This window comes from Arcticibacter sp., from assembly GCF_053551015.1.
On the sequence record NZ_JBMQOB010000023.1, the window covers coordinates 57,672 to 114,061 of the forward strand.

Genomic DNA, 56,390 nt, shown 5'->3' on the forward strand with positions numbered 1-56,390 from the left:
ACCTTTTTAGAACCTGAACTAAGCACCCGCGACTAACTGGCTGTAACGATGAGACAATATTTGAAGTTTTCGGATTCGAACTTATTGATTCTGCTCAAGCAGAATGATAGGCTTGCATTTGAAGAACTATATGAAAGATATTGGTCCAGGCTTTACTCCTCAGCCTATAGACGTCTGAGCAATCGGGAGGCTGCAGAGGAAATCGTTCAGGACATCTTCACGTCACTTTGGATAAAGCGGGCGGAACTTGTTATCCACTCCTCTTTCGAAAACTATCTTTATACTTCTGCTAAATACATGGTATTTGCATTCTTCCAGAAGGAATGTAATCGGAAGGCTTATGAGAGTTATTTTACATATGTTCATAACGGTGTGGATAACTCAACGCTTGAGGTGCTCGACTGGAATGAGCTGAAGCGGAACGTCAGTTCAGAAGTGGAGAAATTACCCGAGAAGTGCCGCAAAGTATACGAGCTTAGCCGAAAGGAATTCCGCACCAATAAAGAGATTGCTTTCTCATTGGGCATCTCTGAAAAAACTGTTGAAAACCATCTGACTCGTGCGCTGCGCACTCTCCGCGTAAACCTGAAGCACGCAGGAACTCTCCTACTGAGTCTTTTTATATCTTCTTTATAATTTTTCATTGCCGTTAGGGGGTAGAGCCTGGTTAACTCACTGTACTTATATACCAGTTATAAACTCTAAAGACCTGATGAAGATTTCACCCCTGCTTATTAAAAAGTACTTGAATCGGGAATGCAGCCCCGAAGAAGAGCAGGTTGTGCAGGAATGGTACGACTCTTTCGAAAAAGCGGACGAGCCAGCTGAGTTAATAAACGACGAGGAGCGAAATTCGATCAGGAAGAGAATTCTGGAAAATGTAAAAGATGAAATAAGTCGCCATGAAACCGGCGTACCAAAACCGGGTAATACCCGCCGGCTGTATTATGCGCTAGGGCTGGTTGCAGCATCGCTAATTATTGCACTGTCGGCTCTCAATCATCTGTTTATCAAAGAAGCTGATAAGAACAATATCGAAACTGTTTTTATTACCAATAACACCCGATTGCTGAAGAATGTTATCCTGCCTGACGGCAGCAGTCTATGGCTGAAGCCGGAAACAACCATACGTTATCAGCTCCCATTCGTTCAGAATTATCGGCGCATTGTGATGAAGGGTGAAACCTTCTTTGATGTAAAGCGAGATACCCTCCACCCTTTTATCATCCATACCGAGAAATTCGATACCCGTGTTTTAGGAACCAGCTTTAGCATCAGGGCTGACGGCAAAGCAGCTCCCCGGCTATCGGTAGTATCGGGCAAGGTATTCGTGTATACTCGTCAGGCTAAAGGCAAGCAGGTGGATGGCCTATATGTATTACCGAAACAAAAGGTGGTGTATAAGGAAAGTAAGCAGCTGCTCGAAAAAAGCAGTGGAACGGAGGCTGAACTTAGGATTTGGGAGCGGAAGTCGTTTGTATTTGATAACACCCCAGTATCAGAGGTTCTGGATGTACTCAAAACCAATTTCAATGTAAAGCTAATGGTCAGCAGTCAGGCAGTAAAAGCCCTGACATTAAAGGCTGATTTCACGGGATTGAGCCTGCCTGTGATACTCGATCTGATGAACAGATCTTTGAATATAAACCTCGGTTTCGAAGATGAGACGATAGTCCTCGCCAAAGAATAATAAACCTGAAATATAAACTAACTAAACATGACGTAAGATTTCCAAGCAAACTAACAATGTAAAAAAGGCTAAGAAGCGCGCACACACTTCTCAGCCGAAAAAACCAACCATAAAGACATGTACACCATGGTGTATAAGGTTTTTAATGTCTCATTTATAGCTAAATAAAACAATTAAAAGTATGAATTTTTATTTACACCCTTCCAAAGACTTTTGGTACATTATGAAGATTACACTAAGTCAGCTGTTGGCGGTAATGATCTTTTGCTGTGTTACTTATGCAGCTCCTGGCAAGGCTCAGGGGGTATTGAATACCGCAGTTAAGATCAACTATCCATCGGCAAAATTGAAAACGATATTATCGGGGATCGAGAGGTCTGCCGGTGTTAAGTTCGTGTATAGCGAGAACGTGATAGACGCTAACCAGGAGGCTTCTTATTCCGCCGAATCGGAGAAGCTGTCGGAGGTTTTGAGTGATCTTCTGAAAAGCAGGGGCATCACCTATCAGGTTGTTAACAATCAGATCGTGCTGAACAGAGCTACCGACAACGAAACTGCTGAAGCGTTAGCCAGACAGGAGGCAGCAGTGAAAAGCTCTGCCGCTGCTGCTGATATAACGCTTAGCGGCAAAGTAACGGACAACAAAGGAGAATCTCTCCCCGGTGTCAGCATTAAGATCAAGGGCACAAATATCGGTGCTGCCACGGGCGCCAATGGAACTTTCTCTTTAAGAGTTCCTACAGACCATGTAAACGGAACGTTGGTGGTCTCTTACATGGGTTTTACCACGAAAGAAGTGTCAATTGCAGGGAAAACGTCAGTGAACATTGTTCTCCTGGAAGATGTAAAGGCACTTGATGAGGTTGTGGTTGTGGGATATAACATTGTGAAGAAATCTGACGTTACAGGCTCTGTTGTAAGTGTTGGCGCGGAGGAGATCCGTTCAAGACCAGTACAGAACGCCCTGCAGGCTGTTCAGGGAAAAGCTGCCGGTGTGGATATCACATCAAACGAGCGACCAGGTGAAATGGGAAAAATCCTGATTCGTGGAGCCCGCTCGCTGAAGGCCTCCAACGACCCCTTGTATGTGGTCGATAACATTCCTCTCGCTGCAGGAGGTATTGAAGCGATCAATCCTAATGATATTGAAAAAATTGACATCTTAAAGGATGCATCCGCAACTGCTATATATGGCTCACGAGGTGCTAATGGTGTAGTATTAGTAACAACTAAAAGGGGAAAAGCGGGAAGTCTTTCTTTGAATTATGTTGGAACGGCCACTATTGAAAAGATGTATGACCGGACGGAAATGATGAACTCTGAGCAATATATCAAGTTCAGAAGAGACGCAAACCAGATCTACACCCCTACACGTGCTTCAGATTCTGCACTATTTGCTCAGGATAAATATGCGTGGCGCAATGTTCTAAAGGGTTGGGAAGGCGGAGTCTGGGATGGAAGCAAAGTTCCGACAACGAACTGGACCGATATGATGCTTGAAACCGGAATTACGCAGGATCATATTATCAGCGCGAGTGGAGGAACAGATAAGATGACTGCCTATGGTTCTTTCGGGTATCTATCACAGGGTGGAACTCAGCTAGGCCAGGACTATGAGCGCTATACCGGAAAGTTTAGTGCCGATCTGAAACCGGTAAAGTGGTTCTCCTTTGGAGGTAATATTACAACCACATACGGTATCCAGAACTACGGATTCGCCACAAGCAATGCAACCGGCCCTGGAAACCTATACTTCGCAGCTCAGGGCATGCTTCCTTATACTGTGCCTTTTGATGATAACGGAAACCGAATTAACTTACCAGGAAGCGATATCAATATTATCAATCCGGTAGGTGAAGATGAGTACAACATTAATGAAAGAAAGGTACTGCGTACTTTAGGTAGCTTGTACGCTGAAGTGAATATTATTGAAGGTCTTAAATACAGGGTGAACTTCGGCCCGGATTTTTACAATCTTCGTAATGGCCGCTGGGCAGACGCCAAGTCTATCAACAGAGGTGGTGGAGAGCCGAGTTCAGTAAATGAAGCGCAGCTGATTCAGAGAAATCGCTTTGCCTGGACGCTCGATAACTTATTATACTATAATAAAACCATTGCTGAGAAGCATGACTTCGGTATTACTTTGCTGCAGACAGCATCTTCCAACACCGAGGAAGGCTCTTCAATGATTGCGAGAGGATTGCCATGGACTAGTCAGAAGTGGAATAGCTTGAACTCGGTAAGTAACTTGTACTCCTTTGGATCTGATCTGGTAGAGAGTACCCTCACTTCTTACATGGGACGTGTGAATTATAGCTTCTCTGACAAATACCTGTTCACTGCATCTGCCAGATGGGATGGATCATCAAGACTTGCCGGCGGAAATAACTGGGATTTCTTTCCTGCTGCTTCCATAGCCTGGAGACTTGACAAAGAAGCTTTTCTAAGCAATACCCCATGGATCAGTCAACTTAAAGCCAGATTGGGAGTAGGTAGCACCGGAAATGCGGCTGTACCACCATATACAAGTAAGGGTGCACTGTCCACTCTCTATTACACCTGGGGTAATACGGTTGTTCCTGGTTACGTATCATCAGATCCTTCGTTGGCAGCTGACGACGTTATTTCTATGCCAAATCCTAATTTGGGATGGGAACACACCACTCAATGGAACATAGGATTAGACTTCGACTTTTTCAACGGAAGAATCAGCGGATCACTGGATGCGTACAAATCACGGACAGACGATTTGCTAATGTTAAGGAGCATAAACCCTATTAATGGCTATACAACAAGTTTGTCCAATATTGGTGTGACTGCTAATAAAGGGATTGATCTGTCACTTACTACAGTAAATATCAAGAAGTCAAACTTCGACTGGACTTCTACATTAAACTTTTCAATCAACAGAGACAGGATTGTTGAAGTTGCAAACGGAAGACAGGATGATATCACCAACAAATGGTTCATTGACGAACGTCTGGGCGTATTTTATGACTTTGTGAAGGAAGGAATTTGGCAAGACACTCCTGAGGACAAAATTGAAATGGACAAATTTAACGCAAACATCGCAAGCGCGAACAGCCATTTCAAACCGGGCAGTATCCGGGTAGCTGACCTAAATGGAGATTATAAGATTGATGCAAATAATGATAGAAAGATTGTAGGTCACCGCAACCCTGACTGGACTGCTGGTCTTACAAACTCTTTTACCTATAAAAACTGGGATCTGTCGTTCTTCATGTATGCCCGCTGGGGATTCCAGATAGAAACCGGTGCGGAGTCTCTGCAGGGACGTTTTGCTCAACGTGTTGTAGACTATTGGACACCTACGAATCCAACTAATAATTATCCTGCACCAAGATGGGCAAGTGCAGCCGGTGATACATACAAGAGTTCTATGAACTACCAGGATGGATCATTTATCAAAGTTCGCAATGTTTCTTTAGGCTACAATCTTCCAAAAAGCGCAAGCAGCAGACTGCATGTATCGAATGTTAAACTATATGCGCAAATCTTGAATCCTGGACTGCTCTACTCTAAAATCGACTGGATTGACCCGGATCTGGGTGGCTCTACATTCAACAGAGGATTTGTGTTCGGATTAAACGTTGGATTTTAGCTTTAACGATTAAAATAAATACCATGAACAGAATATCAAAATTACTATATACTACAGCACTATTATCAGCTACGCTGACTGTACCTACATCTTGCAAGAAGAGCTTTCTGGAAGAAAATCTTGTAACCGCCAGGAATGTGGATGACTTTAAAACGCAGAAAGGTTTAGATGACCTGGTGATAGGAATGTATCAGAGCCTTCGCTTCCATTTTAACTATGAGTGGGCCTATACGACGACCAGCTATGGGGCTGATGAGTTTTCAGTCGGAGGAGATCGGGGCATGCAGATGTGGAACTCCTACGATGCCAGCCTAAACTCTCTTACACCGCACGTTACCGACGTATGGAATAATATGTACGGTAACATCAATTCGGCTAACATCGTAATTGAGAATATTCCGGTTTATTACGGAGAGGGAGCTAACAAAAACACCAGATTAGGTGAGGGATACTTTATGCGCGCCTTCGACTACTTTAAACTGGTTAAACAATACGGAGGTGTACCCATTAAGTTGATTCCGTCAACCAGTATCGAAGAGGAGTTTACACGTAACTCTGCTCAGGAGGTCTTCGAACAGGTCATAAAAGATTTCACGGAGGCTTACACCCTGTTGCCTGATGCTCCAGCAGAGCCTGGCCGCATCACCAAGTGGGCAGCCGCTCACTTCCTCGCAAAAGCGTATTTAACGCGTGCAAGCGAACTATATAACGACTGGAACAGTGCCACCAGACAGAACGATCTCCAGGAAGCTATAAAGTATGCTGACCTCGTTATCAACAGTGGCCGTCATACACTAGCACCAAACTTCAGACAGATCTGGGAATACACAGATGTTGATGGTCCTAATGAAAAATTGTCCGAGATCATTTTGTCAGCACAGTTTTCGTCGAATACGGCAACTCAGGGCAGATACGGCAACCAGGTCCATCTATATTACCCATCGGTTTACCAAAACCTTGCAGGTATGCAACGGGATTTAGCTGGTGACCGTGAGTTTCAGAGACTAAGATCAACCGACTATGCACTCGACGTCTTTGATCGCGTAAATGATTCACGCTTCTGGAAAAGCTTCAGAACCCGTTATTTGAGTAACAGGCCGGCGAATGCGCCTGTATGGACTGCTCAATTGGCGCCTAGTCCAGAATTAGTGGGTAAACCGAAATTTACCGGCGGCCAGGAATCCATTCTGTACATTGTAAATAATGCCGGAGATACCCGATACACAAGTTCTGACCCGAATAAAGCAGACGTCAGTCTTCCAACAAACGTTGGAAGGCGTGCTCCACATATGTTTGTAAGGTACTTTGCAGGTGAGGCTCAATCGTTTGTTAACGCACACGGAAACTTCGGTAAGATTGACCCGACAAAGTTTGTTGCTCTATCGAAATTCATGGATGGTTCACGGGCAGACGTCGCAAGTCAGTTTGGAAGACGTGACGGAATTCTGGCACGTGTTGCAGAAACGTATCTGATAGCTGCAGAGGCTTACGGACGTTTGGGACAGTATGCACAAGCACTTCCTTACCTCAACAAAGTGCGCGAAAGGGCTGCTTTCAAAGCAGGAGAAGATCGCGCCTCTTATGCTGATGGTGGACTCGCATATAAAACCAATCCTGCAACAAACCCTTCAGCGTTTGTATCCTATTCTGACAAGAATACCTATTATGAATCAAATAATATAGCGGCGCCTATTACAGAAAGCACGGTCAATAACCTAACTCTCAAGAGTGCCGATGAGATATTTAATTCCAATAGTGAGATGTACGACAAAGTCGGAGCAGTATCTAACGGTGATAAGTTTATACACTTCATACTGAACGAAAGGTCGCGCGAACTGATGGGAGAGCTGATGAGATGGGAAGATTTAGCCAGAACAAAAACGCTGGTTAGCCGTGCTGTTGCGTTCAATGATGAAGCTAAACCTATTGAGAACAAACATTACCTTCGCCCGGTGCCACAAAGCTTCTTAGATTTGCTAAAGAAAGGTGGCAAGCTGCTCACTAACGAAGAAAAGGCAGCTATGCAAAACCCTAACTGGTAAGCGCAGAACAACATTCTATTAATCTTTAAAATTCAAACAGAAGGGCCTCATGGGATTTCATGAGGCCCTTCTGTTTCCTGGCACTACGCCAATAGAACCGAAATCCAATTTACCTTAATGGCGCAGTCAATTAGTTGCTGAGAAGATGTCGTGATCGTCGCCATGTTAAACTTCATCCTTAGTAAGCATTAGTTTTGCTATATTAGATTATACAACCATCATATGCCTAACAGACGATATTTCTTTATTTCAACGCTTCTGCTGAGCGCTTCAGTGCTTTTTATTTCCGCCTCAAACTTTACCAAGCGTGAGACACGTATACTCGTGTTTTTCAAGACTGCAGGGTTTTACCATAAATCTATCCCCATAGGGATTCGCGCTATACAGGAATTAGGCCGCAAGAATCAGTTTGAGGTAGACACAACTGCAAACTCCTCTGTTTTTTCTTCATCGACTCTTCATCAGTATGACGCTGTTGTTTTCTTGAATACAACCGGAGACATTATGGATGACGCAGAGCAAACTGGATTTGAGAAATACATCCGCTCAGGTAAAGGGTTTGTGGGCATCCATGCCGCTACAGATACAGAATATACATGGCCATGGTATAACAAATTAGTTGGGGCTTACTTCTCAAACCATCCTCATATTCAACCAGCAACCATACAGGTCATTAATAAAAAACATATATCTACAAAGTTCCTCCCAGCTTCATGGAAGCGGACCGACGAATGGTACAATTTCAAGAGTATCAGTCCCGACATAAAGGTTCTCGCAAATCTGGACGAATCCAGCTATTCGGGCGGCAAGAATGGCTCTCATCACCCTATCGCCTGGTATCACGAATTTGATGGAGGAAGAGCTTTTTACACGGGAGGAGGGCATACCGACGAAAGCTATACCGAGCCCCTGTTCCTAAAACACATCCTTGGAGGAATCCGGTACGCCACCGCTAAATAACTAATTAAACAAAGAAGACTACCTAATCAGGTAGCCTTCTTTGCTAATTCTCTACTAGACTAGCACCTTGTTCATTGCGGTGCTCTTCTTTAAATATGTATCGCTCTATTCTCTGTAGCTGCTAATGCCGCTTCTTTGAACGCTTCTGTGTAGGTAGGATGTGCGTGACTGATTCTACCAATGTCTTCTGCTGATGCTCTGAATTCCATTGCAACAACAGCCTCTGCAATCATATCTGCAGCACGGGGACCGATAATATGCACCCCGAGAATCTCGTCTGTAGACGCGTCTGCTAACACCTTTACTAAACCATCAGTATCCATACTTGCACGGGCACGACCGCTAGCCTTAAACGGGAAAGAGCCCAGCTTATACTTTGTGCCTTTTTGCTTCAGTTCTCCCTCAGTAGCACCTACACTCGCAACCTCTGGCCAGGTATACACAACTCCCGGAATCAGGTTATAGTTAATATGGGGCTTCTGTCCTGCTATCGTTTCTGCAACGAAGACACCTTCTTCTTCTGCCTTATGAGCAAGCATGGCACCTTTAACCACGTCTCCGATCGCATATACGCCTTTCACAGATGTTTCAAGATGTTCATCTACGGTAATCTTCTTACCACGATCTTCAACCTGAATCCCTATCTTCTCGAGGCCAAGTCCTTCTGTGTAGGCCGTTCTGCCGACAGCTACTATACAGTAATCGCCTTCCAGAGTAACAGTTTCTCCTTTCGGACTTTGAGCAGAGACGGTAACCTGATCACCCTCTACAGTTGCTCCGGTAACTTTGTGACTTAAGAGGAACTCAAAGCCGATTTTCTTCAGTGACTTTTGAAGTTCCTTGCCCATTGTAGTGTCCATAGTGGCAATTATGGAATCCAGGAATTCCACAACGGTTACCTTAGCACCCAGACGGGCATATACAGATCCCAGTTCCAGACCTATGACTCCTCCCCCGATTACAATCAGGTGTTTGGGAATCTCAGTGAGATTCAGAGCCTCTGTCGACGTGATGATCCGCTTCTTATCAATGGGCAGGAACGGAAGTGCTGTAGGTTTTGATCCCGTTGCAATAATCACGTTTTTTGAAGTGATCGTCTCCTGAGAGCCATCATTCTTCTGAACTACGATTGTATTCTTATCTTGAAATGAACCTACACCTGTATAAGAAGTGATTTTGTTTTTCTTCAGCAAATAAGTAATGCCGGATGTATTCTCCTGAACCACCTGGTTTTTTCGCGCAATCATCTGATTGATATCTACCTGAAGGTCCGTCAGATTAATTCCATGTGTTTGGAATGTATGAGCAGCGTTGTAAAAATGTTCAGAAGAGTCAAGCAGTGCTTTTGAAGGAATACAACCCACGTTGAGGCATGTCCCCCCAAATGTTTCGTATTTTTCGATGATAGCGGTTTTGAGTCCAAGTTGGGCACAACGAATGGCGGCTACATAACCACCAGGTCCGCTACCTATTACTGTAACATCGTATTGCATATTGAGTTTGTTTACTACAAAGTTAAGGTTCCTCCTCTAAAAAAGAGGTATTAAATGAGGGGATGTCGTTTAAATTCTGTCGTTCGGTCGAACAGGTACCTATAGGTATGATGCGTCTTATATATCTTTGCTCCAATCTGTTCCGCAATATGCATCATGCGGGGGTTAAAATCACCGATCCAGTTCATCTGCACCTCCTTATATGCGCCGCTCTTCAGCAAAGCGTTCGAAGCAGACACGATCATCGCAACCTCCACCCCTCTTTTTTGATGCTGAGGGATAACGCCGAAAACAAGCCCATACATCGTCTTACACCTTCGCGTAAGCTTGTTATACAGCAAACGCAACTTAACTGGCAGAGTCAGTTTACCTTTGGCATACTTTACAAAGAGCTGGTTCAACTCAGGGATGCTCAGAAAGAACCCTATTGGTTCTCCCTTATGATAGGCAAACCAGGCGATCTCTTCATCAATAACGGGTTTCATTGATCTGATCGTCTTATCAGCCTCCTCCTTCGTCATCTCACCTATCCCCTCGTGATTTACCCATGCGGTATTATAGACCGTACGAAAATCCTCTATAAACTTGTCGAGGTGCGATTTATCTACGGTCCTGAATTCATAGTCCGGATTTCTGAAGATCCGCTCCGCAACCGCATAGTAGGCCTTATTGAGCCGTTCCATGACATTCCGGAGGTAGGTATGCTGCTTGAAGAATACTTTGAAACCATATTCTTCAAAAAACGACTGGTAAACAGGCAAATTGTAATTGCAGCAGTAGGAAGGCGGGTGAAAGCCTTCTACAAGGAGTCCCCACCATCTTTCCCTGCTTCCGAGGTTTACGGGTCCGTCCATGGCCTCCATGTTCTTGGAAGCCAACCAATCTCTTGCAGCATCAAATAGCAGGAAAGCTGCTTCACGGTTGTCTATACATTCAAAGAAACCGATGTTGCCCGTGGGCTGATCAAAGGTGAACGCGGTATAGCGGTTAATAAAAGCTGCAATACGGCCGATTGTCTTCCCTCCCGAATCCCGGAGGATCCACCTGATGCAGTTATCTTCCTCATAGAACTTGTTTGTTTCCTCATGAAACACTGATTCAACATCACTGTCTAGAGGGCGGATATAATTGGGATCGTTTTGGTAAATGTACAATGGTAACTGTAAAAACTCATTTACATGAGCGGAATCTTTTACTACTATTAACTCCATTTATAGAGGGTTCTTTAATTCACAAACAAAACTATGATTGTTCCGGTAACTACCTTAAAATATCTGTTACCTATAGATTTTCTTTGTTCTACTGTAACATATTTCGTAACTTTCGTCTAAATATAGCTACACACTTATTTATTTCCACAAAGTTTCGGGCGGTGCGGCCCGGAGCTTTCTTTTTTTCTGCCTAAACTCAAAATTGCATCACATTTCTCCTCTCTTATTTACCCCGAAAGCCGCTTTGCGATCTATTTTATCGTTTGATAAATGTCTGGTGAAAAATCTTAGCCCCATCCGTCATATTCACCACCACTTACGGTTAACATTGGCGATAAAGCTGTGCAGATGCAGCTGCTCCCTCCCTGCGCAATCAACCATATATGCATTCGCCTCCAGCAAGCAATTACTAAGAAACGAAAAAGAGGCTGAATCGTTTAGAAACAGCCTCTCTTTTTTAATTTTGCTTTATGATTATACGCCCAGAAGAAGCCTTGCAGGATCTTCCAGCAATTGCTTCACTCTAACCAGGAAGCTCACAGACTCGCGACCGTCAATAATCCGGTGATCGTAAGATAACGCAAGATACATCATCGGTCTGATAACCACCTGCCCTTTGATGGCAACCGGTCTCTCAACGATATTGTGCATACCGAGAATGGCAGATTGAGGAGCGTTGATAATCGGAGTTGACATCATTGAACCAAATACACCACCATTAGTGATCGTGAAGGTACCTCCGGTCATTTCTTCAAGGGTAAGCTTATTTTCTCTTGCCTTTAACGCCAGACCTAAAACAGCTTTCTCGATTTCAGCAAGGCTCATCGCGTCAGCATTCCTTATTACCGGAACAACAAGTCCCTTCGGAGCCGATACAGCAATAGATACATCGGCGAAATCGCTATAAACAATCTCTTCCTTCTCTATTCTGGCGTTCACCGCAGGGAATTCCTTTAACGCTTCGCAAACTGCCTTGGTGAAGAACGACATAAAGCCAAGCCCTACACCATGTTTCTCTTTGAACTTCTCCTTATACTGAGCACGTAAATCCATGATCGGCTTCATGTCAACCTCATTGAATGTGGTCAGCATAGCCGTCTCACTCTTTACAGCAATCAGACGCTTTGCCACAGTCTTACGCAGAGGAGTCATCTTCACTCTCCGCTCGTTGCGTGATCCCGATACTACAGCAGCAGGGGCTGAAGCCGGTTCAGGCTTCTTAGCCGCCGGTTGAGCAGCAGCCTGCGCAGATGGCTTCTGTGCATTCATCGCATCTTCTTTCGTGATGCGACCTGCCACGCCTGATCCTTTTACTGATGCAGGATCAACACCTTTCTCTGCAAGAATCTTTCCTGCTGATGGAGATGGTGTTCCGGCTGCATAGCCAGGCGCTTTATCCGCAGCTGCCTGAGTAGAAGCTTGATTATTTGTTGCAGGTGCAGCAGCAGGCTTGCTTCCACCGGAAGCGATCTTGCATACTACATCTCCTATTGCAAGGGTAGCACCCTCTTCTGCAATATGGCTTAAAACTCCCGCAGTTTCTGCTGTAAGTTCGAAGGTAGCTTTGTCAGACTCCAGTTCAGCAATCTGCTGATCCATTTCTACAGTCTCGCCATCCGCTACGATCCACCGTGAAAGGGTAACCTCGGTAATAGACTCACCAACCGGTGGAACTTTAATTTCTACTTCCGAACCCGCCTGAGCAGGTGCCTTTGCGGTGCTTTCATTTTCTGAAGATTCAGCAGGGGCTTCAGCGGGACTTGCACCCTCTGCTTTAGCTCCAGATGCAGCTCCTTCTTCAATAGAACACACAACAGCACCAATTTCGAGAGTATCTCCTTCAGCAGCAATCACCTTAAGTGTTCCTGCAGCTGATGCTGTTAATTCAAAAGTTGCTTTATCAGATTCAAGTTCAGCGATAACTTCATCCATTTCAACGTGATCACCATCACTCTTCTTCCATTGCGACAAGGTTACTTCTGAAATCGACTCTCCTACCGGCGGAACTTTGATATCTAAACTCATAATGTTATTTTTATTTATACGACTAATCTACGTTAACCACTTTTTTGGTGGTTTTAATTACTGATTTCTTTACCTGTTTTCCGGCGGTGTCTTCAAATGCCTTACCGATAACATATAGCTGCTGCGAAACGTGCTGTTTAGCATATCCTGTAGCCGTGCTGCTGCTTTCCTTACGTGAAATCACCTTCAGGTCGATATCAATATTCCTGAATTTGCGGCAAAGGAACGGCCATGCACCCATATTTTCCGGTTCTTCCTGAACCCAATAGAATTCTGTTGCTTCGGTGTACTTGTTCTGTATAGCTTCCAGCTTCTTAATAGGCAAAGGATAAATCTGCTCCAAACGAACAATTGCTACATCCATCCGCGAGTCTACTTTCTGTTTTTCAAGCAAGTCATAATATACCTTGCCCGTACAGAATACGACGCGCTTAACGTCTTTAGCTTTTACCAGCGTATCGTCAATTACTTCCTGGAACTGACCATCTGTAAAATCTTCAATCGGACTCACACACAATGGATTTCTCAACAAGCTCTTCGGAGTGAAAACAACTAAAGGCTTGCGGAAATCACGCTTCAGCTGACGGCGCAGCATGTGGAAGTAATTAGCAGGAGTAGTACAGTTTGCAACCTGAATGTTGTATTCCGCACATGATTCCAGGAACCGCTCCATTCTTGCTGATGAATGCTCAGGACCCTGACCTTCATAGCCGTGTGGAAGCAACAGGACCACGCCGTTAGAACGTTGCCACTTCGTTTCCGCACTGACCAGGTATTGATCAAGAATAATCTGCGCTCCATTAACAAAATCACCAAACTGTGCCTCCCAAAGCGTTAACGACTGTGGGTTAGCCAGCGCGTAACCATACTCAAACCCTAACACCCCATATTCAGACAGGTGTGAGTTGTATATATCAAACTTAACAGGCTTGTCACCATTTTTCAATTGAAGTAATGGAACAAATTCCTCCTCCGAATCTTCAACTTTAACCACAGCGTGACGGTGAGAGAATGTACCTCTTTCCACGTCCTGCCCACTCAGCCTTACTCGGAAACCCTCACTCAACAGTGTTCCGTATGCAAGAAGCTCGCCCATAGCCCAGTCGAGAGAATTGTTCTCAACCATCTTCCTTCTGTCTTCGAAAAGCTTCTCAATCTTTCGGAAGATCTTCTTATCCTTAGGGAGCGTAGTAATCGTATCAGCAATCGATAGCAGCTCTTCTCTCGAAACAGCGGTCTGCGCAGGGATGTCGAAATCTTCAGGAGTTGAAGACCTCAATCCTGACCATGCACCCGAATACATCGGATTTGGCTCATATACATTGCTCTGCTTCGACTCATTAAGGCGTTCCTGCAAAAGATTCCGGAAATCCTTTTCCATCTCCTTGGCAAGGTTGGCATCAACTGTTCCATTGTCCATGAGTTTCTTGTTATAAATCTCTCTCGGATTAGGATGCTGCTCAATAGCCTTGTAAAGAAGCGGCTGTGTGAACTTAGGCTCATCCGACTCATTGTGACCGTATCTACGGTAGCACAAAATATCGATGAACACATCATTCTTGTATTTCTGGCGGTATTCAACTGCGATATTGATAGCATAGATAAGCGCCTCCACATCGTCCCCATTCACATGGAACACCGGTGAAAGCGTCAGCTTCGCGATATCAGTACAGTAAGTTGATGAACGGGCATCCTTGAAGTTGGTCGTAAACCCTACCTGATTGTTGATCACCAGGTGAATAGTTCCCCCAGTTTTGTAACCATCAAGCTTAGCCATTTGCAGAACCTCGTACACGATACCCTGTCCTGCTACCGAAGCATCACCATGGATCAATATAGGAGCAAGCTTTGTATTGTCGCCGCCGTATTTGAAGTCGATCTTCGAACGGCTGATTCCTTCAACGATCGGATCTACCGTTTCCAGGTGAGACGGATTCGGACATAAGCTCAAATGAACTTTTCTGCCCGACTTGGTTTCCACGTCTGTAGAAAAGCCGAGGTGATACTTTACGTCTCCTCCGTATGACTTTGTTTCATCATACCCCTTACCCTCAAACTCAGCGAAAATATCTTTATAGGTCTTGTTCATGATGTTGGCAAGCACGTTCAGACGGCCACGATGTGCCATACCGATAACAAACTCTTCAACACCCAGATCAGCACCTCTCTCAATCACAAAATCCAGCGCCGGGATGAGACTCTCAGCGCCCTCTAGTGAGAAACGCTTTTGACCCAGGAACTTTGTACCCAGGAAATTCTCAAACACAACTGCTTCGTTAAGCTTTTTAAGAATTCTTTTTTTGGTATCCAGAGGAAGGTTAGGCGTGTTCCGCTCTGACTCCATCCTCTTTTTAAACCAGGCCATCTTCTCCGGATTCCTGATATAAACAAACTCAGCACCGATAGACTGGCAATAGGTTTGTTCCAGCAGGGCGTGGATATCACGCAGCTTCGCCGGGCCCAGGCCAACTTCTACACCAGCATTAAATACGGTGTCCAGATCGCTTTCGCTCAAGCCAAACGTCTCAAGCTCCTTGCCTGGAAAGTATTTCCTACGTTCACGAACCGGGTTGGTATTGGTAAACAAGTGTCCCCTTTGTCTGTAGCCATAGATCATGTTCATCACATTGATCTCCTTCAACAAATTCTGTGGTGTTTCAGAGGCACTAACTGGCTCCGATTCTCTTCCAAAATCGAAACCTTCAAAAAATTTCTGCCAGCCAAAATCTACTGATTCCGGATCTTCCTTATATGACTGGTACAGAGAATCTATATAAGATGCGTGTGCATTACTTAGGTATGACAGATTGTCCATGAATATCAAATCTTAAGATAGGTCAAAAATAAAAGTTTAACCTCATAAATGAGAAAGTATTTACTTGTAATATTGTTTTTAACATTAAAAAACGAACTACCCTGCATGTAGAATTTCTAATCTACGCTTAATCTGCGGATCGAGCGCTATATCTTCAAACTTTTGATTTTCATGCTTTCCACACGAAAACAGACCACGCTCCAACGCCCGGTTTCCCCATATCAGAGCAGGCGAAAAGTTAAGGGCTTTTTCCTCAAAATAGGCGTACCCTGCAGACCAGCGGACTTTCATTTTCCTGATCAGGCACGATGACAAAAACATGTTGCAGCGCTCACTGATATAGCCTGTCTCATTCAGCTCCCTGATGCAGGCATCTACCAAGAGATCTCCCGTATTGCCACTCTTCCATTTATTGTAGCGGTTTCGTTCAGCAGGCGTCAGGCTTTCCGGAGACTCTTCATCCTCTGTACCATGCTTCTTCAACATGAAGCGATTATAGTCCCTCCAGCGAAGTTTGTTTACTATCCGCGTATTCAGCTCCGACTTGATCGGGAGCCGCTCCCTAGCCGTCCAGTAAACCTTTCTCGGCGACAAACAGCCCAACGATAACCAGGGACTCAGTATCAACTCCACACCAGCCCTTCCGCTTCTGTCTGTCTTCATCGTACTGGCATGAGCAGACAAAATCTCTCCCAGTGCTTCCAGGCCCTCTGCTTCACCTCCCTGGATAGGTGTTTCTTCCAGACTTCCGCTCTTCATCACACCAAGACTTTCCTCAGCGGGTAGATCTCCCCAATGAATATCCGCAGGAACGTTAATCTTCTCTGGTGAAGGGAATGGCTGACGTACCGTGCTTTCTCGCTCAATCTTTCTTTTGAAAAGCAGAAAGTCGTCCGGAATGTTTTTAATAGGGAAAGGAAGGTCTTCCTTGTGGAATAAGGTATGACCTATAAAGTGTTTTAAGTTGATCTTTATCTTCCAAAGCTGGCTTTCAACAAGCTCTGAAATGGATGTCTCTTGTCCGCCAACCTCGCGGTGATGATACACCTCCGATACATGGTATTGCTTGCAGAGTGCAGGCAGCACTTCCTCCGGATGCCCTGCCGTGATGAGCAAATCACCGCCCAGTGCCTGAAGTCCCTTTCTAAGGCTAGCCACACTTTGAAGTAAAAACCGTGTTCTCAGGTATCCGCTCCGCTGTGTGTCGTAGATAGTCTTTCCGAAATACCGGGGATCGAAACAATATACAGGAAGGATATTATCCCCACGGACAATAGCCTCCGTAAGCATTTCATTATCGTGAATTCTCAGATCATTGCGAAACCAGATAAGTATGGTTTTTTCACTCATATCCGTAGCGTGTCATACAGAAGGCAATTTACTTAAAAAAACACCATTCACTCAGTACTCCACGCGCTTCTCACATGATCTTTACATCGAAATAACAAAAACAAGAAAATCAAACGTCTGAATGGTATGGCGACTTAGCACAGTGCATCACCAAAGCACGAAGAGATGAAGAAAAGGACCGCTCCCTACGGCACTCTGAACCCGGCGAGCATCACCAAAGGTCTGAAAAGCTGTACCGGTCGCAGGAAAGCCTCTGGCTAAAGAAAAAGGAAAAGTCTTCCTTTTCTTGAAAATTAAAGCTAAATTTAAGTCAAACAGCCAATTTATGAAGACAGTAAACGCCATCCTCAAACAAAAAACATCTCAGGTCTATTCGGTTCCTTCCACTATCTCCGTATTTGATGCGCTGACAGAAATGATGGAAAAGAACATCAGTGCACTTCTTATAATAGACGATGGACGACTTACTGGAATTTTCACGGAGCGGGACTATGCACGGAAGATTGCACTTCAGGGGCGCTCATCTAAGGACACCCTCCTTTCAGAAGTCATGACCGGCAACCCCATGACCATTACGCTGAATGATGAGCTCGATTATTGCATGCAGCTCATGACCGACAAACACATCCGGCACCTTCCCGTTCTCGAGAACGACCAGGTCGTTGCCATGATCTCCATCGGCGATTTAGTGAAGGCGATTATCGAAACTCAAAAAGACACTATTAAACAGCTCGAAGGATATATCAACAGCTAAGGCTTCAGCTCTTTTAGCTTGTCATAGTCCATCAACAGTCGGCTCACAACCCGATTGTTCTCCAGGTGCTCTGTTACGATCTCATCGACGTCACTCAGCTGCACATGGGCGTAAAATACCCCTTCCGGGTAAACAACCAGGGAAGGTCCCATTTCACATGCCTCCAGGCAGCCTGTCCGCTGTGCGCGAATCTCAGTCTGCAGCCCCCGGTCCTTGATTGCTTTCTTGAAAGCTGCAACCAGAGCCAGCCCATGACTCTCACCACAGCATACCCTCGAACCCTCCGGACGCTGGTTCGTACATATAAAAACGTGTTTTGAATACAGCATAAAACAAATGTACCATTCTAAAGTTAAGATTAAAATATGTCGTCAACAGTACTCATCACAGGTGCGAAGGGACTGATCGGTGTGCCCCTTGTAAACTTACTTCTTTCACAGGGTAAGACCATTCATACGTTAAGCCGCACTCCAACGAATAAAAATCCCTCTATAAAAGAATTTGGTTGGGATACGGAGAACGGCTACCTGGATGAGCGGAGTCTCGAAGGTGTTGAGGCTATCATTCACCTCGCCGGTGAAAATATCGGAGAGAAACCGTGGACCAATAAACGCAAGCAGCAGATCATCTCAAGCCGTACAAAATCGCTGCAATTACTGTCCGGCGCAATACGATCTACTGCCGGGGCAAATGTAAAGACCCTAATATCATCATCAGCAGTCGGCTTTTATGGCGATCGGGCGGATGAAATTCTAACGGAAGACACTCCCGCCGGAACAGGCTTCCTTGCTGAGACATGCGTGGAGTGGGAACAGGCCGCAGATCGTGCCGCAACGGCAGATCTCAGGCTGGTCAAACTCCGCACCGGGGTAGTACTCGCTACCGCGGGAGGAGCACTCCCCAAAATTGCGGGACCCATCAAAGCGGGCTTTGGCACAGTACTCGGAACAGGCAAACAGTGGATGCCCTGGATCCACATAGACGATGTGGTTCACGCGTATGCACATGCATTGGAACATGACCTGGTGAAAGGTGCCTATAACTTAAGCAGCCCCCATCCAGTCACCAATCAAGCATTCACGCAGGAGGTTGCCAAAGTACTGAGGAAGAATATCTGGCTTCCACACGTTCCTGAGCTAGCGCTCAGGATTGCATTGGGCGAAATGAAGGCCATTGTGCTCAGCAGTAACCGAACCGACTCTGCGAAGCTTCAGCAAACAGGATTCAATTTTCGCTTTTCGCATCTGCCAGACGCGTTACTCGATCTTTATGGATAGGCAGGAAATCAACGTATTCTGGTTTAGACGGGATCTTAGGCTCGACGACAACACTGGCCTGAATATGGCCCTCCAGTCCGGCTTGCCCGTTCTTCCCGTCTTTATTTTCGATCCCCTCATCCTCAACAAACTTGAAGACCGCGAGGATGCCCGGGTCTCCTATATCCACAAGTCTCTTAAAACCATCAACGAGCAGTTAAATAAACTGGGATCGTCTCTGCGCGTCCTGCATCAAACGCCTCTGGAAGCTTGGAAGCATATCCTCGACCATCACCAGATCCATACGGTATTCACAAACTCAGACTATGAGCCCTATGCCAGACAACGTGATCAGGCAGTGGCCGACCTGCTGAAGCAAAAGGGCGTGCAGTTTTCAGAACACAAAGACCACGTCATCTTCGAGAAAGATGAGATACTCAAAAGCAACGGCGAACCCTATACCGTGTTCACGCCCTACAAGAACAGGTGGTTGGAAAAGTTCCTTGGAAAAGCCCCTTTTACGATCCAGCCCGCAGCCAGGCGGACAGGCAATCTATTTCCCTGCATTTACCCCTTTCCTGAGCTGGAAGCTATTGGATTTATGCCGAGCTCCCTCCGCGTGCCCCGAGTCAATTATACCAGCATCAACAAGGGTTATGAGCGCAGTCGCGATATCCCTTCCATAGATGGCACAGCAAGAACGAGCGTACATCTCCGGTTCGGCACCATCAGCGTTAGGGAAGTGGCCATGCATGCCGTTCATAACCATGCTGACACCTGGCTGAACGAACTGATATGGCGCGACTTCTATTCCATGATCATCTGGCACTTCCCGAACACCGTCAATGAGTCGTTCAAGAAAGCCTATGACAATATCCGGTGGCGAAATAACGAAGAGGAGTTCAAAGCATGGTGCGCAGGCAAAACAGGCTATCCCATTGTTGACGCGGGCATGCGTCAACTAAACGCCACCGGCTGGATGCATAACCGGGTAAGGATGATCACGGCCAGCTTCCTCTGTAAGCACCTGCTTATCGACTGGCGCTGGGGAGAAGCCTACTTCGCACAAAAACTGTTGGATTATGATCTCGCTAGTAATGTCGGGGGCTGGCAATGGGCCGCTGGTAGCGGAAACGATGCGGCGCCATACTTCCGGATCTTCAATCCCGAGCTGCAGATGAAGAAGTTCGACCCACAACTACAGTATGTCAAGACCTGGGTGCCTGAGTTTAACGATCCATTTATGTACCCCAAGCCGATAGTGGATCACAAGATTGCGCGTGAACGTGTATTAACGGAATATAAACGGGCACTTGCCGGGCCTTAACATGCAAAAATGATATTAATCAAATTTCACACAACAAGCGGCTATAGCTTGATACTTGAACCCATAATAATTATTTTAGACGAATGAAACCCACATTACTTATACTAGCCGCTGGCATGGCCAGCCGCTACGGAAGCATGAAACAAGTTGACGGATTCGGACCCAATAACGAAACTATTATTGACTATTCCATCTACGATGCAGTTCGTGCTGGATTCGGTAAAGTATGTTTTATCATCCGTGAAGAATTCCTCGAGAGCTTCAAAGGTATTTTCGAGCCAAAGTTAAAAGGCGTAGTAGAGACAGATTACATCTTCCAGAGCTACGACCTCAGCAAATACGGAATCGACAAACAGATCGAAAGACAAAAGCCCTGGGGAACAGGACATGCGGTACTTGAAGCTGCAGGTAAAGTCAATGAACCATTCTGCGTAATCAACGCAGACGACTTCTACGGATACGACGCATTCAAAAAGATGGCTGATTTCCTTACAAATGAAGTAAGTGACGAAAAGTACTCCCTGATCGGCTATGAGGTAGACAAGACGCTTTCTGAGCACGGTGCCGTGTCAAGAGGTATCTGCCTGGTGAACGAAGAAGGTAACCTGCAGGAAATAAATGAGCGCACGAAGGTATACGCAAAAGACGGCGTTATCGTGTACGAAGACGAAGCCGGAAACACTACGCCCCTGCATGATGATGCCAGAGCATCTATGAACTTCTGGGGCTTTACCCCTGCCGTATTTGAGCAGACTAAGCCGCTTTTCAAAGCATTCGTGCAGGAAAACGAGTCAAACCCAAAAGCAGAGTTCTTTATCCCGTTGATGGCTGAAGCACTAACTAAGAACGGTACAGCTGTATTTAAGGTAATCCCGACATCATCTAAGTGGTTCGGCGTAACTTACAAAGAAGACAAGCCTATCGTTCAGGAAAGCCTTTCCAAACTGGTAGAAGACGGAACATACCCTTCCAAACTTTGGCAGTAACAGATTCACCAGAAATGACAATAGCAAACAGGCTGCTTCCCTTACCGGAAGCAGCCTGTTTGCTTTAGAGCCTTCACCTGTTCATACGGAAACAGCTAAACGCAAAAAGGCCGGTTAGATCTTATTCTAACCGGCCTTTTCATATCGGAGAATAAATCCCCTGGAATCTTATTTAGCTGGCTCTTCAGCTGCGTCAGCTGCTGGAGCTTCTGCTCCCGGAGCTTCTTCAGCTGCAACTGCAGTTTCAGCAGCAGGCTCAGCTTTCTTAGCTTTAGAACCACGTCTACGAGTAGACTTCTTCTCAGCTGCAGCAGGAGCTTCTGATTTGTAAGTTTCGTTGTAGTCAACTAACTCGATCAAAGCCATCTCAGCGTTATCACCAAGACGATTTTGTAACTTGATAATACGGGTGTAACCACCTGGGCGGTTTGCAACCTTAGCAGCTACATCGCGGAAAAGTTCAGTAACTACATCTTTATTCTGAAGGTAGCTAAATACAGTTCTACGTGAGTGAGTAGTATCGTTTTTAGATTTTGTAATTAACGGCTCAACGTAAGTACGAAGTGCTTTAGCCTTAGCTAAAGTAGTCACAATACGTTTGTGCTCGATAAGCGAAGAAGCCATGTTAGACATCATCGCTTTACGATGACTGTTAGTACGGCCTAAGTGATTGATTTTTTTTCCGTGTCTCATTGTTTGTTAAATTTCCGTGCCTATACCGTTCCATTTCTGCGGAGGATTTATAAGCACGTCGCTTATTTATAATAAAGAGAAGATTTATTCTTCGTCTAATTTGTATTTAGATAGATTCATACCAAAAGAAAGACCTTTTGATTTTACCAGATCCTGAATCTCAGTCAATGACTTCTTACCAAAGTTTCTGAACTTCAGCATGTCTGCCACGTCATAAGATACAAGGTCAGCCAGTGTGCGTATGTCAGCTGCTTTCAAACAGTTTAAAGCACGAACTGAAAGATCAAGGTCAACAAGCTCAGTCTTCAGGATCTTGCGCATATGAAGGATTTCTTCATCTACTTCCTTAGTTTCCTCTTTCGCCTGAGCCTCTAGCATGATGTTCTCATCAGAGAACAACAAGAAGTGGTGAATTAATATCTTAGCTGCCTCTTTAAGGGCATCTTCCGGGTGAACTGACCCGTCAGTTGTAATATCAAGAACTAACTTTTCATAATCCGTCTTTTGCTCAACACGGTAGTTCTCGATAGTGTATTTAACATTCTTGATTGGAGTGTAAATAGAATCAATAGCGATAACACCTACATTGGCATCCGGATTCTTGTTTTCTTCTGCAGCAACGTAACCGCGACCTTTATTAACTGTAAGCTCTACTTCAAGAGTTACAGACGATTCCATATTACATAATACAAGTTCAGGATTTAAAACAGTAAAATTAGTAGAGAACCTGGTAATATCACCTGCTTTAAACTGCTCCTGACCATTAATGATTACGTAGATCTTTTCGCTATCACCTGCATCACCTGATTTCTGAAAACGAACCTGCTTTAAGTTCAGGATGATCTCAGTAACATCTTCTACAACACCTTTGATAGTTGAAAACTCATGAGAAACACCTGAAACACGTACAGACGTAATTGCATATCCCTCTAGAGAAGACAATAGAATACGACGTAAAGCATTACCGATGGTAACACCGAAACCCGGCTCTAACGGACGAAATTCAAACGTGCCGTCGAAATCCGTTGATTTCTGCATGATAACTTTATCTGGTTTCTGGAATGCTAAAATTGCCATTTATATTCAGTTAAATGTTTTGAACTGTATGTATAAAGCAGTCCCGATAAGATCAGGACTGCTGTAATGATTACTTAGAGTATAACTCGACGATAAGGTTTTCCTTGATGTTCTCAGGAATCTCATCACGATTTGGGTAGTTAAGGAACTTTCCGGTGAAAGAATTTGCATCCCAATCTAACCAAGGGTATCTATTTAGTTTACGTCCGGCAACAGAGTTTGTAACTGCTTCAAGAGACTGTGAACGCTCACGGACAGCAACAACATCACCAGCACGCAGAGAGTATGAAGGGATATTCACAACTTCACCGTTAACAGTGATATGTTTGTGACCTACAAGCTGACGTGCAGCTGAACGTGTAGGAGCGATACCTAAACGGTAAACTGTATTATCTAAACGGGCTTCAAGCAATTTCAACAGTAACTCACCAGTGATTCCTTCTCTGGCAGATGCCTTGTGGAACAGGTTTTCGAACTGACGCTCTAATACTCCGTAAGTGTATTTTACTTTTTGTTTTTCCATCAGCTGGACAGCGTACTCAGACTGCTTTCCACGACGCTTTGAAGCACCATGCATTCCAGGAGGATAATTTTTTCTTTCTAATGCCTTATCAGGACCGAAGATCGGCTCTCTGAATCTACGCGCAATTTTGGATTTTGGACCAGTATATCTTGCCATTTTGTTCTGTTTAAAGTATCATGCAACCTGTAGTTGCAGAATCTTATCTTTAAAATCGATTAATTAAACTCTTCTTCTTTTTGGAGGACGACATCCGTTGTGTGGAAGAGGAGTGATATCTCTAATTGTAGTCACTTCAATACCTGAGTTCTGAAGAGTACGGATAGCTGACTCACGGCCAGATCCAGGACCTTTTACAAATACTTCTACTTTACGCAGACCTAAATCAAAAGCCACTTTTCCACAATCAGCAGCAGCTTGACCTGCAGCATACGGAGTGTTTTTCTTCGAACCCTTGAAACCCATCTTACCAGCTGAAGACCATGAAATAGCCTGACCCTGTAAGTTAGTTAAGGTAATGATAATGTTATTAAAAGTAGCGTTAATGTGTGCCTGACCGATTGGCTCGATTACAACAATACGCTTCTTCGTTACTTTTTTATTCTTAGCCATTATTGGTATTATTTAGTAGCCTTTTTCTTGTTAGCAACTGTTTTACGTTTTCCTTTACGGGTACGGGTGTTGTTCTTGGTTCTTTGTCCACGAACAGGAAGTCCCTTACGGTGACGCAAGCCTCTGTAACATCCGATGTCCATTAAACGTTTGATGTTTAACTGCACTTCAGAACGTAAAGCTCCTTCAACCTTAACTTCGTCGTTAATGATCGTACGGATCGCTGTTAATTGCTCATCGGTCCATTCTTCAACTTTAACCTCACGGCTGATACCTGCCTGATCTAAAATGCGCTGTGCAGTAGACCTTCCGATACCGAAGATGTAAGTAAGTCCGATCTCTCCTCTTTTGTTTCTTGGTAAATCAATACCTGCTATTCTTGCCATATTTCTTTGAATGTTTGATTGATTGAATGAAAAACAGAATCGATGCTAACAGTTAACTGATCATCTACCCGGCCGACACTCAACAAATTATTTTATCCCTGGCGTTGTTTATACTTAGGGTTCTTCTTGTTAATTACATAAAGTTTTCCCTTACGGCGAATTATTTTGCAGTCCGCACTGCGCTTCTTTATGGATGCTCTAACTTTCATCTTATTTATATCTGTAAGTAATTCTACCCTTTGACAAATCATATGGAGACATCTCAAGCTTCACCTTATCACCAGGTAAAATCTTGATGTAGTGCATCCGCATCTTTCCTGAAATATGGGCGATGATCTCATGACCATTTTCCAATTCCACGCGAAACATTGCGTTTGACAATGCTTCCTTTATGATCCCGTCTTGTTCAATAGAGGCCTGTTTAGCCATATTTTATTGATTTCTATTTAATTAACTCCAAACATTTGGGGTTGCAAAATTAAATAAAATATTTAGTTTATTTTAGTTATTATAATAATTATTATATACTAACTTTTTAAAACCTCATCAACATAGTCAAATGTCGACAAAATATCCGCTTTTCCTTTGCGTATCGCCACGGTATGCTCGAAATGGGCCGAAGGCTTGCCATCTATTGTACTGACAGTCCAGCCATCTTTCCAGAACTTCACACCGGCTTTCCCCAGGTTGATCATCGGCTCGATAGCGATCACCATACCTTCTTCCAGCTTCATACCCGTTCCACGTTTACCATAGTTCGGAACTTCCGGCTTCTCATGAAGTTTAAAACCAACACCATGACCAACAAGTTCTTTTACTACACCGTATCCGTGTTTTTCCGTGTACTCCTGAACAGCGTACCCGATATCCCCAATCCGGGAACCGACCACAGCTTTTTCAATACCGCGGTATAATGATTCCCGCGTAATATCTAAAAGCTGACGAACTTCCGGATCAATCTCTCCCACTGCGAACGTAAAAGCTGAATCGCCCACAAAATTGTTCAAAACCGCACCGCAATCAATTGATATTACATCACCCTCGCGCAGTTCATCATTCCCAGGGAAGCCATGAACCACCCGGTCATTCGTTGAGATACAAAGAGAATATGGAAAACCGTTATAATTGAGGAAGGCTGGAACACCCTTATGATCTCTGATGAAGGTTTCAGCAACCCTATCCAGCTCTATAGTTTTAACGCCCGGCTTAACCAGGCGTCCAACTTCGGCGAGAGTTTTTGATACGAGGAGCGCGCTCTCTCGTATCAATTCAATCTCTTCGTCCGTTTTAAATTTTATTTTAGACATTAGTTCTGATTAAATCACAGACCCTGACGCGCCTGTATCAGCAGCAACCGGAGTGCGGCCTTTTAATCTGCCTGTCTTCATCAAACCATCGTAATGACGCATCAGGAGATGGCTCTCAATCTGCTGTAAGGTATCCAGAACAACACCCACTAAGATCAGCAGCGATGTACCGCCGTAGAAGTGAGCAAAGTTGCTGTTTACACCCAATACGATAGCGATAGAAGGAAGAATCGCGATCGCTGCAAGGAAGATAGATCCTGGTAATGTGATCTTGGAGATCACAGAATCGATATAGTTCCCTGTAGCAATACCCGGCTTAATACCCGGAATAAAACCGCCGTTCTTTTTCATATCATCTGACATCTGAACAGGGTTAACTGTGATGGCAGTGTAGAAGAAGGTAAATGCAATGATCAGCAATGCAAAGGTCAGGTTATAGGCAACAGATGTATAGTTGCTTAACGATGCTAAAACCGGACCTTGGGCCGCAGGGAAAAACTGTCCCAGCGTAGTCGGAATAAACATCAGCGCCTGAGCAAAGATGATAGGCATTACACCGGCAGCATTAACCTTTAAAGGAATATACTGACGAACGCCGCCATATTGCTTGTTACCAACGATCTTCTTTGCGTACTGAACCGGTATTCGTCTGACTCCCTGAACCACAAGAATAGTAAACACCACAACAAAGAACAATGCTGCAATCTCTACGATGAAAGGAATGATCCCTCCTAGTCCGTTGAGTCTTGAATCAAACTCGGTAATAAATGCACCAGGTAACTGGGCAATAATACCTACCATGATAATTAAAGAAATACCGTTACCAATACCCTTATCCGTAATCTTTTCACCTAACCACATCACAAATAACGTACCCGCAGTGAGAATCACCATCGAGGATATTGTAAACAAAGGCTCAGCCAGTAATCTGGCATCAGGAGTGATCTGCGTACGTACGTACCCGATAGCCTGCAAGAGCGTGATCGCTACTGTCAGGTAACGGGTAATCTGAGTAAGTTTCTTCCTACCACTCTCCCCTTCTTTTTGCATCTTCTGAAAGTACGGCACAGCAATACCTAAAAGCTGCACAACAATCGATGCGGAAATGTAAGGCATAACTCCAAGGGCGAATATGGATGCCCGGGCAAATGAACCTCCGGCAAACATGTTTAAAAGCCCCAGGATACCTTCCCTGGCTTGTTGATTATCCAATGCTGTAGCGCTAACGCCCGGAAGCACAATAAATGATCCTACACGGTAAATCAAAAGAAATAAGAGTGTGTTTAAAATACGCACTCTTAAGTCTTCAATCTTCCAAATGTTGGAAAGGGTAGTGAATAACTTCTTCATTAATTAATTATAATTTAACAATTGCACCACCAGCTGCTTCGATTGCTTTCTGAGCTGTAGCTGTAAAAGCATGAGCGGAAATATCAAGCTTAGCCTTCAGTTCACCTCTTCCAAGGATCTTCACAAGGTCATTCTTAGATACTAATCCGTGCTCTTTCAACGCAGCGAAGTCGATAGCTGTTAAGCTGAACTTCTCAGCGAGGGCTTGAAGAACATCTAAGTTAATACCTACGTATTCCACACGGTTGATGTTTTTGAAACCAACCTTAGGTATACGACGTTGCAAAGGCATCTGACCTCCTTCGAAACCTACCTTAGATGAATATCCTGAACGGGAACCGGCACCTTTATGACCGCGGGTGGAAGTTCCACCGCGACCAGAACCCGTACCACGTCCGATTCTCTTTTTATTTTTTGTTGAACCTTCTGCAGGCTTTAAATTACTTAAGTTCATGATTAAATACTTTCTACTGCTACTAGATGATTAATTTTCCGTACCATCCCGATAATAGCCGGGGTAGCTTCCACTTCTACAGCTTGGTTAATCTTTTTCAAACCTAGAGCTTGCATAGTTCTCTTCTGGCGCTCGCTTCTGTCGATAACGCTTTTAATCTGAGTGATCTTGATCTTCGCCATGTTCTTATCCGTTAAAAACTTTATTAAGATCCACACCACGTTGCTGAGCTACAGTATAAGCATCTCTCATCTGAGATAAAGCAGATACAGTTGCCTTAACCACGTTATGCGGGTTAGATGATCCTCTTGATTTCGCTAATACGTTATGTACACCGGCACTCTCAAGTACCGCACGCATCGCACCACCAGCAATAACACCGGTACCATTAGCAGCTGGCTTGATTAGAACGAAACCACCTGAAAACTTACCATACTGCTCATGAGGAACTGTTCCATTAATGATAGGAACTTTTACTAAATTCTTCTTAGCATCGTCAATACCTTTAGCGATAGCCTCAGTTACTTCCTTTGCTTTTCCTAAACCATATCCTACTACACCATTCTCGTCACCTACAACAACGATGGCTGAGAAACTGAATGTACGACCACCCTTAGTAACTTTAGCAACACGCTGAATACTTACTAAGCGATCTTTAAGTTCAATTTCGCTTGATTTAACTCTCTTTATATTGATTGTTGACATTTATTCTCAGATTAAAAGTTTAAACCAGCTTCACGTGCACCTTCTGCAAGAGACTTTACACGACCGTGGTATAAATAACCATTTCTATCAAATACTACCAGACTAATACCAGCAGCAATAGCTTTTTCTGCTACAAGCTTTCCAACAGCCTTAGACTGTTCAACTTTGTTTCCATTTGCAGAAAAATCCTTTGACAAAGATGATGCTGAAACTAGAGTTTTTCCTGTAGTATCATCGATAACCTGAGCATAAATGCCCTTATTACTTCTGTATACAGACAAACGAGGACGATCAGTAGAACCAGACAGTCTCTTTCTTATACCTTTTTTTATACGCTCTCTGCGAGATAATTTAATTCCTGACATGATTACTATTTTTTAGCTGCTGATTTACCTGCTTTTCTTCTCAATACTTCACCTACGAACTTAATACCTTTTCCTTTGTATGGCTCAGGAGTACGTAATGAACGAATCTTGGCAGCAACTTGTCCTAACAACTGTTTGTCTACGCTTTCTAAAATGATCGTTGGATTCTTTCCTTTATCAGCAGTAGTCGCTACTGTGATTTCCTTAGGTAATTCAAACACATAATGGTGAGAGAAACCTAATACAAGGTCCAATGTATTACCTGTGTTTGTAGCACGGTAACCAACACCAACCAGCTCCTGCTGAACTTTGTAACCTTCAGTCACACCTATAACCATGTTGTTAATAAGTGAGCGGTATAAACCATGAAGAGCTTTGTGGCGCTTCTGATCTGTAGGACGTTCAACAGTTAAAATTCCGTTATCCTGAGATACAGTGATCTCACCGTCTAATCTTTGCTTTAATTCACCTTTAGGGCCTTTTACCGTCACTACATTCTCTGCAGAAACCGAGATAGTAACACCTGAAGGGATTGTTATCGGGGCTTTTCCTATTCTTGACATCGTTTAATCCTCTTTGATTAATGAACGTAACATAATACTTCACCACCGATGTTAAGGTTGCGGGCCTCCTTGTCAGTCATCACTCCCTTAGAAGTTGATACAACTGCAATTCCCAAACCGTTTAATACACGTGGCATGCTGTCTACACCTGAATATTTTCTCAAACCAGGCTTACTCACACGTGTTAGAGTGCGAATAGCAGGAACTTTAGTTACAGGATGGTACTTCAAGGCAATTTTGATAACGCCTTGTACGGTATTGTCCTCAAACTTGTAGTTCGCGATGTAACCTTTATCAAAAAGAACTTTAGTTATTTCTTTTTTAAGGTTTGATGCAGGAATTTCCACAACCCGGTGGTTGGCCTTAATGGCATTCCTTACTCTTGTAAGATAATCTGCTATTGGATCTGTATTCATTACTTGTTGTTTATGATAGTGGTTTCCTTCTTTTTTGCGGACCTGCTATCGGTTAAATCTTTATGTGGAGGTTGGGAGCCAGGCCCCCAACTTTATATTACCAGCTTGCCTTCTTTACTCCTGGGATCTTTCCAGCCAGAGCCATTTCACGGAATGTAACACGTGAAATACCAAACTGTCTCATGTATCCACGAGGACGGCCAGTCAGCTTACAACGGTTGTGTAAACGTACTGGTGAAGAGTTCTTAGGCAACTTGTCTAAAGCGACTAAGTCTCCTTCAGCTTTCAAAGCAGCTCTCTTCTCAGCATACTTGGCAACCAACTTTGCACGTTTAACTTCACGTGCTTTTATACCTTCTTTAGCCATTATTAACTGGTGATTGATTTTTGAACGGTAAACCGAATTGTTTTAATAACTCTAACGCCTCAACATCATTTTTTGCGGAAGTTACAAAAGTAATATCCATACCCATAATTTTATTGATTTTATCAATGTTGATCTCTGGGAAAATGATCTGCTCAGTAACACCTAAAGTATAGTTACCGTGTCCGTCGAAGCCTTTATCGTTGATACCTTTGAAATCACGGATACGAGGTAAAGCAACAGCGATCAATCTGTCTAGAAACTCATACATCTGGTTGTCACGTAAAGTTACACGAACACCAACCGGCATTCCTTTACGTAATTTGAAGTTAGAGATATCTTTCTTTGATTTTGCTGCTACAGCCTGCTGACCAGTGATGGTAGTAAGCTCTGCGATTGCGTTGTCAATTAACTTTTTATCAGTAGTTGCAGCACCAACACCCTGGTTGATAGCAATCTTCTGAAGTTTAGGAACCTGCATCACGCTCTTGTACTGAAACTTTTCTTTCAGCGCAGTACGGATATCGTCCTGATATTTGGATTTTAATCTTGGTACGTAACTCATTGCTTAACTTCCTCCCCTGATTTTTTAGCGATTCTAACCAATTTACCTTCTGCGTTCTTTTGTTTTCCAACGCGGGTTGGTTTGCCAGTTTTAGGATCCACTAACATCACGTTCGAAACATGGATAGCGGCTTCTTTCTTAATAATGCCACCGTTAGGGTTTGCAGCATTTGGTTTAGTATGGCGGGATACGATGTTCGCGCCTTCCACAACAACCCTGTTAGCTTTTAATAAAACCTCAACGATTTTACCTTGCTTACCCTTTGAGTCGCCTGCTATTACCTGTACTAAATCTCCTTTACGGATCTTCAGTTTAGGCAAGATATTCTTTTTCTTTTCCATGTTACAATACCTCCGGTGCTAATGATACGATTTTCATGAATTGCTTTTCACGCAGCTCTCTCGCAACCGGACCAAAGATACGGGTACCTCTCGGCTCGTCCTGATTATTTAATAAAACTGCTGCGTTATCGTCGAAACGGATATATGAGCCATCTTTGCGTCTCACTTCTTTTTTCGTTCTAACAACAACTGCTTTTGTAACAGTTCCTTTTTTCACGTTTCCAGAAGGAATAGCGCTTTTTACGGTAACAACAATTTTGTCACCAAGAGAAGCATACCGCTTCGCGGTACCTCCCAGAACACGGATCACTAAAACTTCTTTAGCTCCGCTGTTGTCTGCGACATTTAGTCTTGATTCCTGTTGTACCATTACTTAGCCCTTTCTAAAATTTCAACTAATCTCCAGTTCTTAGTCTTACTCAGAGGACGAGTCTCCATAATCAACACGGTATCTCCGATACCACAAGCGTTGCTTTCGTCGTGAGCCATAAATTTGGTAGTCTTGTGAACAAACTTACCGTAGATAGGATGTTTTACTTTCCTCTCTACAGCAACAACGATAGATTTTTCCATCTTGTTGCTCACTACCAACCCTGTACGGGTCTTTCTTAATTTTCTTTCCATTTCGACTCTAAAATTATTCAGTTTCAGAAGCGGACTCTTTCTCAGCAGCAGCAGCCGCCTTACGTTTAGTCAATTCTGTGTTCAAACGTGCGATCTCTTTTCTCACCTTGCTTATACGAGATGGATTCTCGATGGCAGAAACTGTATGCGCAAATTTTAATTTAGTAAGATTGCCTTTCTCCTCGCTGATGCGGGAAACAATCTCTTCAGTTGATAGCTCTAATATTTCTGAGGTTTTCATCTTTTCGTTTTCTTAGTTGTTGGTTGTAAGTTGTTCCGTCATCGTTATTAAGCATACAACAAAACAACTCACAACCTGCAACTTTATTATGCTTCTACGTAATCTCTACGTACTACAAATTTTGTCTGTACCGGTAATTTTTGAGCTGCTAACCGTAGTGCTTCTTTGGCAATTTCCAAAGGTACGCCTTCTGCTTCAAAAATCATTCTTCCCGGGCGAACAACGGCAACCCAGTATTCCGGAGCTCCCTTACCTTTACCCATACGTACTTCCGCTGGTTTCTTGGTAACGGGTTTGTCAGGGAATATACGAATCCACACCTGGCCTTCACGTTTCATGAAACGTGTAACCGCAATACGTGCAGCTTCAATCTGACGGCTGGTGATCCATGCCGGTTCCAGCGATTTAATTCCGAAAGATCCGAATGAAAGTTCCGCTCCACGTGAAGCTAAACCTTTCATCTTTCCTTTTTGCATCTTTCTGAACTTCGTTCTTTTTGGCTGTAACATCTTTTTCTGTATTTATATCTTTACGATGTCTGAACTTCAATTATTTCTTTGCGCGAAATCCTGCACCACCGCCACCGCGGTTAGCACCTGGACCTCCAGGGCGGTTACCTCCCTGACCTCCGGGACGGTTCTGGCCTCCAGCGTTTCCACCACGGTTGTTTCCACCACGGTTTCCACCTCTGTTATCTCCAGCTCCACCACGTCTGTCGTTAGCACCACGTCTGTCGTTTCCGCCTCTTCTATCTCCTCTTTCGCCAGCACCATATGAAGAGTTACCTTCTCCGCCTCTGCCTCTTACACCAGTTGTTTGACCGATGTTAGGAGATAGATCACGCTTTCCGTAAACTTCACCTTTACAGATCCATACTTTAACACCGATCTTACCATAAGTAGTAAGAGCTTCTGCTAATGCATAGTCAATGTCAGCACGAAATGTGTGCAAAGGAATTCTACCGTCTTTATATTGCTCAGTACGTGCCATTTCAGCACCACCTAAACGACCTGAACACATGATCTTGATACCTTCAGCTCCGATACGCATAGTTGATGCAATTGACGTTTTCATTGCACGACGGAATGAAATACGTGCCTCAAGCTGTTTTGCGATACCTTCAGCAACTAATTGTGCGTCAAGCTCCGGGCGTTTGATTTCGAAGATGTTGATCTGAACTTCCTTTTTAGTCAGTTTTTTCAACTCTTCTTTGATCTTATCAACTTCCTGACCACCTTTACCGATAACGATACCTGGGCGGGCAGTGTGTACAGTGACAGTGATACGCTTTAATGTACGCTCGATCACTAATTTGGCAACGCCACCTTTTGCGATACGTACAGAAAGATATTTTCTGATCTTTTCGTCTTCAACTAATTTCTCAGAATAGTTGTTGCCACCGAACCAATTAGAATCCCAACCTTTGATGATTCCTAATCTGTTACCTATTGGATGTGCTTTTTGTCCCATTTCTGATTAATTAGTTTGTGATTCAAGATTCTTGCTGTCCACTACTATAGTAACGTGGTTTGAACGCTTACGAATTCTGTGTCCACGACCCTGAGGTGCAGGTCTAAGTCTTTTCAACTGACGACCGCCGTCTACAGTAACTGTTTTCACAAACAATTCACTTTCTTCCGGGCGCTGACCCTCGTTTTTCGCTTCCCAATTCTTGATAGCTGACAATAAAAGTTTTTCAACTCTCTGTGCAGCTTCCTTGTTGGTATACTTTAATATATATAGTGCCTTTTCAACTCGCTCGCCACGGATAAGGTCAACAACCAATCTCATCTTACGAGGCGAGGTAGGGCAATCATTTAATTTTGCTACTGCTTCCATTGCTTATTTCTTCTTTTCAGCGTGACCTCTAAATGTTCTGGTTGGAGCAAATTCTCCCAACTTGTGACCAACCATATTTTCAGTTACATACACCGGAATGAACTTATTACCGTTGTGAACTGCGAATGTATGACCTACGAAATCCGGGGAGATCATTGACCGGCGTGACCAGGTTTTGATAACCGATTTCTTGCTTGTCTCGTTCATAGAAAGCACTTTGCCTTCTAAATTATGATCGATATAAGGGCCTTTTTTAATTGAACGTGCCATTATTTCTTCCTCCCTTCAATGATGTAACGATTCGAACTCTTCTTCTTGTTTCTGGTTTTGTAGCCCTTAGCTAACAATCCGGTTCTTGAGCGTGGGTGACCTCCTGAAGATCTTCCCTCACCACCACCCATAGGGTGATCTACCGGGTTCATTGCTACACCTCGAACGCGTGGACGACGTCCCAACCAGCGTGTTCTACCCGCTTTACCTAACACTTCGTTAGCTCTTTCAGCGTTAGAAACCGAACCGATTGTTGCCATACAAGATGACAAGATCATACGAGTCTCACCTGAAGGTAATTTGATAATAGCATACTTTCCGTCACGCGCAGATAACTGTGCATAGGCACCGGCACTACGAGCGATTGTTGCTCCCTGACCTGGGTTAAGTTCAATGTTGTGAATGATTGAACCCAGAGGGATGTTTTGCAATGGTAATGTGTTTCCAACCTCTGGAGCAGACGCTGCACCTGATACTACAGTTTGTCCAACTGTTAATCCTTCAGGAGCAATGATGTAACGCTTCTCTCCATCAGCATAGTGTAGCAGAGCTATACGAGCTGTACGGTTTGGATCGTACTCAATTGTGGCAACTTTTGCGGGGATGTCTTGTTTATCGCGTTTAAAATCAATCAATCGGTACGACTGTTTATGTCCCCCACCGAGATAACGCATAGTCATTTTACCGGTATTATTTCTACCACCTGACTTCTTGATCGAAACTACTAACGATTTTTCTGGAACGTTTGTAGTAACATCTGAATAATCGCCGCCAACACGGTGACGAGTTCCAGGGGTAACCGGTTTAAATCTTTTAACTGCCATGTTCTAATTAAATATTGCTGTAAAAGTCAATAGTTTCACCATCTTTTAACGTTACGATCGCTTTCTTGTATTTAGGCGAGCGGCCTGATACAAATCCTGCTTTTGTGTAACGGTTCTTTGCTTTACCATCTACCACCATGGTGTTTACAGCACTGATGCTTACACCAAACATCTGCTCAATTGCAGTTTTGATCTGCAACTTGTTAGCTCTGTGGTCTACCTTGAATGCGTATCTGTTTAGCTTCTCAGTTAACGCAGCTGCTTTCTCGGTTAAAATAGGCTTCTTTAAAATTTCCATATTACTTGGCGAATGCCTCCTCCAATAATTTAACAGAACCTGTAGTCAGGATAAGCTTTCCTGCGTTCAACACATCGTATGTGTTTAACTGATCTGCAGTGATCACTTTCGATTTCTTCAAGTTTCTGCTTGATAAATACACATTGTTATTTGCTGCTGGTAAAACCAATAAAGTTTTCTCAGTTGCAACATTCAGATCAGATACCAACTTCGCGTAGTTCTTGGTTTTGATTGTATCAAAAGAAAAATCTTCAAGAACAACGATGCTGTTATCCTGTGCTTTGTATGATAAAGCTGACCTACGAGCTAGTTGCTTTAATTTTTTGTTCAGCTTAAAGCTATAATCACGTGGCTGAGGACCGAATACACGACCACCACCATTGAATAAAGGCGACTTGATGTTACCCGCACGTGCACCACCTGTTCCTTTTTGCTTGTATAACTTGCGGGTTGAACCAGCAATTTCGTTACGCTGTTTTGATTTATGTGTTCCCTGACGCTGATTAGCAAGATATTGCTTCACGTCAAGATAAATCGCGTGATCGTTTGGCTGTACGCCAAAAATCGCTTCAGGAAGTTGCACCTTGGCACCTGTCTCTTTACCTGAAATATTTAATACGCTAACTTCCATCTTATTTATCAACGATTACGTAAGAACCTTTAGCTCCCGGAATTGAACCGCTAACTACTAATAAATTTTGTTCAGCGTACACTTTCAAAACCTGAAGATTCTGAACTTTCACACGTGAACCACCTGTACGACCAGCCATACGCATACCTTTAAATACACGTGAAGGCCATGAAGAAGCACCTAATGAACCTGGCGCTCTAAGTCTGTTGTGCTGACCGTGAGTCTGCATACCAACCCCAGCAAAGCCGTGTCTTTTAACAACACCCTGGAAACCTTTACCTTTTGATGTACCAACTACATCAACAAAGTCGCCTTCAGCAAAAATCTCCACAGTAACTGTGTCGCCTAAACTTTTCTCATCTTCAAACGTCTTAAACTCCACAAGCTTCCGCTTTGGAGTAGTGTTTGCTTTCGAAAAATGGCCTTTCAGCTGCTGAGTAGTGTTTTTTTCCTTCTTCTCATCGTAAGCCAATTGAACAGCCTCATAGCCGTCAACCTCTTCGGTACGAAGTTGCGTAACAACGCAAGGGCCAGCCTCAATCACCGTGCATGGAATGTTCCTTCCATCGGCATCGAAAATGCTGGTCATTCCTACTTTTTTTCCAATAATACCTGACATTTCTTTTTAATTCTTTTTTGCGCCCATCGAAGCAGTAGGGCTTCGCTCAAGGCAAGTAAATCCCTCGAAAGGGAGGGCAAAGATAGGAATGTTTAATTAATTATCAAAGACTTAGCGATTTATTTTTAGCGATAATCGCCCTCTTTCCGGCACCTTTCTTCGCCTTCCTGAAAATCACGGTTAAATTCCCCGCTTTTTTACGATGGAATACCATTAAAGAACCTAACTATCAATCCGTTCAGCGGTTAAAAAATTTTCACACTTTCCCTTCTGCCCGCGTGCCGTTTCTGCTCCCGCAGAACCCCAAACTCAGGGTTGCGACTAGGTGCCGCCGGCCACAGCTCTGAACAGGCCGCCGGAACAGGCCCGCCAAGCGGCGTAAAACGGAGAAAACGCCGGCGGTTTTTAGCCGAATATGAACCTTAATTTGCTTCTTCCAGACTTAAAACAATATATTTGGACTTACCACTTTGAAATATGTCACTTAAGAAAAGGATTGCCATTTTTGCTTCAGGGTCGGGTTCCAATGCCCAAAAGATAATGGAACACTTTAATAAACACCCTGATGCGGAAGTCGCCATTGTCTTGTGCAACAACCCGAATGCATATGTCATTCAACGTGCAGACAATTTCGAGATCCCTTCACATATCTTCGACAAGTTCGACTTCTATCAAACCGATCACATTGTCAAATTGCTGAAATCAATGGAGATCGACCTCATTGTCCTTGCAGGCTTCCTCTGGCTCATCCCTGAAAACCTGCTGGCAGCATTCCCCAACCAGATCATCAATATCCATCCGGCGCTCCTGCCCAAGTATGGGGGCAAAGGCATGTATGGCGACCGCGTACACCAGGCGGTGCTCGATAATAAAGAAGGCGAATCGGGAATCACGATCCATTTCGTTAATGAGCACTTCGACGAAGGAGAAATTATCCACCAGTCCAGGTACCGCATTGACCCGGCGGATGATATCGAGATGGTCAAGTTCAAAGGTCAGCAGTTAGAGCACCTCCATTATCCGAAAGTAGTGGAAAGCCTGCTTCGGAAGATGAAATCTCTATAAGACATCCTTACCAGGAACCTGACGCAATGGTATTGCCAGGGGATTTCACATGCAGTTAATCTGATGCCAACCCGGCAGTCAGCCAGCAAAACACGGGTCATATACGGGTGAGTAGCGTCTGATCTCCGGATTAGCATGCTTTTAGCAGCCGTCCTGACACCAGAAAGTCCCCCTGCAGACGCCTTTTTCTACTCCTTCCATTATATAAGGTGTGAAAAGACAGCTATTAATACATCTTTAGAGGTTTTTTCCAAAGATTCTAATATGATTTTACCCTTCAAAAATCCTATCTTTGCCGCTTAATTTTTCAATACATGAACCATCCTGTTAAAATAAAAAACGCTTTAATATCAGTATATTACAAAGACGGCCTGGAACCGCTGATCAGACAACTGCACGCATTAGGTGTAACATTTTATTCAACAGGAGGCACGGAGAGCTTTATTAGGGATCTGGGCTTTGACGTGGTTCGTGTGGAAGACCTGACAGGCTACCCTTCTATTTTAGGTGGTCGCGTGAAGACCCTGCACCCCAAAGTGTTCGGTGGAATCCTCTCAAGAAGAAATCTGGAGGAGGACAAAGCACAGGCTGCACAATATGAAATCCCGGAAATCGACCTGGTGATCGTAGACCTTTATCCTTTCGAAGAAACGGTAAAAGCCGGACTCGGCGAAGAGGAGATCATCGAGAAGATCGACATCGGCGGTATTTCTCTGATCCGCGCTGCTGCGAAGAATTTCAACGATGTGGTGATCCTGTCATCTAAAAATGATTATTCAGAACTGCATACTATATTAGAGGAGAACAACGGTGCAACTTCATTGGAGCATCGTAAGGCTTTTGCCAAGAAAGCATTCAACACATCCTCTCACTATGATACAGCCATCTTCAACTACTTCAATCGGGAAGACGCTCTTCCGGTGTTCAAGGTAAGCGAGCAAAATTCGTCTGTTCTTCGTTACGGAGAGAACCCTCACCAAAAGGGATATTTCTACGGGGACCTGGATGCAATGTTCAGCAAACTGAATGGCAAGGAGCTTTCCTATAATAACCTGGTCGACGTAGATGCAGCTGTTGCTTTGATCGACGAATTCAGCGAACCTACCTTCGCGATCCTGAAGCATACCAATGCCTGTGGCGTGGCTTCCAAGAGCAACCTGCTGGATGCATGGAAAGTTGCTCTCGCTTGCGACCCTGTTTCTGCCTTCGGTGGTGTGATCATCTGCAACGGTGAGGTTGATGAGGAAACGGCACGTGAAATCAGCAACCTTTTCTTTGAAGTCCTTATTGCTCCTGCTTTCAGCGAGAAAGCCCTGGAGATTCTGACCGAGAAGAAGAACAGAATTTTGCTGCAGCGTAAAGAGACCGCTTTACCTACGAAGTTGTTTAAAACCTTGCTTAACGGTGTGATCGAGCAGGACAAGGATGCTACAATAGAAGGTCCGGACCAGATGACCCCGGTAACAACGGTTGAGCCTACTCAGGAGCAACTCATGGATCTTTACTTTGCCAACAAGCTGGTAAAACATACCAAGTCGAATACCATCGTGATTGCGAAAGACGGACAACTTCTGGCAAGCGGTGTAGGGCAAACCTCCAGAGTCGACGCGCTGATGCAGGCACTTGAAAAAGCAAAGACCTTTGGCTTCGACGTAAAGGGTTCAGTAATGGCTTCCGACGCATTCTTCCCTTTCCCTGATTGTGTAGAGATTGCAGCCGACGCAGGCATCGCAGCTATCCTGCAGCCGGGCGGATCAATCAAAGACAAATTATCTGTTGATATGGCTAATAGCAAAGGTGTCGCTATGGTGACTACAGGTGTTAGGCATTTCAAACATTAATTTAGTACTGAACATTTTACTACATTTGCATACTTTAACAATTTAAAATGTCCTTAATGGGTTTATTTAATTGGTTTACACAAGAAATAGCAATTGATTTGGGTACAGCAAATACCCTCATTATACATAATGACAAGGTTGTAGTAGACGAGCCGTCAATCGTGGCGTTCGATCGTACCACCAATAAAATTATCGCCATAGGCAGACAGGCTATGCAAATGGAGGGTAAAACCCATGATAATATCCGCACCGTGCGCCCGCTTAAAGATGGTGTGATAGCCGATTTCAACGCTGCCGAGCATATGATCAGGGGAATGATCAAAATGATCAACAATGGCAGAGGATGGTTCTTCCCTTCTTTGAGGATGGTGATCTGTATCCCTTCGGGCATTACTGAAGTGGAGAAAAGAGCGGTACGCGATTCAGCGGAGATTGCAGGAGCTAAAGAAGTTTACCTGATCCACGAGCCGATGGCTGCTGCCGTAGGTATCGGAATCGACGTAGAGGAACCGATGGGTAATATGATTATAGATATCGGTGGTGGTACTACCGAGATCGCTGTAATCGCTTTATCCGGTATTGTATGCGACCAGTCTATCCGCGTTGCGGGTGATAACTTCGACAGCGATATCGTACAGTACATTCGTCGCCAGCACAACATCATGATCGGTGACCGTACGGCGGAGAAGATCAAGATTGAAGTAGGTGCCGCTTTGCCAGAGTTGTCTGAGCCACCTGCAGACTTTGCAGTGCAGGGAAGGGACCTGATGACGGGTGTTCCAAAGCAGATCACGGTGTCCTATACAGAGATTGCTCATTGCCTTGATAAATCAATCTCCAAGATCGAGGAAGCGATTTTAAAAGCACTGGAGATCACTCCTCCTGAATTATCCGCGGATATTTACCAGACTGGTATTTACCTGACTGGTGGTGGTGCATTGCTGAGAGGGCTTGACAAGCGTGTTGCTGCGAAGACTAAACTTCCGGTGCATGTGGCTGAAGATCCTTTAAGAGCTGTTGTACGTGGTACAGGTATTGCCCTGAAAAACATCGGTGGTTACAAATTCTTAATGCAATAAATTATATATGCCGACCTGTAGACAGACTGAATCGTAGTGCTGTTTACAGGCCGGCATTTGCTTAACATATAACATCTACTAGTTTATGCGTAATCTCTGGCTTTTCATCAGTAAGTATAACGCATTCTTTTTCTTCATCATCTGCTTCATCATTTCAGTCGCACTGGTTGTCAGAAACAACTCCTATCAGCGATCCGGCGTATTTAACTCCGCCAATCATTTCATCGGTGAAACATATACCCGCATCAACAAAGCGCAGCGTTACTTACGCCTCGCTGAGGTAAACGATAGCCTGGCAAAGGAGAATGCATTGCTGCGTCAGGAACTGAAGCTATCCTTTTTCGACGACAGTGTTGTAGCGCAGACCGTAAAGGACACCGTTTCCAGACAGCAGTACACGTATATTGTAGGTAGGGTGATCAACAACTCCATTCATCAGAAGAACAATTATATCACCATCAACCGGGGCCGTCGGCATGGCATTCAGAGTGGTATGGGGGTGATCTGCGCTTCAGGTGTTGTAGGGATCGTCAAAGATGTTTCGGAAGATTTTGCCACGATCTACTCCCTGTTACATAGTGACACGAAGATCAGCGCCAGCATTGTGGAGAGCCAGGCCTTTGGCTCACTGGTCTGGGGCGAAGAGAATACCAATCCGCGCTTAGCCGTTCTGCAGGATATCCCCAACCATATCAGCGTACAGACAGGTCAGCACGTGGTAACATCGGGCTACTCCACCTTATTCCCTGCGGGGATGCCTATCGGGCGGATACTACGTACCCGGGAAAGAGGCGGCGAGAGCTTCCCTGAAATCGAGGTAAGGCTGGATACTGACTTTGCCACGCTGCAATATGTATATGTCATTAAAAACCTCTTCGGTCCCGAAAAAGAAACTTTAGAAAAGCTGAGCAAAAAAGATGGGTAGAACTATAATCACGAATATTATCCGGTTCGCTGCTTTGATTTTCATTCAGACGTTCCTATTGAAGAATATCGGCTTTTACAACCTGTCGATCCCTTTTCCATATATCCTGTTCATCATGCTGCTGCCTTTTGAAACACCCAACTGGCTGCTATTCTTGCTGGCCCTGCTCACAGGATTGACGGTAGACTCCTTTTACGATACAGTAGGGATCAATGCGGCGGCTTGTTCCATGCTTGCATTGGTCAGGGTGATCTTCATCAACGTGACAGTTGAGCGACAGGGTTTTGAAAACGAGCCTGAACCCAGGCTGGGGATCATGGGATTTCGCTGGTTCTTCGTCTACACGATCGTACTGACGCTGTTTCATCACCTGACACTGATCCTGCTGGAATCTTTCGGGTTTTTCGACCTCCAGTACGTACTAATTCGCTTTCTTTTCAGTTCTCTTTTTACCATATTTTTAGTCATCATATCAGAATTCATATTCTTCCGTAAGAAAGAGCGTTAATGAACAGTTTTTTTCAGCGTAAATACGTCGTCCAGGGGATTTTTATTGCAATAGCACTTATTTTGCTGACTCGCCTGTTCTATATTCAGGTGGTCGACAAGAGTTATTTCCTGTCGGCCAATAATAACGTGATCCGGAAAGTGATCATCTATCCGGCAAGGGGGGTTATCCTCGACCGGAAGGGAAGAATACTGGTACAAAATGAGCCCGTGTATGACCTGATGGTTATTCCCCGTGAGGTAAAGCCTTTTGACACGCTGGAATTCATCCGTTTGATCGGAATCGACAAGAAGGGCTTCGATACACGTTTTAACAAAGCAAGGAGCTATTCTCCCTACCGGGCATCCATCTTCGAAAAACAATTATCCGCACAATTATTTGCGTCCTTTCAGGAAAAGCTGACCAAGTTCCCCGGCTTCTATGTACAAAAACGATCTGTGAGACGCTACCCCGACAGTATTGCCGCTCAGTTTTTCGGATACATCAATGAAGTGAAGGAATCGGACATTGAACGTTCCAAGGGCTATTACAAACCCGGCGATTATATTGGCAGGACCGGCGTAGAGAAATCATATGAGGATCTGCTGAGAGGTCAAAGGGGTGTCGAAAACCAGATGGTGGATGCCTTCAACCGCCCTAAGGGACACTTTGCCGACGGCGCCTACGATACACTGGCGGTAACGGGAAAGAAACTGATTTCCTCCCTGGATAGAGATCTGCAAAGGCTGGGAGAAAAGCTGATGCATAATAAGATCGGGAGCATTGTAGCGATCGAGCCATCTACAGGCGAGATCCTGGCGTTTATAAGCAGCCCGAGTTACGATCCTAACCTGATGGTGGGGCGCGACAAGGGCAATAACTACATGAAGCTCCTGAGGAACCCTCATAAGCCACTTTTCATCAGGCCTACCATGGCCGAGTATCCTCCGGGATCCATCTTCAAAGCAATTAATGCACTAGTGGCCCAGCAAATGGGCAAGATCAATGCCGAGACACGGTTCTATTGTCCGGGAGCCTATTACTACGGACGCCGCGGCAAGATGGGTTGTACGCACGTGCATGGTTCGATCAACCTAATTGAATCTATTCAATACTCCTGCAATACCTATTACGGTTATGCTTATAACCGGATGATCGACCATTCAGGCATGCGTTCGGTCAAGGCTTATCGTAACTGGCATGATGCCGTTAACCGCTTCGGTATTGGTTCCAAGCTGGGAGTCGACCTGCCAAACGAGCGAAAGGGACTTTTGCCGACGGCAGAGTTCTACACCAAGCATTTCAGGAGCGACAAATGGACCTCCGGATATAATATTTCTCTGTCCATCGGTCAGGGTGAATTAGGAATCACCCCTCTTCAGATGGCTAACGTTGCGGCGACCATCGCAAACAGAGGCTTCTATTACACCCCGCATTTCATCCGGGGCATCGGAAAAGATCACGTGGTGAGGGAGGAGTACACAAAGAAGATAAGTGCCGGCGTAGAAGCCAGGTACTATCACCCCGTAGTAGAGGGGATGAGCAGAGCGGTAAACGCTCCGGGGGGTACGGCCTACCCTATCGCTCAGATCCCCGGCATAGAAGTTTGTGGCAAGACCGGTACTGTACAGAATCCGCATGGTGAAAACCACTCGGTGTTCTTTGCTTTTGCTCCCCGGAATAATCCGAAGATTGCTATTGCGGTGATGGTGGAGAATGCCGGATATGGAGCTACATGGTCTGCTCCTATTGCGAGTCTGATGATGGAGAAATACCTGAGAGATACAATCACCCGGCCGAAATATTATACCGAGCGACTATATAATGCTAACCTGCTTCCCGGCGCAAAGCCTAAGGCCAAACCGGCACAGCGTCAGAAGGTAGACAGCCTTCCGAAGGTTGAGGTAAAGCCGCTCGAACAAGTTCCCACTCCTACATTGACAACGACAAATGATTAATCAACGCAGCCTGTTCTTTAATGTTGACTGGCCCCTGATACTGATCTATCTGGCCCTTTGTGTGATCGGATGGTTTAATATCCATGCTGCTGTTTACGATCCCTTATACCCCGGCATCATGGATATGAGCACCAACTATGGCAAGCAGTTTATGTTCATCATCTCGGCGGTGATCCTGGGAGCAGTGATCCTCTTGCTGGACCCTAAGTTCTTCAGTACCTTCTCACCCGTATTTTACGGGATCACGCTGCTTCTGCTGATTGCAGTACTGGTGGTGGGACGAAATGTGGGCGGGAACCAGGCCTGGATACCGATAGGGAGTTTCAGGTTGCAGCCCTCGGAGTTCGCGAAGTTCTCCACCTGTTTGCTGCTGGCGCATTACATCAGCTCCACTAACCTGAAAATGCATGAGTTTAAGATGATCGGCATTTGTGTGCTGATCCTCCTGATTCCCACGAGTCTGATCATGCTGCAGCCTGATACAGGTTCGGCACTTACCTTTACCGCCCTGATCTTTGCACTGTATAGAGAGGGCCTCTCCGGATATGTGCTGATCATTGGTGCCATTCTGATTTTGCTTTTCGTACTGGCACTGCTCATTAACAAGTTTATCCTGGTCGGCGTTATCGTAGGTGTTACCGTTTTGGTGATCCTGCTGTCTCGTGAGAGCCGAAAATATGTTCAGCCTATTGTCGTTTCTGCGGCCGTAGCTGTTGCCTTCATCTTCTGTGTCAACTTTGCTTATCAGAACATCCTGCAGAGCCATCAGCGAAACCGTATTGACGTTATTCTGGGAAAGCTGGATGATCCGCGCGGACAGGGTTATAACCTCAATCAGTCGAAGATTGCTATCGGCTCGGGCGGACTATGGGGGAAAGGGTATTTGCAGGGTACGCAGACGAAGTATGATTTTGTGCCGGAGCAAAGTACCGACTTTATCTTCTGCACGGTTGGTGAGGAATGGGGTTTTGCAGGCAGTCTCGTGGTGATTGCTTTATACCTGACGATGCTCCTGCGAATTGTCAATATTGCAGAGCGGCAACGCTCGTCATTCTCGCGGATATATGGTTATGGAGTAGCCTCCATCCTCTTCTTCCACTTCTTTATTAATATAGGGATGACGATCGGCCTGGTACCTGTTATAGGTATCCCCCTGCCTTTCTTAAGCTATGGGGGATCATCTTTATGGAGTTTCACCATCCTGTTGTTCATTCTGCTTAAGCTCGATTCGAACAGGATGGGTGTGATCTAGATCAGATTACAAAACGTCTGCGAAGCACCTCATAGAACTTATCTACCGTGCCTTGCTTAGCCGCCCAGTTATTCTTTGCCGCATAATTCGACTTCAGGAAGTTATCTGCAGATTCAAACGTATCGAAACGGTTGAGGATCTCCATTGCCTCACTGTATGCCAGGCTATAGCCGTTAAACAGGTCTTTTATGAACAAGAGCTTGTCGTTTAAGCTCACTCCCGACTTCAGGTCTGCAATAGGAGGCTGCTTGTATGAGCTGCCCGGGCTTTGCTGTGCCTTCTGAGCAGAGATCATATCATTGATGCTTTGCACTCTGGGTTGCTGGGTTGGCGCAGGTTCCGGACTCGCCGGCGGAGTTACGGGAACAGATGGGTAGGTGCGTTCCGGCTCAGGAGCTTTGAACGATACAGGCTCCGGTGTTCTTACAGGCTCGGGAGCTTTCTCCGGTTCGGCAGCTCTGACAGGTTCCTGTAGTTTCACAGGTTCAGGCATTCTGACCGGCTCAGGTGCTGGAGGTACTTGCGTCGCATGTACAGGTTCAGGCACGGGAACAGACATGGGTTCAGGTCTGGCGGTCTGCACGTCGGTAAGGAGACCCGGTACAGGTCCCTGGGCTGCAGGAACACTTTCCTGCTGCTTGCCATAAGGCTCGGTTACCTGACTCCTGTGTGTAACCTCCGGTGAGGGCTGTTCCTCTTCCTGCTTTTTTTCTACCACTGTATTAAGCAATGTTTCGAGCGAAACTTCATCTGCGGGCTTTTCCTGAAAAGATGATTCTGTATAATCTTCTTTTGCGGCAATCCTATCAGCTTCTGCAGTTTCAGCAGATCGCTTCTTTGCATTCAGCTTTCTGAGTACCCGGAGGTTCTCAGCCAGGAAGTCGGCGTTAGCAGACAAAAGCTCTAGTTCCAGATCATTCAGATCCTGAGGATTTTCTTCGATATACTGGTATTGTTCAGTCAGCTCTGATAGGATATTACCCGCTTTTTTGAATATTTCTGCTTTATTAATCATGGCTAATAGACAAATTTAGATATTGTTTTGTTGGTAACTAGGTTCTCAAAAGTACCATTAAATTCTGATATTAGCCGCTCTGAAAAGCGGGATATGTTGTTTAGTGAGTTCCATTTCCGGTCTAAAAACGAGCGTAACGGCAGTATCGAAGTGATCTGCGGCTCGATGTTCTCGGGTAAAACTGAAGAACTTATACGTCGTCTCAGACGTGCTAAAATCGCGAAGCTAAACATCGAAATATTCAAGCCTGCAACGGAAATCCGCTACCATGAAACCGAAGTTGTTTCACATGATTCCACTTCCATTGCCTCTACTCCCGTAGAGCATTCTTCAGCTATTCTGCTGTTTGGCTCCAATACCGACGTGGTGGGAATAGATGAAGCGCAGTTCTTTGATGAGGGCCTAACGGATGTATGTATCACGCTGGCGAACCGTGGAATACGGGTGATCATTGCCGGCCTGGATATGGATTTCCAGGGTAAGCCTTTTGGGCCGATGCCTTCTCTGATGGCTATTGCGGAAGATGTGACGAAGGTACATGCCATTTGTGCGCAATGTGGGGCTCCTGCATCCTACTCTTACCGTACAGTGAACAATGACGAGACTTTCTTCCTTGGAGAGAAAGAAAGTTATGAACCCCGCTGCCGCAGTTGCTTCATCAAGAAATAGCTATTTCAAAATACTGACCTTGTGTGTATAACTTTTACCCTTAAGCTTTAACTGCAGGATATAGATACCCGCTTGCAGTGACGACATATTGAAGTACAGAGTATGCCTGCCACTGAAATACGACTGATCCTGAAGCAACGTCTTTACTTTTTGACCCATCATGTTAAAAAGCGCCAGGCTGATGTATTCATCGCCGGGAAGATTGATGACAACTGCCATATTACTGTTGCTGGCCGGCACAACGGGATTGGGATAGGTGGAGAGGATCTCAGTGCCCTCGGGATATTCATTGATGAGATTGAATTCAGACTGCGCCTCCTGGGCGGATATACGAAGTTCATCCAGGCTGGAGGCTCCTATATATGCAAAAGCCACCTTAACAGCGCCATTTGCCGGGATGGTACAGGGACCATATGCCGATACAAATGCAACGTCATCACCGGAAGAGGGTGTGCCAATACCGGCCGACTGCAGCCCTGAAGACAGGGTCTGAAACTTTTCGGCTGTCGTGAAATTATCGTCGCCAAGCATTCCGCTGTTCGTTGAGAGCGGATAGTAGTTCGGCGGGGCGGTGCTGCTCAGGAGCTTAACACCTGCAAAGGGCATGGCGGCCATGGTGGACGCGACGTAGGCCAGCTTACCGGTAGCATCGTAAGCAGTGTAGTTGGAGCTGCCACCATTGATATCCCAGTCGGTGAACATACCAATATAAGCTCCTCTGATATCCGTATTGTTCCTGTTGATTACTTCGTACTCTGCAATGATATAGTTGTCCTTCTTTGAGTCCAGACTGGCAGTAACGGTATGTTTCACGTCGACGAGCGCACCCTCGCTCCTGCCACTGTCATCGAAACTGGATTCAGCTACCAGGTTGGCGGCGTCTGACCGGTCGGAAACAGCATTATTCTTCACGAAGTGCTGATCGGAACTTCCGCCGCTGGAACGTGCATTGTTGGAAACGGAGACTGCCGAATAACCGATCATCAGTGAGGATTCATACAGCATCTGCTGATTCAGATAACGAAATCCCAGTCCGCTTGTCTGCCCGGGAGATGCATACCCTATCTTTCCGATACTGGTAGCGGTGGTCTGCAAGTCGCCGGTGATGATATTCATATAATCGCGGGCGACAACTAGTGTAAATGTTTCATAGTCCTGATATCTACCCTCATTTGCCTTGAAGTTGAGGCTGAACTCGACAGGGGTATTATCAGGCGTTCCAGCCTTGATGCTGAACTCAAACGCCCCGATACCCTTCTGTTCTTCCAGGGTACCCAATGAGCCTGCCTGCTGCGTTGCTTCTGTGACCACGATGTTCGGGTTGTCGGTCTGCAGGGTAACCTCTATATCATCTGCTGGCAGCAGGTAATTACGCAGGTTGACGTAAACCTTCACCTTAGCCCCCGTGCGGAAGGCGCCATTGCCAGGATCTTCAAAGTGAATGGCGGTGGTTCGCAGGGCGGGTGCAGATTGTGTGAGTGCCCGAAAGACATTGAGCCTTCCTTTTCCCATCTTGTTGGTGTAGGCAGGATTGAGATTATCTATGTTATCAGCAGTGACGCGCAGAAGCTCGCCTATCTGGGCCATGCTAAGCTCAGGGTAGTAAGCCTTGAGCAATGCGGCGGCGCTTGCTACGATGGGTGCGGACATGGAAGTTCCCGACTTGACGCCATAGCTGCCGTTATAGGTCGTGCTGAAGATGGAGCTTCCTGGTGCGCTGATGGAAACATAGCCACCGAAGTTAGAAGAGCTGGACCTGGTATCATTGTCCATCACGTTCGCTACTGCCAATACTCCTTTGTACCCCGCCGGATAATCGGGTATATCGGTACCCTGGTTGCCTGCGGCTGCAATGACGAGGCAGTCTTTGCTGATGGCATAGTTGATCACGTCTTCACCGAAAAGGCTGCGTGCACTTGTTCCCCATGAACAGTTGATGATCCTGGCACCCTGGTCTACAGCATAGCGAATGCCTTCGTAGCCATTGTAGATATCGCCGGGAGAATCGTCTGCTGCTACTTTCACGATAAGCAAGGAGGCATTGCCTGCTATGCTGGCTATTCCTTTTCCGTTGTTCGTTACTGCGGAAGCCAGGCCGCTCACGTGTACACCATGATCACTCGCGGCGTTCTTGACGTTGGGGTCGTCGTCGGGCGTAATATTGAAGGGGGATGAACCGATCAGGTCTTTGCCGCCGACGATATTGCCTGTCAGATCTTCATGATCAAGATCTGATCCTGTATCGACGATCCCTATCAATACACCCGGAGCGTTGCGGATGATGTCCCAGGCGAGAGGTGCGGATACCTGATTGAGGTAGCTTTGTCGCGGACCGTAGTAAGGATCATTGGGAATAACCCTGGTATGATGGATATAAGCAGGCTCTGCATACTCGACGTTCTTCATGGAGCGAAGCTCATTGACCACGGCAGACACAGAGGCTCCTCCCGTATAGCGGAGTTCATATATGCGGTCGAGGTCTGTAGGGGCGGACTTAGCAGTGCTGCTGATGCGTGCAGCAGGCATGACCTTCGGGAACTTGGATGTCAGGCTGCGGACCTTCGCTGTCTTCAGGATGAGCTCGGGCTGCACAGACTGTGTCTTTGCCGAAGGGCTTGCAGCTTCCCTGAATTTTACGATCACAGTGTTCGGCAGGAAAGCGGCCCTGTCTGCTTCCTTACCGGCGAAGGCCGGGTCGCCATAGAAGTTAGTTTGTGCGTATGAAGCTTGGTAAAGTCCAAGAAAAATAACGAGAAGCAGCAGTCTGTTCATCCAGCGAAATTGTTGAACGAATATAGCAGAGTTCAGAATAAAAAGAGCAGGTCTGCTGAACTTCCGTATCTCCTGTGCTTCAAGCTTATTTAAGCGTATCCAGTACCCTGAACATCTTCTGCTTGATGGCCGAAGAGCTTCCCTTATAGTTGTTGGTGATAAAGGAAAAAACCAGGGACGTACCCGAAGAGCTCTTTTGATATCCGGTATAGGCCAGCACGTTCCGGATGCTTCCGCTTTTCATTTTCATGTTATTGTAAAGAGGAAGGCTTTCATAAAACTGCGGAAACCACGATTCCCCTTTAGCAGAAAGAAGTATCCTGGACATGGCGAGGGTGGTCACCCTGTTTTCTGGAGAAAGTCCACTGCCGTCAAGGATGGCGATGGCGTTCTTGTCGATGCCGAGCTTCTTATTCCAGTAGGAAACAAGCGTGGCTGTTGCATCATCGAACGAGCCGGTTTTGCCGTTGGCAATTGCCGCAGCTTTCAGCAGATTCTCTGCATAGAGGTTGATGCTTTTCTGGTTAAGCCAATAGACAATTTTAGAAATATCGGGACTCTGATACTGGTCGATGATCTTCGGCATTTCTTTAGGAGCATTCTTCTCCAGACTGGTCTTTCTTAGGGTAGTCGCTACTCCGCTGACGGAGATCCCGCCAGCATTGAGTTTATTGCGGAGTTCATGCGCGAGGAAGATTGCAGGGTCAGGCATGGAGACCTTAATCGGTTTCTTCAGGTCGATGCCATACGTACCACGGAGATAGATGATGTCGCTGAATGGAGCAGAATACGCATATACGTTATCACCAGTCCCCGCGCTCCCTGTAGTGATTTCATTGACAATGCGGAGTCCGGGTATCTGAGGCTCCACACTTTTAAGGGCGGCAGCCTCACCGGCACGGCTACCCGGCACAAAGTTTAATGCTATTTCATTTTCGCGCCAGGTCATCGCGGTAGAGCCGGCTCCGTAATAGTTGCCGATGTCGCCCCAGACCCAGCCATCAGGTAAGGTCTGCGTACCGAACAAGAGGTCATCGGCCAGGATATGACCTTCTATTTTGTTGATGCCTGCTCTTTTCGCTGCTTCCAGCCACCGGGCAAGCAGAATCTCTGGCTTGGTTTCATTGTAGCGGCTGCTGCCCAGGGAGGGGTCGCCGCTTCCTTTGATGATGAGATCACCCTTCAGCACCCCGCCCTGCAGTGTACCGGTATATCCCAAGAGGGTCTCCCATCTGTAGCCTGCCTTCAGAAAACTATAGCCTGTAATGCTGGTCATTGTCTTCAAGGTAGAAGCAGGTGCCAGTCCCGTCGACTCATTTTTAGAGAACACTACTTCGCCCGTTTCAGCATTAAGCACCGTGAGCGAGCTGATTCCGTATTGAAGCTGTGAATCACGTTCAAACCGAAGATAGGCATCAGCAATCTTGTTTTGGAGGGATTGCGCGGACAGGACTTGCGACAGGAGCAGCAGAAAAGGGAGAATAATACGTCTCATAGAGTTTTAAGCAGGGTTTTCGAATGTGAGTAATCGTGTTTAAGCATCTATAGAGATACTGATATACGAGGTAAATTGTTCGTGGAGAGATGCATCTTGCGGAATTTCAGGGCACAAAAAAGGCGATGCTTGATTACATCGCCTTTAAAACTTTTTATGCAAACTATGCCGGAAGCAGGCCTTGCTTCAGCAAGTACTCTGCAATCTGCACGGCGTTGGTGGCAGCACCCTTACGCAGGTTGTCTGCAACTACCCAAAGGTTCAAGGAATTGTCCTGAGACTCATCCCTGCGGATACGACCAACGAGCACTTCGTCTTTCTCGTGAGCATCTTTCGGCATCGGATATACCAGGTTAGCCGGATCATCCACTACCAGTACACCTTCCTGTTGTTCAAGCAGGGAACGAACCTCTGCAAGATCGAAGTCGTTTTCAAACTCCAGGTTCAATGATTCAGAGTGACCACCCATAACCGGGATACGCACAGTAGTTGCCGTAACACGGATGGACTCATCTCCCATGATCTTCTTGGTTTCGAGGATCATTTTCATTTCTTCCTTGGTATAGCCGTTATCCTGGAAAACATCTATCTGAGGAATAACGTTTAGATCAATAGGGTGTGGATAAGCCATTGGCCCTTCTATTCCTTGTCTCTCGTTCATTAACTGGTCTACAGCTTTCACACCTGTACCGGTTACTGACTGATAGGTCGATACCACGACTCTCTTGATTTTATATTTCTCATGCAGTGGCTTTAATACAACCACCATCTGAATGGTAGAACAATTGGGATTGGCAATGATTTTGTCTTCTGCGGTAAGCACGTTTGCGTTTACCTCGGGAACCACCAGCTTTTTAGTAGGGTCCATGCGCCAGGCCGAAGAATTATCAATAACTACAATGCCTGCTTCTGCGAAACGCGGAGCCTGTTCCTGCGAGGTGCTTCCTCCTGCGGAGAACAGCGCTACATCAGGTTTCATTGCAATTGCTTCATCCACTGTTACCACCTTATACTTCTTACCCTTAAATTCAAGTTCCTTACCAGCACTCTTGGCTGAAGCAACGGGAATTAATTCGGTAACCGGGAAATTGCGCTCTGCTAATACTTTTAACATCACTGATCCGACAAGACCAGTAGCGCCTACAACTGCAACTTTCATCTGTTTTTTGGTATAAATTTTTGTTACATAATTATTACTCCCTCAAATATGAAAAAATGTTTACTGCTTTTCACTTTTTTTTACTGCAATTTTGCTATAGCTCAGCTGAAAGAGGGTTTTAACGACGGGAACGTTACAAGCGCGCCCGCCTGGACGGGCGATCTTACTGGCTTTCAGGTAAACTCATCAGGCAGGCTGCAATCTGTGAAAAGCGATACTGCGGGTAGCAAATATCTGTCGACCGCTGTCTCTCTTCCGGCGGAATGCAGCTGGGAGTTCAGCCTGGAACTCGGCTTTTCTGCCACGTCGTCCAATTTTGTACGTATCTACCTTGTTTCTGATCAGGCGAATCTTCAAAGCCCGCTGAACGGGTATTTTGTGCGGATCGGCGAGAATGGAACGAAAGACTCCTATGAGCTTTACAGACAGTCGGGGAAAACAGCCGAACTAATCATCGAAGGGCTGGCTGGACGAGCTGCAGGCTCGTCTGTTCATACGCGAATCCTGGTGAACCGTAAGGCAGATGGAACCTGGCAGCTGTATAGCAAGAATAGGGCGGAGCTGGCCTTCACGCTGGAGGGAGAAACGAAGGAAGAGGCTACACAGGCTTCCTCTTACTGGTTTGGCTTTCAGTGTGTTTATACGAAGTCGCATGCTGCACAGTTCTATTTTGATGACATTGAGATCGGGGGACTTAAGGATCCGGACCTTGCTCCCGGTCATGGAGCGCCGGCCGACAGTTCCGCCACGCCGGGGAATGACGAAACACCGGCAGCGACAGCGATTGGCAAAGAAGAGATCATCATCAATGAGTTGCTCTTTAACCCTCGCGGGAGTGGCGCCGATTTTGTAGAGATCTACAACCGCTCGCAGAAGATCTTCAATTTGAAAGGTTTGTCGGTAGCCACGATGAAACGGGATTCGCTCTCCTCGCTGAAGCGGATTAGCGGGGTGGATGTCTATCTCTATCCGGAAAGCTATATGGCCCTGAGTACCGACGTGGCCAATATTAAAAGTGAATATGATACACCCGATGAAGATGCGCTCCTGCAGGTGCAGGCCCTACCCGCGTTCAGCAATGACAAGGGCGTCGTAGTTTTGGTGGCAGACAGCACGGTGATCGACCGTTTCGACTATTCAGAATCGATGCATACGCCCCTCATCAAAGAGGCTGACGGGGTATCCCTGGAGCGCTCCAGTTTTGACCGGCCAGCCAACGAACCGGGAAACTTCTGTTCAGCAGCAGGGTCAGCAGGATACGCCACTCCGGGATACCGCAACTCTCAGCTGAGAGAGGCGGTGCCGACGACTGAAGCAATCACCCTTGCATCAAAGACTTTCTCGCCGGACGGTGACGGCTTTGAAGACCAACTGGTCATCCATTATACCAATACAGAACCGGGCATCCTCGCCAACGTCGCAGCATATAACCGCAACGGGACGCTCACCCGGAATATCTGCAGAAACGTTACGCTCGGCACAGCAGGAGAACTGACCTGGGATGGAGCAGATGAGAACGGCCGGAAAGCTCCCGTTGGAGTGTATATCATATTCGTGGAATTGACGGGTCTGAATGGAAAGACCACACGCTACAGGAAAGCTTGCGTTCTGGCTGCGCGTTTTTAATTTTTTAATGGTATATGTCAGGATAATAGCGGCGGAAGTAGAGTCTTTTCTGTCATATTTTGTAAGTTTGGAATTCGTTTTCTGAAAAAGAAAACCTAAAAAACAAGTTAAAATAACTGTACTGATATATGGGAAGAGCATTCGAGTTCCGTAAAGAAAGAAAATTTAAGCGCTGGGCGAAAATGGCCGTTCAGTTTACGCGTCTGGGTAAGGAAATTGTGATGGCTGTAAAGGCGGGTGGACCGCTGATTGAGACAAACTCACGCTTGCGTACAGCTGTGCAGAATGCCAAGGCGGTAAACATGCCGAAGGATCGTATCGAAGCTGCGATCAAAAGAGCTTCGAGCAAGGATGAGAGCAACTATGAAGAGATCGTATATGAAGGATACGCGCCTCATGGGGTAGCCATTCTGGTGGAAACTGCAACCGACAATACCAATCGTACGGTCGCGAATGTGCGTAGCTACTTTAATAAAACCAATGGAACGCTGGGTAAGACAGGGTCCCTGGATTTCATTTTCAACAGGAAGTCAGTGTTCAAATTCGACCCTGCGAACCATGATCTTGAGGAACTTGAATTTGAGTTAATCGATGCGGGGCTTGAGGATCTCTTCGTTGAAGCGGATGAAGAAGGAAACGACGTTGCGGTATTGCATACTCCTTTCGAAGATTTCGGAAAGATGCAGCGTGCACTGGAAGAAAAGGGCATTGAAGTGAAGAGCGCGAAGCTTGAGCGTGTTGCTCTTTCTTTTGCTGAGGTGACGGAAGAACAGGCTGCAGATGTCATGAAACTGATTGACAAACTTGAGGAAGATGATGATGTTCAGGCTGTATACCATAACATGGCCGAATAATTAAGACTATCGAAATGACTTTTGAAGAATTTTTTAATAAAAAGAGGATCAATGTGGAGCTGATGAAAAATGCAGACCCTGCACTGTATTCTGAATTCAAAAGTCATTTCGAGCTCATGGGTGAAAAGAGCTTCGATCATACTAAGAAGTTCTGGTTTAACAAGCTAAGGCATCTGTATCACCTGGCAGAGCCAGTTAAAAAGGCGGTAACACAGGTGGAAACGCAGATTGCTTCGCAAGCGGAACAACTCAGTTCACCCACCATAGAGCAACATGCAGCGGTGGCTCAGCCGGGCATTGAGCAGGCTGCCAAAACGCCTGCTGCTCCTAAACCTGCATTCAGACCACGGAACATTCCTGCTGCTGCTAAACCTGCTAATGAGGAGCAACCGGAAGCTGATGTACCGGCTGAAAAGCCTGCGGTGAGTAAACCTGCCTTCAGACCGCGGAACATTCCTGCTGCTGCTAAACCTGCTAATGAGGAGCAATCGGAAGCTGATGTACCAAGCGAAAAGCCAGCGGTAAGTAAACCTGCCTTCAAGCCACGAAACATAAAACCGGTATCTTCAGAGCCGTCCGATGATGCAAAAACCACAGCCAGCCTTCCCGGTCAGGACCTGCCATCAGGCGCCTCTCAGGGAAACGCTGCTAACACACCTCGTCCCGCTTACAAACCGCGCTTTAATTCGGCAAAGGTAACAGCGAAACCCGAAGACACGGCGAACGTTGAAGTGGCTGCCGAAAGCAAGGAGCCAAAAGTTGAGAGCCCATCCCCTGTATCGGGCGCGAAGGAGAACAGCGACGAGACCCTACCTGCAGAGCAAGCAAAACCGGCTTACAAACCGCGCTTTAATGCGGCAAAGGTAACAGCGAAGTCCGACGATACGACAAAGGACGAAGTGGCTGCTGAAAGCAAGGAGCCAAAAGTTGAGAGCCCCTCCTCTGTATCGGGCGCGAAGGAGAACAGTGACGAGACCCTACCTGCAGAACAAGCAAAACCTGCCTATAAACCGCGTTTCAATGCTAAAAACTTAATTCCTAAAGCTCCGGAAGAAAGCCCTGCGATACCAGCCCAAGAGTCAGCAACAACAGCTGAACCACATATGGATCTCTCTGCCCATACTGAGCCAGGCAGCAGCTTAAACCCGGCAGCACCTGCTGCTGAGAACCCGACGGATCCCGCCAACTCATCTGAAGCAAGTGCCTCACCTGATAATACATCCGAAGAGGAGAGTCCAAAACCTGCATACAAGCCCAGGTTTAATATGAGAAATATCAAACCTAAAGAATAGCCTACTATCTCGTTCATTCTGGCGCCGTAATCCGCTTTTTAGAAAATAACCAAGGTAACAGATCAGGCTCTGCGAACGCAGGGTCCCAGCTGTTATGATTGGCATCGGGATAAAGGCTGAATCTGACATCTGCACCACGCTCTTTTAGTTTTTCAGCTACCCTTTCTGAAAACTCAGGCGACACAATATCATCTTTCCCTCCATGGAATATCCATAGTGGCACGTCTTCATACTTTTTTACATTACGTACATGGTCGCCTCCACAGATAGCAAAGACTCCGGCAAATAGACCCTGCTTCCTGCGAA

At 45.6% G+C, this 56,390-nt stretch carries 60 protein-coding genes (1 of these 60 only partly in view); 20 read left to right on the plus strand and 40 right to left on the minus strand.

What is annotated here, in order from left to right; genetic code table 11:
- Positions 1 to 48: 48 nt before the first annotated feature.
- From ACO1NU_RS17285 to ACO1NU_RS17305, 5 genes are all read left to right on the plus strand, one after another.
- Positions 49 to 636, plus strand: a complete 588-nt coding sequence (locus ACO1NU_RS17285; protein WP_448819753.1) for an RNA polymerase sigma-70 factor — start codon at positions 49 to 51, stop codon at positions 634 to 636.
- A gap of 76 nt (positions 637 to 712) precedes the next feature.
- Positions 713 to 1,690: a FecR family protein gene (locus tag ACO1NU_RS17290; protein WP_448819754.1), complete on the plus strand. Its 978-nt coding sequence runs from the start codon at positions 713 to 715 to the stop codon at positions 1,688 to 1,690.
- A gap of 223 nt (positions 1,691 to 1,913) precedes the next feature.
- A complete protein-coding gene (locus tag ACO1NU_RS17295) occupies positions 1,914 to 5,312 on the plus strand; it encodes a TonB-dependent receptor (protein WP_448819755.1) in 3,399 nt (1,132 codons plus the stop codon).
- Between the two features lie 23 nt (positions 5,313 to 5,335).
- Positions 5,336 to 7,354 (plus strand): RagB/SusD family nutrient uptake outer membrane protein, encoded by a 2,019-nt coding sequence (locus ACO1NU_RS17300; protein ID WP_448819756.1) that lies wholly within the window; start codon positions 5,336 to 5,338, stop codon positions 7,352 to 7,354.
- A 222-nt stretch (positions 7,355 to 7,576) separates the two neighbouring features.
- Positions 7,577 to 8,314: a ThuA domain-containing protein gene (locus ACO1NU_RS17305; protein WP_448819757.1), complete on the plus strand. Its 738-nt coding sequence runs from the start codon at positions 7,577 to 7,579 to the stop codon at positions 8,312 to 8,314.
- An 89-nt stretch (positions 8,315 to 8,403) separates the two neighbouring features.
- Here ACO1NU_RS17305 and lpdA read toward each other — a convergent pair whose 3' ends face one another.
- From lpdA to ACO1NU_RS17330, 5 genes are all read right to left on the minus strand, one after another.
- Entirely contained in the window at positions 8,404 to 9,807 is a 1,404-nt protein-coding gene (lpdA, locus tag ACO1NU_RS17310; RefSeq protein ID WP_448819758.1) for a dihydrolipoyl dehydrogenase, read from the minus strand.
- 50 nt (positions 9,808 to 9,857) lie between these two features.
- Positions 9,858 to 11,018: a hypothetical protein gene (locus tag ACO1NU_RS17315; RefSeq protein WP_448819759.1), complete on the minus strand. Its 1,161-nt coding sequence runs from the start codon at positions 11,016 to 11,018 to the stop codon at positions 9,858 to 9,860.
- 474 nt (positions 11,019 to 11,492) lie between these two features.
- A complete protein-coding gene (odhB, locus tag ACO1NU_RS17320; RefSeq protein ID WP_448819760.1) occupies positions 11,493 to 13,043 on the minus strand; it encodes a 2-oxoglutarate dehydrogenase complex dihydrolipoyllysine-residue succinyltransferase in 1,551 nt (516 codons plus the stop codon).
- A gap of 22 nt (positions 13,044 to 13,065) precedes the next feature.
- On the minus strand, positions 13,066 to 15,858 hold the full coding sequence (locus ACO1NU_RS17325; RefSeq protein WP_448819761.1) for a 2-oxoglutarate dehydrogenase E1 component: 2,793 nt from the start codon (positions 15,856 to 15,858) through the stop codon (positions 13,066 to 13,068).
- A 96-nt stretch (positions 15,859 to 15,954) separates the two neighbouring features.
- Positions 15,955 to 17,208, minus strand: coding sequence for a deoxyribodipyrimidine photo-lyase (locus ACO1NU_RS17330; RefSeq protein WP_448819762.1), 1,254 nt, complete (start codon positions 17,206 to 17,208; stop codon positions 15,955 to 15,957).
- A 325-nt stretch (positions 17,209 to 17,533) separates the two neighbouring features.
- On the opposite strand from ACO1NU_RS17330, the gene ACO1NU_RS17335 reads away from it, so the two are divergent.
- Complete coding sequence (locus tag ACO1NU_RS17335; protein WP_448819763.1) at positions 17,534 to 17,962, plus strand: CBS domain-containing protein; 429 nt, start codon at positions 17,534 to 17,536, stop codon at positions 17,960 to 17,962.
- On the opposite strand, the gene ACO1NU_RS17340 is transcribed toward ACO1NU_RS17335, so the two are convergent.
- Positions 17,959 to 18,291 (minus strand): (2Fe-2S) ferredoxin domain-containing protein, encoded by a 333-nt coding sequence (locus ACO1NU_RS17340; protein WP_448819764.1) that lies wholly within the window; start codon positions 18,289 to 18,291, stop codon positions 17,959 to 17,961. The genes ACO1NU_RS17335 and ACO1NU_RS17340 overlap by 4 nt on opposite strands.
- Positions 18,292 to 18,327: 36 nt before the next feature.
- Here ACO1NU_RS17340 and ACO1NU_RS17345 point away from each other — a divergent pair, with 36 nt between their 5' ends.
- The 3 genes from ACO1NU_RS17345 to ACO1NU_RS17355 all read left to right on the plus strand — a co-directional run bounded on the left by ACO1NU_RS17345 (position 18,328) and on the right by ACO1NU_RS17355 (position 21,531).
- Entirely contained in the window at positions 18,328 to 19,239 is a 912-nt protein-coding gene (locus ACO1NU_RS17345) for a TIGR01777 family oxidoreductase (protein ID WP_448819765.1), read from the plus strand.
- Positions 19,232 to 20,545: a cryptochrome/photolyase family protein gene (locus ACO1NU_RS17350; protein WP_448819766.1), complete on the plus strand. Its 1,314-nt coding sequence runs from the start codon at positions 19,232 to 19,234 to the stop codon at positions 20,543 to 20,545. Before ACO1NU_RS17345 ends, ACO1NU_RS17350 begins: the two co-directional genes overlap by 8 nt.
- Before the next feature lie 83 nt (positions 20,546 to 20,628).
- Positions 20,629 to 21,531, plus strand: a complete 903-nt coding sequence (locus tag ACO1NU_RS17355; protein ID WP_448819767.1) for a nucleotidyltransferase family protein — start codon at positions 20,629 to 20,631, stop codon at positions 21,529 to 21,531.
- Between the two features lie 168 nt (positions 21,532 to 21,699).
- On the opposite strand, the gene rplQ is transcribed toward ACO1NU_RS17355, so the two are convergent.
- From rplQ to rplC, 29 genes are all read right to left on the minus strand, one after another.
- Complete coding sequence (rplQ, locus tag ACO1NU_RS17360) at positions 21,700 to 22,224, minus strand: 50S ribosomal protein L17 (RefSeq protein WP_448819768.1); 525 nt, start codon at positions 22,222 to 22,224, stop codon at positions 21,700 to 21,702.
- An 84-nt stretch (positions 22,225 to 22,308) separates the two neighbouring features.
- Positions 22,309 to 23,301, minus strand: coding sequence for a DNA-directed RNA polymerase subunit alpha (locus ACO1NU_RS17365; RefSeq protein WP_448819769.1), 993 nt, complete (start codon positions 23,299 to 23,301; stop codon positions 22,309 to 22,311).
- Positions 23,302 to 23,371: 70 nt separating this feature from the next.
- Complete coding sequence (gene rpsD, locus ACO1NU_RS17370; protein WP_106294675.1) at positions 23,372 to 23,980, minus strand: 30S ribosomal protein S4; 609 nt, start codon at positions 23,978 to 23,980, stop codon at positions 23,372 to 23,374.
- Positions 23,981 to 24,043: 63 nt separating this feature from the next.
- Entirely contained in the window at positions 24,044 to 24,433 is a 390-nt protein-coding gene (rpsK, locus tag ACO1NU_RS17375; RefSeq protein WP_448819770.1) for a 30S ribosomal protein S11, read from the minus strand.
- An 8-nt stretch (positions 24,434 to 24,441) separates the two neighbouring features.
- Entirely contained in the window at positions 24,442 to 24,819 is a 378-nt protein-coding gene (gene rpsM / locus ACO1NU_RS17380; protein ID WP_448819771.1) for a 30S ribosomal protein S13, read from the minus strand.
- Positions 24,820 to 24,911: 92 nt separating this feature from the next.
- Positions 24,912 to 25,028, minus strand: a complete 117-nt coding sequence (gene rpmJ, locus ACO1NU_RS17385) for a 50S ribosomal protein L36 (protein ID WP_008506259.1) — start codon at positions 25,026 to 25,028, stop codon at positions 24,912 to 24,914.
- Position 25,029: 1 nt separating this feature from the next.
- The gene (infA, locus tag ACO1NU_RS17390; RefSeq protein ID WP_016196832.1) at positions 25,030 to 25,248 is read right to left on the minus strand and encodes a translation initiation factor IF-1; all 219 of its coding nucleotides are present in this window, start codon (positions 25,246 to 25,248) and stop codon (positions 25,030 to 25,032) included.
- A gap of 98 nt (positions 25,249 to 25,346) precedes the next feature.
- Entirely contained in the window at positions 25,347 to 26,126 is a 780-nt protein-coding gene (map, locus tag ACO1NU_RS17395; RefSeq protein WP_448819772.1) for a type I methionyl aminopeptidase, read from the minus strand.
- A gap of 9 nt (positions 26,127 to 26,135) precedes the next feature.
- Complete coding sequence (gene secY / locus ACO1NU_RS17400; RefSeq protein WP_448819773.1) at positions 26,136 to 27,476, minus strand: preprotein translocase subunit SecY; 1,341 nt, start codon at positions 27,474 to 27,476, stop codon at positions 26,136 to 26,138.
- 7 nt (positions 27,477 to 27,483) lie between these two features.
- On the minus strand, positions 27,484 to 27,930 hold the full coding sequence (gene rplO / locus ACO1NU_RS17405; RefSeq protein ID WP_448819774.1) for a 50S ribosomal protein L15: 447 nt from the start codon (positions 27,928 to 27,930) through the stop codon (positions 27,484 to 27,486).
- A gap of 2 nt (positions 27,931 to 27,932) precedes the next feature.
- Entirely contained in the window at positions 27,933 to 28,112 is a 180-nt protein-coding gene (gene rpmD / locus ACO1NU_RS17410) for a 50S ribosomal protein L30 (RefSeq protein WP_407425345.1), read from the minus strand.
- A 4-nt stretch (positions 28,113 to 28,116) separates the two neighbouring features.
- Entirely contained in the window at positions 28,117 to 28,635 is a 519-nt protein-coding gene (rpsE, locus tag ACO1NU_RS17415) for a 30S ribosomal protein S5 (protein ID WP_106294686.1), read from the minus strand.
- 11 nt (positions 28,636 to 28,646) lie between these two features.
- Positions 28,647 to 29,000: a 50S ribosomal protein L18 gene (gene rplR, locus ACO1NU_RS17420; RefSeq protein ID WP_448819775.1), complete on the minus strand. Its 354-nt coding sequence runs from the start codon at positions 28,998 to 29,000 to the stop codon at positions 28,647 to 28,649.
- Between the two features lie 5 nt (positions 29,001 to 29,005).
- Positions 29,006 to 29,563, minus strand: coding sequence for a 50S ribosomal protein L6 (gene rplF, locus ACO1NU_RS17425; protein WP_448819776.1), 558 nt, complete (start codon positions 29,561 to 29,563; stop codon positions 29,006 to 29,008).
- Between the two features lie 17 nt (positions 29,564 to 29,580).
- The gene (rpsH, locus tag ACO1NU_RS17430) at positions 29,581 to 29,979 is read right to left on the minus strand and encodes a 30S ribosomal protein S8 (protein WP_106294692.1); all 399 of its coding nucleotides are present in this window, start codon (positions 29,977 to 29,979) and stop codon (positions 29,581 to 29,583) included.
- 97 nt (positions 29,980 to 30,076) lie between these two features.
- Positions 30,077 to 30,346: a 30S ribosomal protein S14 gene (gene rpsN / locus ACO1NU_RS17435; RefSeq protein ID WP_448819777.1), complete on the minus strand. Its 270-nt coding sequence runs from the start codon at positions 30,344 to 30,346 to the stop codon at positions 30,077 to 30,079.
- The gene (gene rplE / locus ACO1NU_RS17440) at positions 30,339 to 30,908 is read right to left on the minus strand and encodes a 50S ribosomal protein L5 (protein ID WP_448819778.1); all 570 of its coding nucleotides are present in this window, start codon (positions 30,906 to 30,908) and stop codon (positions 30,339 to 30,341) included. Before rplE ends, rpsN begins: the two co-directional genes overlap by 8 nt.
- Entirely contained in the window at positions 30,905 to 31,249 is a 345-nt protein-coding gene (rplX, locus tag ACO1NU_RS17445) for a 50S ribosomal protein L24 (RefSeq protein WP_448819779.1), read from the minus strand. The genes rplE and rplX overlap by 4 nt, the downstream gene beginning before the upstream one ends.
- A 1-nt stretch (position 31,250) precedes the next feature.
- Positions 31,251 to 31,619 (minus strand): 50S ribosomal protein L14, encoded by a 369-nt coding sequence (rplN, locus tag ACO1NU_RS17450; protein ID WP_106294700.1) that lies wholly within the window; start codon positions 31,617 to 31,619, stop codon positions 31,251 to 31,253.
- Positions 31,619 to 31,873, minus strand: a complete 255-nt coding sequence (gene rpsQ, locus ACO1NU_RS17455; RefSeq protein WP_448819780.1) for a 30S ribosomal protein S17 — start codon at positions 31,871 to 31,873, stop codon at positions 31,619 to 31,621. The genes rplN and rpsQ overlap by 1 nt, the downstream gene beginning before the upstream one ends.
- A gap of 13 nt (positions 31,874 to 31,886) precedes the next feature.
- The gene (rpmC, locus tag ACO1NU_RS17460) at positions 31,887 to 32,114 is read right to left on the minus strand and encodes a 50S ribosomal protein L29 (RefSeq protein ID WP_448819781.1); all 228 of its coding nucleotides are present in this window, start codon (positions 32,112 to 32,114) and stop codon (positions 31,887 to 31,889) included.
- Between the two features lie 86 nt (positions 32,115 to 32,200).
- Positions 32,201 to 32,623 (minus strand): 50S ribosomal protein L16, encoded by a 423-nt coding sequence (rplP, locus tag ACO1NU_RS17465; protein WP_448819782.1) that lies wholly within the window; start codon positions 32,621 to 32,623, stop codon positions 32,201 to 32,203.
- 40 nt (positions 32,624 to 32,663) lie between these two features.
- The gene (gene rpsC / locus ACO1NU_RS17470) at positions 32,664 to 33,584 is read right to left on the minus strand and encodes a 30S ribosomal protein S3 (RefSeq protein WP_448819783.1); all 921 of its coding nucleotides are present in this window, start codon (positions 33,582 to 33,584) and stop codon (positions 32,664 to 32,666) included.
- Positions 33,585 to 33,590: 6 nt separating this feature from the next.
- Positions 33,591 to 33,953, minus strand: coding sequence for a 50S ribosomal protein L22 (gene rplV / locus ACO1NU_RS17475; protein WP_448819784.1), 363 nt, complete (start codon positions 33,951 to 33,953; stop codon positions 33,591 to 33,593).
- Positions 33,954 to 33,956: 3 nt separating this feature from the next.
- A complete protein-coding gene (rpsS, locus tag ACO1NU_RS17480) occupies positions 33,957 to 34,223 on the minus strand; it encodes a 30S ribosomal protein S19 (RefSeq protein WP_448819785.1) in 267 nt (88 codons plus the stop codon).
- Positions 34,223 to 35,047, minus strand: a complete 825-nt coding sequence (gene rplB, locus ACO1NU_RS17485; RefSeq protein ID WP_448819786.1) for a 50S ribosomal protein L2 — start codon at positions 35,045 to 35,047, stop codon at positions 34,223 to 34,225. Before rplB ends, rpsS begins: the two co-directional genes overlap by 1 nt.
- Before the next feature lie 7 nt (positions 35,048 to 35,054).
- Complete coding sequence (rplW, locus tag ACO1NU_RS17490; protein ID WP_106294716.1) at positions 35,055 to 35,345, minus strand: 50S ribosomal protein L23; 291 nt, start codon at positions 35,343 to 35,345, stop codon at positions 35,055 to 35,057.
- A gap of 1 nt (position 35,346) precedes the next feature.
- On the minus strand, positions 35,347 to 35,976 hold the full coding sequence (rplD, locus tag ACO1NU_RS17495; protein WP_448819787.1) for a 50S ribosomal protein L4: 630 nt from the start codon (positions 35,974 to 35,976) through the stop codon (positions 35,347 to 35,349).
- Between the two features lies 1 nt (position 35,977).
- Positions 35,978 to 36,595, minus strand: a complete 618-nt coding sequence (gene rplC / locus ACO1NU_RS17500) for a 50S ribosomal protein L3 (RefSeq protein WP_448819788.1) — start codon at positions 36,593 to 36,595, stop codon at positions 35,978 to 35,980.
- A 477-nt stretch (positions 36,596 to 37,072) separates the two neighbouring features.
- Between rplC and purN the strand changes: the two genes are divergently transcribed.
- The 7 genes from purN to rodA all read left to right on the plus strand — a co-directional run bounded on the left by purN (position 37,073) and on the right by rodA (position 45,202).
- Positions 37,073 to 37,660: a phosphoribosylglycinamide formyltransferase gene (gene purN / locus ACO1NU_RS17505; RefSeq protein WP_448819789.1), complete on the plus strand. Its 588-nt coding sequence runs from the start codon at positions 37,073 to 37,075 to the stop codon at positions 37,658 to 37,660.
- A gap of 314 nt (positions 37,661 to 37,974) precedes the next feature.
- Positions 37,975 to 39,501 carry a bifunctional phosphoribosylaminoimidazolecarboxamide formyltransferase/IMP cyclohydrolase gene (purH, locus tag ACO1NU_RS17510; RefSeq protein WP_448819790.1) on the plus strand — a complete coding sequence of 509 codons (1,527 nt, stop codon included), beginning with the start codon at positions 37,975 to 37,977 and terminating at the stop codon, positions 39,499 to 39,501.
- Between the two features lie 56 nt (positions 39,502 to 39,557).
- Positions 39,558 to 40,580, plus strand: coding sequence for a rod shape-determining protein (locus tag ACO1NU_RS17515; protein WP_106294726.1), 1,023 nt, complete (start codon positions 39,558 to 39,560; stop codon positions 40,578 to 40,580).
- Between the two features lie 85 nt (positions 40,581 to 40,665).
- Positions 40,666 to 41,505 carry a rod shape-determining protein MreC gene (mreC, locus tag ACO1NU_RS17520; RefSeq protein WP_448819791.1) on the plus strand — a complete coding sequence of 280 codons (840 nt, stop codon included), beginning with the start codon at positions 40,666 to 40,668 and terminating at the stop codon, positions 41,503 to 41,505.
- Complete coding sequence (locus ACO1NU_RS17525; protein WP_448819792.1) at positions 41,498 to 42,013, plus strand: rod shape-determining protein MreD; 516 nt, start codon at positions 41,498 to 41,500, stop codon at positions 42,011 to 42,013. Before mreC ends, ACO1NU_RS17525 begins: the two co-directional genes overlap by 8 nt.
- Positions 42,013 to 43,950, plus strand: coding sequence for a penicillin-binding protein 2 (gene mrdA, locus ACO1NU_RS17530; protein ID WP_448819793.1), 1,938 nt, complete (start codon positions 42,013 to 42,015; stop codon positions 43,948 to 43,950). The genes ACO1NU_RS17525 and mrdA overlap by 1 nt, the downstream gene beginning before the upstream one ends.
- Entirely contained in the window at positions 43,943 to 45,202 is a 1,260-nt protein-coding gene (gene rodA, locus ACO1NU_RS17535) for a rod shape-determining protein RodA (RefSeq protein WP_448819794.1), read from the plus strand. Before mrdA ends, rodA begins: the two co-directional genes overlap by 8 nt.
- A 1-nt stretch (position 45,203) precedes the next feature.
- Here the strand turns inward: rodA and ACO1NU_RS17540 are convergent, their stop codons facing one another.
- The gene (locus tag ACO1NU_RS17540; RefSeq protein ID WP_448819795.1) at positions 45,204 to 46,217 is read right to left on the minus strand and encodes a hypothetical protein; all 1,014 of its coding nucleotides are present in this window, start codon (positions 46,215 to 46,217) and stop codon (positions 45,204 to 45,206) included.
- A 93-nt stretch (positions 46,218 to 46,310) separates the two neighbouring features.
- Here ACO1NU_RS17540 and ACO1NU_RS17545 point away from each other — a divergent pair, with 93 nt between their 5' ends.
- Positions 46,311 to 46,886, plus strand: coding sequence for a thymidine kinase (locus tag ACO1NU_RS17545; protein ID WP_448819796.1), 576 nt, complete (start codon positions 46,311 to 46,313; stop codon positions 46,884 to 46,886).
- On the opposite strand, the gene ACO1NU_RS17550 is transcribed toward ACO1NU_RS17545, so the two are convergent.
- The 3 genes from ACO1NU_RS17550 to ACO1NU_RS17560 form a co-directional block, all read right to left on the minus strand.
- The gene (locus tag ACO1NU_RS17550; RefSeq protein ID WP_448819797.1) at positions 46,887 to 49,658 is read right to left on the minus strand and encodes a S8 family serine peptidase; all 2,772 of its coding nucleotides are present in this window, start codon (positions 49,656 to 49,658) and stop codon (positions 46,887 to 46,889) included.
- 85 nt (positions 49,659 to 49,743) lie between these two features.
- Positions 49,744 to 51,153, minus strand: a complete 1,410-nt coding sequence (gene dacB / locus ACO1NU_RS17555) for a D-alanyl-D-alanine carboxypeptidase/D-alanyl-D-alanine endopeptidase (protein ID WP_448819798.1) — start codon at positions 51,151 to 51,153, stop codon at positions 49,744 to 49,746.
- A gap of 163 nt (positions 51,154 to 51,316) precedes the next feature.
- Entirely contained in the window at positions 51,317 to 52,312 is a 996-nt protein-coding gene (locus ACO1NU_RS17560) for an aspartate-semialdehyde dehydrogenase (protein WP_448819799.1), read from the minus strand.
- A 48-nt stretch (positions 52,313 to 52,360) separates the two neighbouring features.
- On the opposite strand from ACO1NU_RS17560, the gene ACO1NU_RS17565 reads away from it, so the two are divergent.
- From ACO1NU_RS17565 to ACO1NU_RS17575, 3 genes are all read left to right on the plus strand, one after another.
- Positions 52,361 to 53,938: a lamin tail domain-containing protein gene (locus tag ACO1NU_RS17565; RefSeq protein ID WP_448819800.1), complete on the plus strand. Its 1,578-nt coding sequence runs from the start codon at positions 52,361 to 52,363 to the stop codon at positions 53,936 to 53,938.
- A 128-nt stretch (positions 53,939 to 54,066) separates the two neighbouring features.
- Positions 54,067 to 54,792: a YebC/PmpR family DNA-binding transcriptional regulator gene (locus ACO1NU_RS17570; RefSeq protein ID WP_448819801.1), complete on the plus strand. Its 726-nt coding sequence runs from the start codon at positions 54,067 to 54,069 to the stop codon at positions 54,790 to 54,792.
- Positions 54,793 to 54,806: 14 nt separating this feature from the next.
- Positions 54,807 to 56,084 carry a hypothetical protein gene (locus ACO1NU_RS17575; RefSeq protein ID WP_448819802.1) on the plus strand — a complete coding sequence of 426 codons (1,278 nt, stop codon included), beginning with the start codon at positions 54,807 to 54,809 and terminating at the stop codon, positions 56,082 to 56,084.
- 13 nt (positions 56,085 to 56,097) lie between these two features.
- On the opposite strand, the gene ACO1NU_RS17580 is transcribed toward ACO1NU_RS17575, so the two are convergent.
- On the minus strand, positions 56,098 to 56,390 hold the final stretch of the coding sequence (locus ACO1NU_RS17580; RefSeq protein WP_448819803.1) for a carboxylesterase family protein. The gene runs 502 nt beyond the window's last position; only the last 293 of its 795 coding nucleotides appear in the window; its start codon lies beyond the right edge, outside the window; the stop codon is at positions 56,098 to 56,100.

What these genes read in the sequence shown, in the direction of transcription:
- rplR (WP_448819775.1), bottom strand. Translation starts at nt 29,000, where the DNA reads ATGTCAGGAATTAAATTATCTCGCAGAGAGCGTATAAAAAAAGGTATA.
- rplO (WP_448819774.1), bottom strand. Translation starts at nt 27,930, where the DNA reads ATGAACTTAAGTAATTTAAAGCCTGCAGAAGGTTCAACAAAAAATAAA.
- lpdA (WP_448819758.1), bottom strand. Translation starts at nt 9,807, where the DNA reads ATGCAATACGATGTTACAGTAATAGGTAGCGGACCTGGTGGTTATGTA.
- rpsE (WP_106294686.1), bottom strand. Translation starts at nt 28,635, where the DNA reads ATGTCAACAATCAATATAAAGAGAGTTAAATCAAGCGAAATTGAACTT.
- ACO1NU_RS17330 (WP_448819762.1), bottom strand. Translation starts at nt 17,208, where the DNA reads ATGAGTGAAAAAACCATACTTATCTGGTTTCGCAATGATCTGAGAATT.
- ACO1NU_RS17315 (WP_448819759.1), bottom strand. Translation starts at nt 11,018, where the DNA reads ATGGAGTTAATAGTAGTAAAAGATTCCGCTCATGTAAATGAGTTTTTA.
- rpmC (WP_448819781.1), bottom strand. Translation starts at nt 32,114, where the DNA reads ATGAAAACCTCAGAAATATTAGAGCTATCAACTGAAGAGATTGTTTCC.
- rplW (WP_106294716.1), bottom strand. Translation starts at nt 35,345, where the DNA reads ATGGAAATTTTAAAGAAGCCTATTTTAACCGAGAAAGCAGCTGCGTTA.
- mrdA (WP_448819793.1), top strand. Translation starts at nt 42,013, where the DNA reads ATGAACAGTTTTTTTCAGCGTAAATACGTCGTCCAGGGGATTTTTATT.
- ACO1NU_RS17525 (WP_448819792.1), top strand. Translation starts at nt 41,498, where the DNA reads ATGGGTAGAACTATAATCACGAATATTATCCGGTTCGCTGCTTTGATT.
- purN (WP_448819789.1), top strand. Translation starts at nt 37,073, where the DNA reads ATGTCACTTAAGAAAAGGATTGCCATTTTTGCTTCAGGGTCGGGTTCC.
- ACO1NU_RS17340 (WP_448819764.1), bottom strand. Translation starts at nt 18,291, where the DNA reads ATGCTGTATTCAAAACACGTTTTTATATGTACGAACCAGCGTCCGGAG.
- rplC (WP_448819788.1), bottom strand. Translation starts at nt 36,595, where the DNA reads ATGTCAGGTATTATTGGAAAAAAAGTAGGAATGACCAGCATTTTCGAT.
- ACO1NU_RS17350 (WP_448819766.1), top strand. Translation starts at nt 19,232, where the DNA reads ATGGATAGGCAGGAAATCAACGTATTCTGGTTTAGACGGGATCTTAGG.
- mreC (WP_448819791.1), top strand. Translation starts at nt 40,666, where the DNA reads ATGCGTAATCTCTGGCTTTTCATCAGTAAGTATAACGCATTCTTTTTC.
- rplD (WP_448819787.1), bottom strand. Translation starts at nt 35,976, where the DNA reads ATGGAAGTTAGCGTATTAAATATTTCAGGTAAAGAGACAGGTGCCAAG.
- ACO1NU_RS17560 (WP_448819799.1), bottom strand. Translation starts at nt 52,312, where the DNA reads ATGAAAGTTGCAGTTGTAGGCGCTACTGGTCTTGTCGGATCAGTGATG.
- ACO1NU_RS17300 (WP_448819756.1), top strand. Translation starts at nt 5,336, where the DNA reads ATGAACAGAATATCAAAATTACTATATACTACAGCACTATTATCAGCT.
- rpmJ (WP_008506259.1), bottom strand. Translation starts at nt 25,028, where the DNA reads ATGAAAGTTAGAGCATCCATAAAGAAGCGCAGTGCGGACTGCAAAATA.
- rplE (WP_448819778.1), bottom strand. Translation starts at nt 30,908, where the DNA reads ATGAGTTACGTACCAAGATTAAAATCCAAATATCAGGACGATATCCGT.
- ACO1NU_RS17365 (WP_448819769.1), bottom strand. Translation starts at nt 23,301, where the DNA reads ATGGCAATTTTAGCATTCCAGAAACCAGATAAAGTTATCATGCAGAAA.
- rplP (WP_448819782.1), bottom strand. Translation starts at nt 32,623, where the DNA reads ATGTTACAGCCAAAAAGAACGAAGTTCAGAAAGATGCAAAAAGGAAAG.
- rplB (WP_448819786.1), bottom strand. Translation starts at nt 35,047, where the DNA reads ATGGCAGTTAAAAGATTTAAACCGGTTACCCCTGGAACTCGTCACCGT.
- map (WP_448819772.1), bottom strand. Translation starts at nt 26,126, where the DNA reads ATGTCTAAAATAAAATTTAAAACGGACGAAGAGATTGAATTGATACGA.
- rpsK (WP_448819770.1), bottom strand. Translation starts at nt 24,433, where the DNA reads ATGGCTAAGAATAAAAAAGTAACGAAGAAGCGTATTGTTGTAATCGAG.
- rplX (WP_448819779.1), bottom strand. Translation starts at nt 31,249, where the DNA reads ATGGAAAAGAAAAAGAATATCTTGCCTAAACTGAAGATCCGTAAAGGA.
- odhB (WP_448819760.1), bottom strand. Translation starts at nt 13,043, where the DNA reads ATGAGTTTAGATATCAAAGTTCCGCCGGTAGGAGAGTCGATTTCAGAA.
- dacB (WP_448819798.1), bottom strand. Translation starts at nt 51,153, where the DNA reads ATGAGACGTATTATTCTCCCTTTTCTGCTGCTCCTGTCGCAAGTCCTG.
- ACO1NU_RS17355 (WP_448819767.1), top strand. Translation starts at nt 20,629, where the DNA reads ATGAAACCCACATTACTTATACTAGCCGCTGGCATGGCCAGCCGCTAC.
- ACO1NU_RS17565 (WP_448819800.1), top strand. Translation starts at nt 52,361, where the DNA reads ATGAAAAAATGTTTACTGCTTTTCACTTTTTTTTACTGCAATTTTGCT.
- purH (WP_448819790.1), top strand. Translation starts at nt 37,975, where the DNA reads ATGAACCATCCTGTTAAAATAAAAAACGCTTTAATATCAGTATATTAC.
- ACO1NU_RS17540 (WP_448819795.1), bottom strand. Translation starts at nt 46,217, where the DNA reads ATGATTAATAAAGCAGAAATATTCAAAAAAGCGGGTAATATCCTATCA.
- rplN (WP_106294700.1), bottom strand. Translation starts at nt 31,619, where the DNA reads ATGGTACAACAGGAATCAAGACTAAATGTCGCAGACAACAGCGGAGCT.
- ACO1NU_RS17545 (WP_448819796.1), top strand. Translation starts at nt 46,311, where the DNA reads ATGTTGTTTAGTGAGTTCCATTTCCGGTCTAAAAACGAGCGTAACGGC.
- ACO1NU_RS17285 (WP_448819753.1), top strand. Translation starts at nt 49, where the DNA reads ATGAGACAATATTTGAAGTTTTCGGATTCGAACTTATTGATTCTGCTC.
- rplV (WP_448819784.1), bottom strand. Translation starts at nt 33,953, where the DNA reads ATGGAAGCAGTAGCAAAATTAAATGATTGCCCTACCTCGCCTCGTAAG.
- secY (WP_448819773.1), bottom strand. Translation starts at nt 27,476, where the DNA reads ATGAAGAAGTTATTCACTACCCTTTCCAACATTTGGAAGATTGAAGAC.
- ACO1NU_RS17570 (WP_448819801.1), top strand. Translation starts at nt 54,067, where the DNA reads ATGGGAAGAGCATTCGAGTTCCGTAAAGAAAGAAAATTTAAGCGCTGG.
- rpsN (WP_448819777.1), bottom strand. Translation starts at nt 30,346, where the DNA reads ATGGCTAAAGAAGGTATAAAAGCACGTGAAGTTAAACGTGCAAAGTTG.
- ACO1NU_RS17290 (WP_448819754.1), top strand. Translation starts at nt 713, where the DNA reads ATGAAGATTTCACCCCTGCTTATTAAAAAGTACTTGAATCGGGAATGC.
- ACO1NU_RS17335 (WP_448819763.1), top strand. Translation starts at nt 17,534, where the DNA reads ATGAAGACAGTAAACGCCATCCTCAAACAAAAAACATCTCAGGTCTAT.
- rodA (WP_448819794.1), top strand. Translation starts at nt 43,943, where the DNA reads ATGATTAATCAACGCAGCCTGTTCTTTAATGTTGACTGGCCCCTGATA.
- rplQ (WP_448819768.1), bottom strand. Translation starts at nt 22,224, where the DNA reads ATGAGACACGGAAAAAAAATCAATCACTTAGGCCGTACTAACAGTCAT.
- rpsH (WP_106294692.1), bottom strand. Translation starts at nt 29,979, where the DNA reads ATGAATACAGATCCAATAGCAGATTATCTTACAAGAGTAAGGAATGCC.
- infA (WP_016196832.1), bottom strand. Translation starts at nt 25,248, where the DNA reads ATGGCTAAACAGGCCTCTATTGAACAAGACGGGATCATAAAGGAAGCA.
- rpmD (WP_407425345.1), bottom strand. Translation starts at nt 28,112, where the DNA reads ATGGCGAAGATCAAGATCACTCAGATTAAAAGCGTTATCGACAGAAGC.
- ACO1NU_RS17305 (WP_448819757.1), top strand. Translation starts at nt 7,577, where the DNA reads ATGCCTAACAGACGATATTTCTTTATTTCAACGCTTCTGCTGAGCGCT.
- rpsS (WP_448819785.1), bottom strand. Translation starts at nt 34,223, where the DNA reads ATGGCACGTTCAATTAAAAAAGGCCCTTATATCGATCATAATTTAGAA.
- ACO1NU_RS17550 (WP_448819797.1), bottom strand. Translation starts at nt 49,658, where the DNA reads ATGAACAGACTGCTGCTTCTCGTTATTTTTCTTGGACTTTACCAAGCT.
- ACO1NU_RS17515 (WP_106294726.1), top strand. Translation starts at nt 39,558, where the DNA reads ATGGGTTTATTTAATTGGTTTACACAAGAAATAGCAATTGATTTGGGT.
- ACO1NU_RS17575 (WP_448819802.1), top strand. Translation starts at nt 54,807, where the DNA reads ATGACTTTTGAAGAATTTTTTAATAAAAAGAGGATCAATGTGGAGCTG.
- rpsC (WP_448819783.1), bottom strand. Translation starts at nt 33,584, where the DNA reads ATGGGACAAAAAGCACATCCAATAGGTAACAGATTAGGAATCATCAAA.
- rpsD (WP_106294675.1), bottom strand. Translation starts at nt 23,980, where the DNA reads ATGGCAAGATATACTGGTCCAAAATCCAAAATTGCGCGTAGATTCAGA.
- ACO1NU_RS17325 (WP_448819761.1), bottom strand. Translation starts at nt 15,858, where the DNA reads ATGGACAATCTGTCATACCTAAGTAATGCACACGCATCTTATATAGAT.
- rpsM (WP_448819771.1), bottom strand. Translation starts at nt 24,819, where the DNA reads ATGGCAAGAATAGCAGGTATTGATTTACCAAGAAACAAAAGAGGAGAG.
- ACO1NU_RS17345 (WP_448819765.1), top strand. Translation starts at nt 18,328, where the DNA reads ATGTCGTCAACAGTACTCATCACAGGTGCGAAGGGACTGATCGGTGTG.
- ACO1NU_RS17295 (WP_448819755.1), top strand. Translation starts at nt 1,914, where the DNA reads ATGAAGATTACACTAAGTCAGCTGTTGGCGGTAATGATCTTTTGCTGT.
- rplF (WP_448819776.1), bottom strand. Translation starts at nt 29,563, where the DNA reads ATGTCAAGAATAGGAAAAGCCCCGATAACAATCCCTTCAGGTGTTACT.
- rpsQ (WP_448819780.1), bottom strand. Translation starts at nt 31,873, where the DNA reads ATGGAAAGAAAATTAAGAAAGACCCGTACAGGGTTGGTAGTGAGCAAC.